Source organism: Aliivibrio sp. S3MY1, from assembly GCF_028765575.1.
Lineage (GTDB): Bacteria > Pseudomonadota > Gammaproteobacteria > Enterobacterales > Vibrionaceae > Aliivibrio.
On the sequence record NZ_JARACO010000005.1, the window covers coordinates 1 to 57671 of the forward strand.

The 57671-nt window shown below is 40.9% G+C and carries 53 protein-coding genes (1 of these 53 running past the window's edge); 42 read left to right on the forward strand and 11 right to left on the reverse strand.

Annotated elements, in window-relative coordinates; genetic code table 11:
- Positions 1-567: 567 nt before the first annotated feature.
- Complete coding sequence (gene queG / locus PVK62_RS04720; RefSeq protein ID WP_274442527.1) at positions 568-1680, reverse strand: tRNA epoxyqueuosine(34) reductase QueG; 1113 nt, start codon at positions 1678-1680, stop codon at positions 568-570.
- A 206-nt stretch (positions 1681-1886) separates the two neighbouring features.
- Between queG and tsaE the strand changes: the two genes are divergently transcribed.
- The 11 genes from tsaE to motX all read left to right on the forward strand — a co-directional run bounded on the left by tsaE (position 1887) and on the right by motX (position 13442).
- A complete protein-coding gene (tsaE, locus tag PVK62_RS04725; RefSeq protein WP_274442368.1) occupies positions 1887-2351 on the forward strand; it encodes a tRNA (adenosine(37)-N6)-threonylcarbamoyltransferase complex ATPase subunit type 1 TsaE in 465 nt (154 codons plus the stop codon).
- A complete protein-coding gene (locus PVK62_RS04730) occupies positions 2345-4072 on the forward strand; it encodes a LysM peptidoglycan-binding domain-containing protein (protein WP_274442369.1) in 1728 nt (575 codons plus the stop codon). The genes tsaE and PVK62_RS04730 overlap by 7 nt, the downstream gene beginning before the upstream one ends.
- A gap of 11 nt (positions 4073-4083) precedes the next feature.
- The gene (mutL, locus tag PVK62_RS04735; protein WP_274442370.1) at positions 4084-6021 is read left to right on the forward strand and encodes a DNA mismatch repair endonuclease MutL; all 1938 of its coding nucleotides are present in this window, start codon (positions 4084-4086) and stop codon (positions 6019-6021) included.
- Positions 6014-6946, forward strand: a complete 933-nt coding sequence (miaA, locus tag PVK62_RS04740) for a tRNA (adenosine(37)-N6)-dimethylallyltransferase MiaA (RefSeq protein WP_274442371.1) — start codon at positions 6014-6016, stop codon at positions 6944-6946. Before mutL ends, miaA begins: the two co-directional genes overlap by 8 nt.
- A 102-nt stretch (positions 6947-7048) precedes the next feature.
- The gene (gene hfq, locus PVK62_RS04745; RefSeq protein ID WP_017022675.1) at positions 7049-7315 is read left to right on the forward strand and encodes an RNA chaperone Hfq; all 267 of its coding nucleotides are present in this window, start codon (positions 7049-7051) and stop codon (positions 7313-7315) included.
- Between the two features lie 44 nt (positions 7316-7359).
- Complete coding sequence (gene hflX, locus PVK62_RS04750; protein ID WP_274442372.1) at positions 7360-8679, forward strand: ribosome rescue GTPase HflX; 1320 nt, start codon at positions 7360-7362, stop codon at positions 8677-8679.
- Between the two features lie 18 nt (positions 8680-8697).
- Entirely contained in the window at positions 8698-9915 is a 1218-nt protein-coding gene (gene hflK, locus PVK62_RS04755) for an FtsH protease activity modulator HflK (RefSeq protein WP_274442373.1), read from the forward strand.
- Positions 9916-9917: 2 nt separating this feature from the next.
- Positions 9918-10802: a protease modulator HflC gene (gene hflC, locus PVK62_RS04760; RefSeq protein WP_274442374.1), complete on the forward strand. Its 885-nt coding sequence runs from the start codon at positions 9918-9920 to the stop codon at positions 10800-10802.
- 93 nt (positions 10803-10895) lie between these two features.
- Complete coding sequence (locus PVK62_RS04765; protein WP_060992657.1) at positions 10896-11081, forward strand: DUF2065 domain-containing protein; 186 nt, start codon at positions 10896-10898, stop codon at positions 11079-11081.
- A 177-nt stretch (positions 11082-11258) separates the two neighbouring features.
- Positions 11259-12575, forward strand: a complete 1317-nt coding sequence (locus tag PVK62_RS04770; protein WP_274442375.1) for an adenylosuccinate synthase — start codon at positions 11259-11261, stop codon at positions 12573-12575.
- A gap of 234 nt (positions 12576-12809) precedes the next feature.
- Positions 12810-13442 carry a flagellar protein MotX gene (motX, locus tag PVK62_RS04775; protein ID WP_274442376.1) on the forward strand — a complete coding sequence of 211 codons (633 nt, stop codon included), beginning with the start codon at positions 12810-12812 and terminating at the stop codon, positions 13440-13442.
- Positions 13443-13555: 113 nt separating this feature from the next.
- On the opposite strand, the gene hmpA is transcribed toward motX, so the two are convergent.
- Positions 13556-14740 carry an NO-inducible flavohemoprotein gene (gene hmpA / locus PVK62_RS04780; protein ID WP_274442377.1) on the reverse strand — a complete coding sequence of 395 codons (1185 nt, stop codon included), beginning with the start codon at positions 14738-14740 and terminating at the stop codon, positions 13556-13558.
- Positions 14741-14847: 107 nt separating this feature from the next.
- Here hmpA and nsrR point away from each other — a divergent pair, with 107 nt between their 5' ends.
- The 8 genes from nsrR to metF all read left to right on the forward strand — a co-directional run bounded on the left by nsrR (position 14848) and on the right by metF (position 21592).
- The gene (gene nsrR, locus PVK62_RS04785; RefSeq protein ID WP_274442378.1) at positions 14848-15273 is read left to right on the forward strand and encodes a nitric oxide-sensing transcriptional repressor NsrR; all 426 of its coding nucleotides are present in this window, start codon (positions 14848-14850) and stop codon (positions 15271-15273) included.
- A gap of 88 nt (positions 15274-15361) precedes the next feature.
- Positions 15362-17878, forward strand: a complete 2517-nt coding sequence (rnr, locus tag PVK62_RS04790; protein ID WP_274442379.1) for a ribonuclease R — start codon at positions 15362-15364, stop codon at positions 17876-17878.
- 70 nt (positions 17879-17948) lie between these two features.
- Positions 17949-18692: a 23S rRNA (guanosine(2251)-2'-O)-methyltransferase RlmB gene (gene rlmB / locus PVK62_RS04795; RefSeq protein WP_274442380.1), complete on the forward strand. Its 744-nt coding sequence runs from the start codon at positions 17949-17951 to the stop codon at positions 18690-18692.
- 233 nt (positions 18693-18925) lie between these two features.
- Entirely contained in the window at positions 18926-19306 is a 381-nt protein-coding gene (rpsF, locus tag PVK62_RS04800) for a 30S ribosomal protein S6 (RefSeq protein ID WP_005421140.1), read from the forward strand.
- An 8-nt stretch (positions 19307-19314) separates the two neighbouring features.
- Positions 19315-19617, forward strand: coding sequence for a primosomal replication protein N (gene priB / locus PVK62_RS04805; protein WP_045101092.1), 303 nt, complete (start codon positions 19315-19317; stop codon positions 19615-19617).
- A gap of 15 nt (positions 19618-19632) precedes the next feature.
- The gene (gene rpsR, locus PVK62_RS04810) at positions 19633-19860 is read left to right on the forward strand and encodes a 30S ribosomal protein S18 (protein ID WP_005421136.1); all 228 of its coding nucleotides are present in this window, start codon (positions 19633-19635) and stop codon (positions 19858-19860) included.
- A gap of 39 nt (positions 19861-19899) precedes the next feature.
- A complete protein-coding gene (gene rplI / locus PVK62_RS04815) occupies positions 19900-20349 on the forward strand; it encodes a 50S ribosomal protein L9 (protein WP_061004787.1) in 450 nt (149 codons plus the stop codon).
- Positions 20350-20707: 358 nt separating this feature from the next.
- On the forward strand, positions 20708-21592 hold the full coding sequence (gene metF / locus PVK62_RS04820) for a methylenetetrahydrofolate reductase (protein ID WP_274442381.1): 885 nt from the start codon (positions 20708-20710) through the stop codon (positions 21590-21592).
- 167 nt (positions 21593-21759) lie between these two features.
- Here metF and ppc read toward each other — a convergent pair whose 3' ends face one another.
- Positions 21760-24390, reverse strand: a complete 2631-nt coding sequence (gene ppc / locus PVK62_RS04825) for a phosphoenolpyruvate carboxylase (protein ID WP_274442382.1) — start codon at positions 24388-24390, stop codon at positions 21760-21762.
- Between the two features lie 177 nt (positions 24391-24567).
- The gene (gene argE, locus PVK62_RS04830) at positions 24568-25704 is read right to left on the reverse strand and encodes an acetylornithine deacetylase (protein ID WP_274442383.1); all 1137 of its coding nucleotides are present in this window, start codon (positions 25702-25704) and stop codon (positions 24568-24570) included.
- Positions 25705-25910: 206 nt separating this feature from the next.
- On the opposite strand from argE, the gene argC reads away from it, so the two are divergent.
- The 4 genes from argC to argH all read left to right on the forward strand — a co-directional run bounded on the left by argC (position 25911) and on the right by argH (position 31158).
- A complete protein-coding gene (argC, locus tag PVK62_RS04835; protein WP_274442384.1) occupies positions 25911-26915 on the forward strand; it encodes an N-acetyl-gamma-glutamyl-phosphate reductase in 1005 nt (334 codons plus the stop codon).
- Positions 26916-26930: 15 nt separating this feature from the next.
- Positions 26931-27713, forward strand: coding sequence for an acetylglutamate kinase (argB, locus tag PVK62_RS04840; protein ID WP_274442385.1), 783 nt, complete (start codon positions 26931-26933; stop codon positions 27711-27713).
- Between the two features lie 67 nt (positions 27714-27780).
- Positions 27781-28992: an argininosuccinate synthase gene (locus PVK62_RS04845; RefSeq protein ID WP_274442386.1), complete on the forward strand. Its 1212-nt coding sequence runs from the start codon at positions 27781-27783 to the stop codon at positions 28990-28992.
- 291 nt (positions 28993-29283) lie between these two features.
- On the forward strand, positions 29284-31158 hold the full coding sequence (gene argH / locus PVK62_RS04850; protein ID WP_274442387.1) for an argininosuccinate lyase: 1875 nt from the start codon (positions 29284-29286) through the stop codon (positions 31156-31158).
- A gap of 155 nt (positions 31159-31313) precedes the next feature.
- Here argH and PVK62_RS04855 read toward each other — a convergent pair whose 3' ends face one another.
- The 3 genes from PVK62_RS04855 to PVK62_RS04865 all read right to left on the reverse strand — a co-directional run bounded on the left by PVK62_RS04855 (position 31314) and on the right by PVK62_RS04865 (position 34051).
- Positions 31314-31571, reverse strand: coding sequence for a DUF3624 domain-containing protein (locus PVK62_RS04855; RefSeq protein ID WP_274442388.1), 258 nt, complete (start codon positions 31569-31571; stop codon positions 31314-31316).
- A 103-nt stretch (positions 31572-31674) separates the two neighbouring features.
- Positions 31675-33141 (reverse strand): dihydrolipoyl dehydrogenase, encoded by a 1467-nt coding sequence (locus tag PVK62_RS04860; protein WP_274442390.1) that lies wholly within the window; start codon positions 33139-33141, stop codon positions 31675-31677.
- Between the two features lie 181 nt (positions 33142-33322).
- A complete protein-coding gene (locus PVK62_RS04865) occupies positions 33323-34051 on the reverse strand; it encodes a glutathione peroxidase (RefSeq protein WP_274442391.1) in 729 nt (242 codons plus the stop codon).
- A gap of 180 nt (positions 34052-34231) precedes the next feature.
- Between PVK62_RS04865 and oxyR the strand changes: the two genes are divergently transcribed.
- A complete protein-coding gene (gene oxyR / locus PVK62_RS04870) occupies positions 34232-35128 on the forward strand; it encodes a DNA-binding transcriptional regulator OxyR (RefSeq protein WP_274442392.1) in 897 nt (298 codons plus the stop codon).
- Positions 35129-35246: 118 nt separating this feature from the next.
- Here oxyR and PVK62_RS04875 read toward each other — a convergent pair whose 3' ends face one another.
- Positions 35247-37745, reverse strand: coding sequence for a penicillin-binding protein 1A (locus PVK62_RS04875; RefSeq protein ID WP_274442393.1), 2499 nt, complete (start codon positions 37743-37745; stop codon positions 35247-35249).
- A 138-nt stretch (positions 37746-37883) separates the two neighbouring features.
- Here PVK62_RS04875 and pilM point away from each other — a divergent pair, with 138 nt between their 5' ends.
- The 17 genes from pilM (at position 37884) to PVK62_RS04960 (ending at position 54809) form a co-directional block, all read left to right on the forward strand.
- Positions 37884-38849, forward strand: a complete 966-nt coding sequence (gene pilM, locus PVK62_RS04880; protein WP_274442394.1) for a type IV pilus biogenesis protein PilM — start codon at positions 37884-37886, stop codon at positions 38847-38849.
- Positions 38834-39397, forward strand: a complete 564-nt coding sequence (locus PVK62_RS04885) for a PilN domain-containing protein (protein ID WP_274442395.1) — start codon at positions 38834-38836, stop codon at positions 39395-39397. The genes pilM and PVK62_RS04885 overlap by 16 nt, the downstream gene beginning before the upstream one ends.
- A complete protein-coding gene (locus PVK62_RS04890; RefSeq protein ID WP_274442528.1) occupies positions 39397-39978 on the forward strand; it encodes a type 4a pilus biogenesis protein PilO in 582 nt (193 codons plus the stop codon). The genes PVK62_RS04885 and PVK62_RS04890 overlap by 1 nt, the downstream gene beginning before the upstream one ends.
- Complete coding sequence (locus PVK62_RS04895) at positions 39971-40492, forward strand: pilus assembly protein PilP (RefSeq protein ID WP_274442396.1); 522 nt, start codon at positions 39971-39973, stop codon at positions 40490-40492. Before PVK62_RS04890 ends, PVK62_RS04895 begins: the two co-directional genes overlap by 8 nt.
- A gap of 26 nt (positions 40493-40518) precedes the next feature.
- A complete protein-coding gene (locus tag PVK62_RS04900; RefSeq protein WP_274442397.1) occupies positions 40519-42240 on the forward strand; it encodes a type IV pilus secretin PilQ in 1722 nt (573 codons plus the stop codon).
- A 222-nt stretch (positions 42241-42462) separates the two neighbouring features.
- Positions 42463-42981, forward strand: coding sequence for a shikimate kinase AroK (gene aroK, locus PVK62_RS04905; RefSeq protein ID WP_045101110.1), 519 nt, complete (start codon positions 42463-42465; stop codon positions 42979-42981).
- 38 nt (positions 42982-43019) lie between these two features.
- Positions 43020-44108, forward strand: coding sequence for a 3-dehydroquinate synthase (aroB, locus tag PVK62_RS04910; RefSeq protein WP_274442398.1), 1089 nt, complete (start codon positions 43020-43022; stop codon positions 44106-44108).
- Between the two features lie 3 nt (positions 44109-44111).
- On the forward strand, positions 44112-45611 hold the full coding sequence (locus tag PVK62_RS04915) for an SPOR domain-containing protein (RefSeq protein ID WP_274442400.1): 1500 nt from the start codon (positions 44112-44114) through the stop codon (positions 45609-45611).
- 83 nt (positions 45612-45694) lie between these two features.
- Positions 45695-46525 carry an adenine-specific DNA-methyltransferase gene (dam, locus tag PVK62_RS04920; protein WP_274442402.1) on the forward strand — a complete coding sequence of 277 codons (831 nt, stop codon included), beginning with the start codon at positions 45695-45697 and terminating at the stop codon, positions 46523-46525.
- A gap of 149 nt (positions 46526-46674) precedes the next feature.
- Positions 46675-47352 (forward strand): ribulose-phosphate 3-epimerase, encoded by a 678-nt coding sequence (rpe, locus tag PVK62_RS04925; protein ID WP_274442403.1) that lies wholly within the window; start codon positions 46675-46677, stop codon positions 47350-47352.
- A 5-nt stretch (positions 47353-47357) separates the two neighbouring features.
- The gene (locus tag PVK62_RS04930) at positions 47358-48041 is read left to right on the forward strand and encodes a phosphoglycolate phosphatase (RefSeq protein WP_274442404.1); all 684 of its coding nucleotides are present in this window, start codon (positions 47358-47360) and stop codon (positions 48039-48041) included.
- Between the two features lie 119 nt (positions 48042-48160).
- Positions 48161-49177: a tryptophan--tRNA ligase gene (trpS, locus tag PVK62_RS04935; RefSeq protein ID WP_274442405.1), complete on the forward strand. Its 1017-nt coding sequence runs from the start codon at positions 48161-48163 to the stop codon at positions 49175-49177.
- Between the two features lie 85 nt (positions 49178-49262).
- Positions 49263-49841, forward strand: coding sequence for an aminodeoxychorismate/anthranilate synthase component II (locus tag PVK62_RS04940; RefSeq protein WP_274442406.1), 579 nt, complete (start codon positions 49263-49265; stop codon positions 49839-49841).
- Between the two features lie 308 nt (positions 49842-50149).
- A complete protein-coding gene (locus PVK62_RS04945) occupies positions 50150-51364 on the forward strand; it encodes an aspartate aminotransferase family protein (protein ID WP_274442407.1) in 1215 nt (404 codons plus the stop codon).
- A 151-nt stretch (positions 51365-51515) separates the two neighbouring features.
- On the forward strand, positions 51516-52532 hold the full coding sequence (gene astA / locus PVK62_RS04950) for an arginine N-succinyltransferase (protein WP_274442408.1): 1017 nt from the start codon (positions 51516-51518) through the stop codon (positions 52530-52532).
- Positions 52533-52544: 12 nt separating this feature from the next.
- Positions 52545-54002: a succinylglutamate-semialdehyde dehydrogenase gene (gene astD, locus PVK62_RS04955; RefSeq protein WP_274442409.1), complete on the forward strand. Its 1458-nt coding sequence runs from the start codon at positions 52545-52547 to the stop codon at positions 54000-54002.
- Between the two features lie 12 nt (positions 54003-54014).
- Positions 54015-54809, forward strand: a complete 795-nt coding sequence (locus PVK62_RS04960) for a DUF1338 domain-containing protein (protein ID WP_274442410.1) — start codon at positions 54015-54017, stop codon at positions 54807-54809.
- Between the two features lie 70 nt (positions 54810-54879).
- On the opposite strand, the gene crp is transcribed toward PVK62_RS04960, so the two are convergent.
- Complete coding sequence (gene crp, locus PVK62_RS04965) at positions 54880-55512, reverse strand: cAMP-activated global transcriptional regulator CRP (RefSeq protein ID WP_005421074.1); 633 nt, start codon at positions 55510-55512, stop codon at positions 54880-54882.
- 245 nt (positions 55513-55757) lie between these two features.
- Here crp and PVK62_RS04970 point away from each other — a divergent pair, with 245 nt between their 5' ends.
- Positions 55758-56159, forward strand: a complete 402-nt coding sequence (locus PVK62_RS04970; RefSeq protein ID WP_274442411.1) for an OsmC family protein — start codon at positions 55758-55760, stop codon at positions 56157-56159.
- A 131-nt stretch (positions 56160-56290) separates the two neighbouring features.
- On the opposite strand, the gene hslU is transcribed toward PVK62_RS04970, so the two are convergent.
- Together hslU and hslV are read right to left on the reverse strand one after the other, a co-directional pair.
- A complete protein-coding gene (gene hslU / locus PVK62_RS04975; RefSeq protein WP_274442413.1) occupies positions 56291-57625 on the reverse strand; it encodes an HslU--HslV peptidase ATPase subunit in 1335 nt (444 codons plus the stop codon).
- A 22-nt stretch (positions 57626-57647) separates the two neighbouring features.
- On the reverse strand, positions 57648-57671 hold the 3' portion of the coding sequence (gene hslV / locus PVK62_RS04980; RefSeq protein WP_122033733.1) for an ATP-dependent protease subunit HslV. Its footprint extends 501 nt past the window's final position; 24 of the gene's 525 nt are visible here — the last part of the coding sequence; its start codon lies off the right edge, out of view; it ends in the stop codon at positions 57648-57650.

The window sequence follows — 57671 nt, forward strand, 5'->3', positions numbered from 1 at the left end:
ACAAAATAAAAGCGCTGAATTATATTCAGCGCTTTTATTTTCTTTAAAATTAATGCTGTGAAGCATTAACCCCACAAAAAAATCCCTGCTCTTTAGAATATTCTGATTCCTATAAATTAAAGAATCGAACCGTCTATTTATCTGCATATATTATTGTCTCTTTAATTAGATACAGTCGCAGAGGAACAGTTATATCTGTTAATTACCATATAACTAACAGAGTTATCCACATATTATTTTTTGTGGATAACTCTGTTAGTTGTTTGGAAATCATCTTCCAAAAAAGAGTTTAAATAAAGATCTTGTTTCTATTTTATGATCGAAGATACTTTCATGTAACTGTATCCTTATGATAAATAAGGAAATATTGTTTTATATGCATTGTTTTTAGTGATTTGAAAGATCTTTTTGCTTGACTTCTTTGATCCTAATCATATTCCTGTCTTGTGTTTAACTTTTCGATTATTCCTATTGTTTACCCTGTCTAATAATCTTTTCCACATTTTTTTTCGATACACTTCAACTTTATTGACTTAATGAACCGTAACACAAGGCTTTATGCTTCATTTATGCATCTCTAGGTAAACCTTTTTCGATAATTCGGATGAGACGTTGCTCTTTTCTATTGGTATTTATTTGTTGAGATTGTTGCTGCTCTATTGCCCAAAGAAGGTGAATATCGAGATTATCATTGAGCCCAAGACGTTGATGTAATGCTGATATGATCATTTCAGAGTGTGGCGCATTACCCATTGCGATTGCGATGTTACGCAGCCATTGGTAATGACCAATACGACGGATTGCAGAGCCTTCCATATTTTTTAAAAAGGTAGACTCATCCCATGCAAAAAGAGAGAGTAAGTTAGCGTTGTCTAGAGACTCTCTACGATGAAAGTCATTTTGCTGTGTTATATCTGCTTCACGGTTCCAAGGACAAACGAGTTGGCAGTCATCACAGCCATAAATTCGATTTCCCATTAACGAACGAAACTCTTCAGGAATAACCTCGCTGTTTTCTATGGTTAAATAAGAAATACAACGACGGGCGTCAATCACTCCATTTTCTAATATCGCATTTGTTGGGCATGATGTGACACAGGCGGTACATTTACCACATTGGTTCTCAACAGGAGAATCAACCGGCAGTGGGATGTCAATTAAAAGCTCGCCTAAGAAAAACCAAGATCCGGCGTCTTTATCAAGTAGAAGCGAATGTTTTCCTGTCCAACCAAGTCCCGCTTTTTCTGCTAAAGGTCTTTCTAAAATTGGTGCAGAATCAACAAAGGGACGATAACCAAGTTGCTCAACTTCGGCTTCGATTTTTTGACCTAGTTTTTTAAGTTGATTACGAATGAGTTTGTGGTAATCACGACCGAGCGCGTATCGACTGATATAAGCTTGTGTAGGATCGCTTAAATTACTTGCAAAACCAGCTTGAGGAGGTAAATAATCCATACGGGCACTGATGACTCTAATTGTGCCAGGATGAAGTTCATTGGGTCTTGCTCTCATTACGCCATGACGAGCCATCCAGTCCATAGAGCCATGATAGCCAGCATTAAGCCATTGCTCTAAAGCAGCCTCGTGCTGAGATAAATCAACGTCACAGATCCCAGCTTTTTGAAAGCCGAGTTCTTGTGCCCATAGTTTGATGTTATTTGCGAGTGCTTGATAATCGATATTCACAGAGAGAGTACATTTTTTTATTACAGTATTATAAGTAAAAGTTTATCATATAGGATTGATAAGACGTACTTCAATGCACTCAAAAGACATTGAATCAACGCAATCTATGCGAGCTTGTGTGTGAAAATTCAGCAAATAAATTGTGAATTTGATACCAAGTCCATCAATTTAGACAATTAAAATAGTGAAATTAGTGAATAATGGAACGCTTTGAATTTAATTTAGCTACTGAAGACGACACGGTTGAATTTGGTAGACAGCTCTCTCAAGCTTGTACTCAACAAACCACCATCTATTTACATGGTGATCTTGGCGCAGGTAAAACAACCTTTAGCCGAGGATTTATTCGTTCATTAGGTCATGTTGGTAATGTAAAAAGCCCAACATATACGTTAGTTGAACCTTATGAACTGGATAAATGGCAAGTGTATCATTTTGATCTGTATCGTTTGGCTGATCCTGAAGAGCTAGAGTTTATGGGTATCCGTGATTACTTTACTGATGATGCTATTTGTTTAGTTGAGTGGCCAGAAAGAGGGGAAGGGTTATTACCAAGTCCTGATATTGATATTGATATTCGCTACGATGGCGAAGCTCGTCATGTTGTGATCACGGGTAATAATGAGTATGGATGTAGTTTAGTACAGCGGTTGAATTTGTGTTAATCGGTAAATATTTTCGAGTTATTTGGTATGCGCTATTTGTGGTTTTAACAACAAGTAGCTTTTTTGTGTCTGCTAATACCTTAGAGGGGATTCGAGTTTGGCCATCGCCAGATGAAACTCGCATAGTTATAGATCTAAACTCAGAAGCTAACTATAGCTATTTCACGCTTAGTAGCCCTTATCGTTTAGTGGTTGATCTTAAAAATACCAATGTAAAAGCAAAGCTACCACTTAGCGTTAGTGATAGTAAGGTGTTATCAAAAATAAGAGAGAGCTCTGCGCCATCAAAAGGGACGACTCGACTTGTTTTTGAATTAAAACACTCTGTTACTGCAGATATTTTTAAATTATCACCGACCCCTGGTGGCCAGTACGGACATCGTTTAGTGATGGATTTACCTCATAAATCTAAAGGAAATTCAAAACCGGTTCAAAGTAAACCTGCGGCATCTTCAAAACCAATTATTCACTCCCAAGACAATCAAATTATTGGAAGTGGTGAGATTATTATTGCCATTGATGCAGGACATGGCGGGGAAGACCCTGGTTCCATTGGACCGACAAGGAAATATGAGAAGCATGCAACCCTTGCAATATCGAAGAAAGTGGTCGCGCAAATAAATGCTCAACCGGGCATGAGAGCAATACTTACTCGTAGTGGTGATTACTTTGTTAATTTAAATCAACGAACTGAATTAGCTAGAAAAAATAGAGCTCACTTTTTAGTGTCGATCCATGCCGATAGCTTTAGCTCTCCAAAGCCACGAGGAGGCTCTGTTTTTGTGTTAAATACACGTCGTGCGAATACCGAAATAGGTCGCTGGGTAGAGAAGCATGAGAAGCAATCAGAGCTTTTAGGAGGCGCAGGAGATGTGCTATCTAAAAATAATAAAGACAGAAATGTAAGCCAAACTATTTTAGATATGCAGTTTCAAAACTCAACGGAAGAAGGCTATAAATTAGCGGTAAATGTACTTTCTGAAATGGGTAAAGTGATTAAACTGCATAAATCTAAACCTGCACATGCAAGTTTGGCAGTATTGAAATCACCAGATATTCCATCTATTTTAATTGAAACTGGTTTTATGTCGAACCCTACTGAAGAGAAGCAACTGTTCCAGCGTGCTCATCAGGATAAAATTGCTCGAGCGATCTCAAGGGCTATTACTCGTTACTTTAAAGATAATCCACCGCAAGGTACTTTACTAGCAGCAAAAGGACACCAGCAGAAACACAAAGTACGCTCTGGTGAATCACTGTCAGTTGTCGCGAAAAAGTACGGCACTACGACAACTAAGCTAAAAAGTGCAAATAAGCTTAAGAGCACGAGTTTAGCGGTAGGGCAAGTACTGATTATACCAAGTAATAAACCGGTGTATGTTGCTCCAAAAACGACGACATCAAGTTCAACGCAAGCACGTAGGATTATCACTCATAAAGTAGGTCCTGGTGAATATTTAGGAAAAATAGCATCTAGATATAAAGTATCAACCAGTAGCATTCGATCATTAAATAGATTGAAGTCAGATACCTTATTTGTCGGTCAAAAATTGAAAGTAAGCATGGTTGCCCCTGTGAAGAAACATACGGTGAAACGTGGTGATTTCTTAGGTAAAATTGCGACTAAATATGGAGTGTCTGTATCCAGTCTTAGAAAGGCCAATAAATTACGTTCAGATGAATTGGCAATCGGACAGGTACTCGTTATACCAACCAGTTAAAGGACAGGGTTATGCCAATTCAAATCTTACCAGCTCGATTAGCCAACCAAATTGCGGCGGGTGAGGTTGTAGAGCGCCCTGCTTCTGTTGTAAAAGAGCTTGTCGAAAACAGTATCGATGCGGGGGCAACTCGCATCGATATTGAGATTGAAAAAGGCGGCAGTAAGTTAATTCGTATTCGTGATAACGGGTTTGGTATCGCAAAAGATGAATTAACCCTCGCTTTAAGTCGACATGCGACCTCAAAAATAACCACTCTTGATGATCTAGAAGCCATTGTTAGTCTTGGTTTTCGTGGCGAAGCGCTTGCTTCGATCAGCTCAGTTTCTCGCCTAACATTAACCTCTCGAACCGTTGCTCAAGAAGAAGCATGGTCAGCGTATGCTGAAGGTCGAGATATGACGGTAAAGTTAAAACCAGCGGCTCACCCAATTGGTACGACTATCGATGTGGTTGATCTTTTCTTCAATACTCCAGCTCGTCGAAAATTCCTTCGAACAGAAAAAACTGAATTCACTCATATTGATGAGCTATTAAAGCGAATCGCCTTGAGTCGATTGGATATTACGATCAATCTACGTCATAACGGCAAACAAATTCGTCAATATCGAGCGGCCCAAACGAAAGTTCAAGTTGAAAAGCGCCTTGCTGCGGTATGTGGTTCTAATTTTCTACAGCATGCATTAGAGGTTGAGCTAGAGCATGGTGAACTTAAATTTCATGGTTGGATTTCTGCACCAGAAGGAGCGCGAGCACAAGGTGATATCCAATACTGTTATGTGAATGGCCGTATGATGAAAGATAAATTAATCAATCATGCTATTCGACAAGGTTATGAATCGTCTCTACTGGCCAATCAATATGCGGCATATATTCTATTTATTGAGATTAGTCCTCATGATGTCGATGTGAATGTTCATCCGGCTAAACATGAAGTGCGTTTTCATCAAGCTCGCTTAGTGCATGATTTTATCTATCAAGCGATTTATGGTGCATTGCAGCAAAGTGCAAGCTTGTCGAATATGCCAATGAGTGAATTGACTTATGATCATGACGTCGAATCTGAAATCGTTATATCTGACAGCAAAGAAACGTATTTTCCACCAATGAAAGAATACGTTCGTCAACCGTATCAAGAACGTGTTGATAAAACGGAACAATTAAGAAAGGCGGTAGATTCGACACCAAGCTACCCAAATAAAGCCCCATCAGATTCTTGGGTTTCTAATAAGCCTTCTCAAAAAGCGCTGAACACGTATAAGGCATTATTAAGCCCTGCGAATGAAGGCAAAGCCTCGTCATATAATCAAGTAAAAGAAGCTCGTTTAAATCAAGTTGTGCCAGAGAGTGTTGAGAAGTGTGTACCTATGGTTTCGGCTACTTCAAATGAAGCGGTCCCTCTTGGTAAAGTATTAACAATTGTTGAGAAGGTCTTTGCCTTGCTACAGCAAGATGGGCAATTGCAATTATTGGACTTGCGATATGCTGAATTTGTAAAAAGTTATGGTCAGTTGAACAGTGTTCATTTTGAACCTTTGAAGCCTCAACCGTTATTAATCCCTATCTCTATTGGTATCGAAGAAGAAATTTGTAATAAAGTATTGGATTATGCTTTATTCTTGAAACCTCTTGGTATTGATCTTAAAGTAAAAAACAAGACAAATATAATCGTTATGGCGGTTTGTCAGCCGATTAGACAGCAGAATTTACAACAATTGATCCCGAATCTGTTAAGGTATCTAGATAGCATTAATCCATCACTTGAACAGGTGATAATTTGGCTTTCTCATCAAATTCAGCATGAAGAAGCCAGTTACAGTACCGCTCAGGCGATACAGCTAGTGATGGAATTAGAACAGTTATGGGGAAGTGAACTACCCAAGTTTAATAAAAAACTGTTAAAAAATATCGATATTACTCAAGCGGTACAAGCATTTAGTCATGAATAAAGCATTACCTCAAGCCATCTTTTTGATGGGACCAACAGCATCAGGAAAGACAAACTTAGCAATTGAATTGCGAAAACGTTTTCCTGTAGAGTTGATAAGCGTAGACTCAGCCCTTATCTATAAGGGAATGGATATTGGTACGGCAAAACCAAATGAAGAGGAACTTTTACAGGCTCCTCATCGTCTTATTGATATTCTTGACCCAAAAGAGAGCTATTCAGTGGCTGACTTTCGTCGTGATGCCCTGAAAGAGATGGATGACATTGTTGCTCAAGGAAAGATACCTTTATTGGTTGGTGGTACCATGCTGTACTACAAAGCGCTACTTGAAGGTCTTTCACCATTACCAGCAGCGGATGCTGATATTAGAGCTCAAATTGAGCAAGAAGCGGTGCAATTTGGATGGGAAGCAATGCATGAACAATTAAAAACGATTGATCCTGTATCAGCAGAGAGAATTCATCCAAATGATCCACAACGACTTTCCCGAGCGTTGGAAGTATTTCGAATTTCGGGTAAAACGTTAACCGAATTAACCCAGATTAAAGGTGACCCCCTACCTTATGAAGTGCATCAATTTGCGATAGCACCGAAAGAGAGAGCGGAAATTCACCGTCGAATTGAACTACGTTTCAAGATGATGATGGACGCCGGTTTTGAAGCAGAGGCTCGTACCTTGTATGAACGCGATGATCTTCATGCTGACCTTCCTTCTATTCGTTGCGTAGGTTATCGACAAATGTGGGACTATTTTGATGGGGAGGGTACATTAGATGACGCGATCTTCCGTGGCGTGTGCGCTACTCGTCAATTAGCCAAGCGACAAATAACCTGGCTACGTAGCTGGAAAGAATTAACTTGGCTGGATAGTGATGACATTGATGGTGCCCTACATATGATCTCTGATCGTTTGGAGAAAAAATAAGCACAAAAACGTATCAATGTTGTTTAACTTCAGAGCATTTAGTCATAAGCTAAAGACTAATAGCTAAATAAAATTACAATTACAAACCAAAAAGGAAAAAAAATGGCTAAAGGGCAATCTTTGCAAGACCCATTTTTGAATGCGCTGCGTCGAGAAAGGATTCCAGTGTCTATCTATTTAGTGAATGGGATTAAATTACAGGGACAAATCGAATCATTTGATCAATTTGTTATCCTATTGAAGAATACAGTAAATCAGATGGTATATAAGCATGCGATCTCGACTGTAGTTCCCGCTCGTGCTGTAAGCCATCACACTGCAAGTGATCGCCCACAAGGCGAGCGTCCACAAGAAACAACGGAAGAATAGTCCTATTCTATTATTGAATAGAGGGGCTATTAAGGAGTTAATGCTTGTTTGACCGTTATGAATCCGGTGAACAGGCTATTCTTGTGCATATTAACTTCACTTATGAAGGGGAGTTAGAAGATCTCGATGAATGTAAAATGTTGGTATCTTCTGCAGGGGTAAACACACTAAGTGTTGTGACGGGAACTCGTCAATCCCCACTCCCTAAATATTATGTAGGTGAGGGTAAGGCACTAGAAATTGCCGATGCTGTTCGAGCGAATAATGCGGATATCGTGATTTTTAATCATGCACTGTCCCCTGCTCAAGAGCGAAATTTAGAACAAATATGTCAGTGCCGAGTAATAGATCGTACAGGACTAATACTGGATATATTTGCTCAACGTGCGCGAACCTATGAAGGTAAGTTGCAGGTTGAATTAGCACAATTACGTCATATATCTACTCGGTTGATCCGCGGATGGACACACCTTGAACGTCAAAAAGGCGGGATTGGTTTACGTGGTCCCGGTGAAACTCAATTAGAAACCGATAGACGATTATTGCGAGATCGTATCAAAGCAATTCTACGTCGATTAGGTAAAGTAGCAAAGCAGCGAGAGCAAGGTCGCCGAGCAAGGCTCCGAGCTGAAATTCCAACCATTTCGTTAGTCGGATACACCAACGCAGGGAAATCTACGTTATTTAATCGAATTACCGAAGCTGGGGTTTACGCCGCTGACCAATTATTTGCAACACTCGATCCTACATTACGTAAGATTGATGTCGCTGATGTTGGTACTTCAATACTTGCAGATACTGTAGGGTTCATTCGTCATTTACCACATGATCTTGTTGCTGCTTTTAAGGCGACATTACAAGAAACGCAAGAAGCAAATATCTTGTTACATGTTGTTGATGCTAGTGATGAGCGTTTTCGTGAGAATATTGAAGCAGTAGATATAGTTCTTGAAGAGATTGATGCCCATGAGGTGCCTTATCTTCTCGTAATGAATAAAATTGATAACTTAGAAGATCAACAACCACGAATCGATCGTGATGAGGAAGGCATACCTAGGTGTGTTTGGGTTTCAGCAATGGAAGGCCAAGGCATTGAGTTGCTTTTTCACGCATTAACAGAGCGATTAGCTGGACAAATGGTAATGCATACATTGCAGTTACCTCCAGAATCGGTTGGGCGTCTTCGAAGTAAGTTCTTTCAAATGCAAAGCATTGTAAAAGAAGAATATCAGGATGATGGCAGCTTGTTGATTGATGTACGTATGCAGCAAGTTGATTGGTCTAAGTTAGAAAAACGTGAAGAGACTCCATTAAGTAATTTTATTATTACTAATGAGAGTTCACAGAATTCTTTGTCTTCATAATTACTTTGGAGTTTTCTAATGGCGTGGAATGAGCCTGGAAATAACAACAATAATAATGGCGGCGGCGATAATAAAGACCCTTGGGGTAATAAAAATCGTGGCGGTCGTGATCAAGGTCCACCAGATCTTGATGAAGTGTTTAATAAGCTAAGCCAAAAACTGAGCGGTAAGTTCGGTGGTGGCAATAAAGGCGGAAATAATAATGGTGGTGGCGGTTTACCTTCATTTGGCAATGGTGGTGCAATAGGCTTAGGTCTTATTGCTGTAGTGGCTATTGGTATTTGGGTATTCTCTGGCTTCTACACTATTGGTGAAAGTGACCGAGGTGTAGTATTACGCTTTGGGCAATACGATCGTATGGTTGATCCTGGTTTAAACTGGAAACCAACCTTTATTGACCAAGTGACACCCGTTAACATTCAATCAATTCGTTCATTAAACTCAAAAGGCTTAATGCTAACAAAAGATGAAAACGTAGTAACGGTTGAGATGGGAGTTCAGTACCGTGTTGCTGATGCTCATAAATATCTATACACAGTAACTAATGCTGATGACAGCTTGCGCCAAGCAACTGATTCTGCACTACGTGCCGTTATTGGTGATGCGAAGATGGATGATATTTTGACCAGTGGTCGTCAAGTTATCCGTCAACGTACGCAAGAAACTCTGAATCGTATTATTGATAAGTACGATATGGGTTTATTAGTTGTTGATGTCAACTTCCAACTGGCTCGTCCGCCAGAGCAAGTAAAAGCTTCATTTGATGATGCGATTGCAGCTCGAGAAGATGAAGAGCGTTTCATTCGTGAAGCAGAGGCCTACAGCAATGATATTCTTCCAAAAGCAACAGGTCGTGCTGAACGTTTGAAGAAAGAGGCTCAAGGTTATACCGAGCGTACCGTCAACGAAGCTATTGGTCAGATTGCACAGTTTGAAAAACTATTGCCTGAATACAATAGAGCACCTGAAGTGACTCGTACTCGTTTGTACCTAGATACAATGGAACGAGTATACGGTAATACAAGTAAGGTTCTGATTGATTCTGAATCAAATGGTAACTTGTTATATCTTCCACTAGATAAAATTACAGGTAATCAACAAGGTTCAGTGAAGTCATCTCCTAAAACATCAACATCATCATCTAAGAATTATGATTTTGAGTTAGAGAAGAATGGACAGCCAGATTCAAAGACTAATACTACTGGTCGTAACTCAACTCGTGAAGGGAGATATTAATCATGCGTAAGTTAATGATCCCAACGCTTATCGTTGTTATCGCTATTTTCTTAATGTCACTGTTTGTGATCCCAGAAGGCGAGCGCGGTATTGTTACTCGATTTGGTCGTTTGATTAAAGACAATAACGAAATTACACGTATCTACGAACCTGGTTTGCATTTTAAAATGCCAATGTTCGATCGCGTTAATACGTTAGATGCTCGTATTCAAACAATGGATGATCAATCAGACCGTTTCGTAACTTCTGAGAAAAAAGACGTTATTATCGATTCATACGTGAAATGGAAGATCAAAGACTTTGGTCAATTCTACTTAGCGACTGGCGGTGGTAATATTTTAACAGCAGAGTCACTATTACAGCGTCGTGTTTCTGATGGCTTGCGAGCTGAAATTGGTAGTAAAACGGTGAAAGAGATCGTTTCTGAGAAACGTGAACAAGTAATGGCAACGGTACTTCTAGATTCTCAAGAAGGCACAGGTGACTTAGGTATTGAAGTGATTGATTTACGAATCAAGAAAATCAACCTACCAGAAGAAATCTCTGAATCGATTTACCGTCGTATGCGCGCAGAGCGTGAAGCGGTTGCTCGTAAACTACGTTCTCAAGGTCGTGAAAAAGCAGAAGTAATTCGTGCTCAATCAGAACTTGAAGTCGCAACGATCATTGCTGAAGCGGATAAAACAGCACAAATTACTCGTGGTGATGCCGATGCAAAAGTTGCAAAACTGTATGCAGACACGTTTAATAAAGAGCCTGAGTTCTTTAGCTTTATCCGTTCATTGAAAGCCTATGAGAGATCATTTAATAGCAAGAACGACATCTTAGTACTTGATCCTAAGACAGACTTCTTCAAATACATGAATGATCCAAAGGGTGGAAAATAAATCTAACTCTAGATTTTGATCCGCTTTAATTAACAAGGTCCTACGGGGCCTTGTTTTGTTTCTGCACATGATTAAGTTTATTAAGAGGTCTGTATGAGCAATGCGATTTGGTTAGCCATTGGTGGTGTACTCATTGTGGAAGGGCTAGGTCCATTAATTGCGCCTAATGGGTGGCGTAATATGGTGGCGCAATTAAGTGAACAACCTGACAATACTTTGCGTCGTATCGGTGGTTGCTTAGTGGTTGCTGGTGTCGTTATTTGCAGTGTGATGCTCTAATATTCGCTGAAAATATAGGATTGTGTCTTTATTTTTGATTTTATTAGAAAAATAAATCACAACCTTGTTTATATTGATAGCGCTTTATTATGAAAATGAGATTTTAACTAAAAATACCTGAAAGATTTTTCTATCAATGCTAGAATCCATTTTTAACTAACAAGCAGACTTGGAAAGATGGGAAATAACGTTGTCGTTCTGGGCACCCAATGGGGTGACGAAGGTAAAGGTAAAATCGTAGACCTTTTAACTGAAGATGCAAAGTATGTGGTTCGCTATCAAGGCGGTCACAATGCAGGCCACACTCTAGTTATCGACGGTGAAAAAACCGTTCTACACTTAATTCCATCAGGTATTTTACGTGATAATGTTGAATGCATTATCGGTAATGGCGTAGTGCTTTCACCTGATGCTTTACTAAAAGAAATGGCGCCACTTGAAGCGCGTGGTATTCCAGTTCGTGAACGCCTATTCATTTCTGAAGCTTGTCCTCTAATTCTTCCTTATCACGTAGCGCTAGACCAAGCGCGTGAAATCGCACGTGGTAACAAAGCAATTGGTACAACAGGTCGTGGTATCGGTCCAGCGTACGAAGATAAAGTATCTCGTCGTGGCCTACGTGTTGGCGATCTATTTGATAAAGTTGCTTTCGCTGAGAAACTAAAAGAAGTAATGGAATACCATAACTTTGCATTAGTTAACTACTATAAAGTAGATGCAGTAAGCTATGAAGAAGTTCTTGAGCAAGCAATGAGCTATGCTGATCTACTAACTTCAATGGTTATCGATGTAACTGATACTCTTGATGCAGCACGCAAGCGCGGCGACAAGATCATGTTTGAAGGTGCTCAAGGTACACTTCTAGACATCGACCACGGTACTTACCCTTACGTAACCTCTTCTAATACTACCGCTGGTGGCGTTGCTGCAGGTTCTGGTTTTGGTCCTCGTCACTTAGGTTACATCCTAGGTATTACTAAAGCATACTGTACTCGTGTAGGTTCTGGTCCATTCCCTACTGAGCTATATGATGGTTTAGAGAAGCAAGATCCAATTGGTAAACACCTAGGTACAGTTGGTCACGAGTTTGGTGCAACGACTGGTCGTTTACGCCGTACTGGTTGGTTCGATGCCGTTGCTATGCGTCGTGCAATTCAAATCAACTCACTTTCTGGTATGTGTCTAACTAAGCTAGACGTATTAGATGGTCTAGAAGAACTTAAAATCTGTACTGGTTACAAGATGAATGACGGTTCTGTACTAGACGTTTCTCCAATGGCTGCTGAAGCATTTGAAGAAGCAACACCAGTATACGAAACTATGCCTGGTTGGTCTGAAAACACATTTGGTGCGAAAACAATTGAAGCGCTTCCACAAGCGGCTTTAAATTACGTTAAGCGTATCGAAGAGTTAACAGGCGTGCCTATTGATATTATCTCTACTGGTCCTGACCGTAACGAGACAATCATCAAAGTACACCCATTCCAAGCGTAATCGCTTAGCGAATGAAGAAAAACCAGCTCATGTAGCTGGTTTTTTTATATCTGTTGTTTTGGTTTCTAATGTCTAGACCCTAGACTTTGCCTCTTCCCCATTAAGCTTCTAAATTTCATGTAATCAACAACTTATAAAGTATGGGCAAAAAATTGCCACTTAGGGCAAATTTTGTCTAAAGAACTTGCCGCTGACGTCGATACAATAAATACAGTTATAAAGAGTTGATGAATTATGAAACTACGACATCTCATAGCAGCTTGTATGGTAGCCCTTGCTCCCATGCATGCTTCTAGCGAAGAGATCGGGGAACCGATCCCAATTTATACCGAAAACCAATTATTCCGGTTGTTTGATACTAATTCACAGTTAACTCGTGTGAAGAACGTAGATAATTGTCAATTAGTTGAAGATATCGTTGCACGAGCAACTAAAATTGATTCTCCTGCTTATGAGTTCCTTTATGGAGACATGTTAGCGTGGGGAGTATGTGTGGACCGTGATGTAGAGCTAGGGCTTTACTATATGGAAAATGCAGCAAGGCAAGGCTTGCCAGCGGCACTTGAGCAAATTGGTCGATATTATGCCAAGGGTACATTAGTGCAACAAGACAGAGAGCGAGCAATTCCATACTTGCGCGAAGCTGCAGGAATGGGAAATGTAAACGCTCGTATTCATCTCGCTGAGTTACTTCTGAGTGATTACGGTAGCCCGCTAGATTACGAAGATGCGTATCGATGGTTATATAACACAGTTACTGCCGATGGACGTAAACATAAACGGATTGCTAACCTAAGGGATGGTTTAGAAATGCGTATGCCTGGCAATGTAATTGCGAGAGCAAAAAGACGAGATACCTTCTGGTAGAATTTAAGTGTTAATAGTTAACTGTTATTGTTAAGTATGTAATTTCATCAGCTCAAAAAAACGCCCAGCGATAAATTATCGCTGGGCGTTTTTGCATTTAAGACGTTATTAATTTATAGAACTTTATGAGGGCCAAAGCACTCATAATGAATACGATCTTCAGTAACACCCAGTTCAATCAATTGCTTCGCGACATATTGCATAAAGCCAACAGGACCACAGAAGTAGTAGTGAGTATTATCAGAAACGATCTCTTGTTTAACCTCGGTTAAATTAATTAAACCGTTAAACTGGAAGTCTTGATTTAGCGTATCTGTTTCCTGTGCTTGGTTATACCAAGTATACGCAGAGATATGTTCATGCTTTTCAGCTAAAGCAGCAATGTGTTGTTTAAATGCATGTTGGGAGCCATTTTCCGTTGCGTATAACCACGTTACTTTTTCTTCATGTTGGGTAAGTGTTTCTAGCATCGAAAGAGTCGGAGTTAAGCCAACACCAGCAGAAATAAGCGTAACAGGAGTTGATGCTTCAACTTCTAAGAAGAAATCTCCAGCAGGGGCTGTAAGGTTTACTTTATCGCCAATATTCAGAGATGCATGTAGGTAATTTGATGCTTTACCGCCGTCTTCTCGTTTTACTGAAATACGATATGTTTTTTCTTGTGGTGCGGAAGATAGGCTGTATTGGCGAACTTCTTGGTTTTCAAACTCTTCTGGATTTAAGTAGATACCTATGTATTGACCTGGTTTGAAGTGTGAAACAGGTTGATCATCTGTCGGCATAAACGTGAAGCTAGTGATGTGTTCACTCTCTTTTTCTTTAGCGACTAATTCAAACTCGCGCAGTCCACGCCAACCGCCATCAAGAGCGTTGTTATCTTGATAGATCTGCTCTTCACGTTGAATGAATACATTAGCAAGTACGCCATAAGCCTCGCCCCATGCATCTAATACTTCTTGACCTGGAGAAAACATCTCATCAAGCGTCGCAATTAAGTGGCCGCCAACAATATTGTATTGCTCGGCGGTGATCATAAAGCTCGTGTGTTTGTGTGCTATTTTTTCAACCGCAGGCAGTAAAACGGCTAGGTTTTCAATATTACCCGCATAAGCACAGATCGCATTGAATAGCGCTTCTCGTTGATCGCCATTACGCTGATTACTCATATTGAAAATATCTTTTAACTCAGGGTTATGAGTAAACATACGATCATAGAAATGAGCCGTTAATGCAGGACCAGTTTGTGCAAGTAATGGAATCGTTGATTTGATAATGTCGATAGTATTTTTGTTGAGCATAGTTGTTACCTTTAAAGATGTATTTATTATATATGTTATAAGTTGTATCTAAAATATATCTTTTAGTCAAGAGAAGAATTACAATAAAAAAGAGATAGGGAGAGGATATGCAACTTACAAATTTTACTGATTTTGGCTTGAGAGCCTTGATATACCTAGCATCATTACCGAAAGATGAATTGACTAGCATTACAAGAGTGACTGAAACATTTGATGTGTCGCGTAACCACATGGTGAAGATTATCAATAAACTGGGTCAAGAAGGTTACGTAAAAACCGTTCGAGGAAAGAATGGGGGAATTTGCTTAGGTAAGCCTGCTCAACAGATCATTATTGGTGACGTTATTCGTTCGATTGAACCATTACAAGTCGTTAATTGTGCTCCTGATTTTTGTCATATTACATCAGCATGTCGATTGAAGAGTGCCCTTGCTAAAGCCAAGAAAGCGTTTTTGGATGAGTTAGATAACTATACGATTCAAGATATGCTTACAGATAACAGCGAATTACTGATTTTGTTAAAGCGAGTTTAAGCTTGTAATTCAAGATCCTTTCCTATCTGTTGTTTCTATACTCAGGTACAATTACCTTATTATCTCCTCCGACTAAGCAGGTCAGCCTATGTCTAAGATTATTCAAAACGATCCTTTCAAAGATCGAGAAGCAGAAAAATACGAGAATCCAATTCCAAGCCGTGAGTGCATTCTTGAATTTTTCCAAAAAGCAGAAGCGCCTTTAAATCGTAATGACTTATTCGAAGCCCTAGGTTTATCTGGTGAAGATAACTATGAAGGCTTACGTCGTCGTTTAAGAGCGATGGAGCGTGACGGACAATTAGTTTTCACTCGTCGTCAGTGTTATGCATTACCAGAACGCATTGAAGTATTAAAAGGTGTGGTACTTGGACACCGTGATGGGTTCGGTTGGATCCGTCCAGAAGGCAGCGTTGGTAAAGACAACGATGTGCTTTTACCTTTCCACCAAATGAAGAAACTCATTCATGGTGATGTGATACTAGCTCAGCCAACAGGTACTGATAAGCGAGGCCGTAAAGAGGGCCGCGTAGTTCGAGTATTAGAACCTCACAATGACGGCATTGTTGGTCGATTCTTTATTGAAGATGGTCAAGGTTTTGTAGTGCCTGATGATTCACGTATTAATCAAGATATCTTCATCCCTAATGAGCACAAAATGGGTGCTCGCATGGGGAATGTCGTTGTGATTAATATCACGGACCGTGGTGGCCGTGCTCGTGGCATGTCAGGTCAGGTTATTGAAGTTCTTGGTGAGAATATGGCGCCAGGAATGGAGATCGATATTGCACTGCGTACTCACAACATTCCTCATGTATGGCCTACAGCAGTGGAAAAACAAGTTGAAGGTCTGGCAGAAGAAGTACCAGAAGAAGCAAAAGTAGGCCGTGTTGATCTTCGTGAATTACCATTAGTAACCATTGATGGTGAAGATGCTCGAGATTTTGATGATGCGGTATTCTGTCAAGCTAAAGCCTCTGGTGGCTGGCGTTTATGGGTTGCGATTGCTGATGTAAGCTATTACGTTCGCCCAGACAATGCATTGGATAAAGAAGCGATTCAGCGTGGTAACTCGGTTTATTTCCCTGCGCAAGTGGTTCCAATGTTGCCAGAAGTATTATCGAATGGCCTGTGTTCATTGAATCCACAAGTTGACCGTTTATGTATGGTGTGTGAGATGACCATCTCAGCATCTGGTAAATTGTCAGGCTTTAAGCATTACGAAGCAGTAATGAACTCACACGCTCGTCTAACTTACAACAAAGTAAGTGACATTCTAGATGGTGATGAAGAACTGACTCAACGTTATGAGCCATTAGTGCCGCATCTTAAAGAGTTACACAACATGTATCAGGTGCTAAAAACGGCACGTGAAGCACGCGGTGCAATTGAATTTGAAACCATTGAAACCAAATTCATTTTTAATGCTGATCGTAAAATTGATCGTATTGAACCGGTTATTCGTAACGACGCACATAAGATCATTGAAGAATGTATGATCTTAGCTAATATCGCATCGGCAAGCTTTGTAGAAAAAGCCAAAGAGCCTGCGCTGTACCGTGTACATGAGTCTCCAGGTGAAGAACGTCTGCAAGGTTTCCGTGATTTCTTAGGCGAGCTTGGTCTAAGCTTATCAGGTGGCTTAACACCATCACCAACAGACTATGGTCAATTGGTACACTTGATTGCCGATCGTCCTGACAAAGAATTGATTCAAACGATGCTACTGCGTTCAATGAAGCAAGCAGTATACAACGCAGATAATCAAGGCCACTTTGGTCTAGCATTGAAGCGTTATGCACACTTTACGTCGCCAATTCGTCGTTACCCAGATCTACTGTTACATCGTGCAATTAAATATCTAATTGCCAAAGAGAAAGGCCAAAACAACGATCGTTGGACCCCAACAGGTGGTTACCACTATTCATTCGATGATATGGATGTATTTGGTGAGCAATGTTCAATGACTGAGCGTCGTGCTGATGATGCTACACGTGATGTTGCTGATTGGCTTAAATGTGAATACATGCAAGATCATATTGGTGAAGAGCTAGAAGGTGTGATTGCCAATGTCACCGGTTTTGGTTTCTTTGTGCGATTAAATGATTTGCATATCGATGGCTTGGTTCATATTTCATCGTTAGCAAATGATTACTATCAGTTTGATGCTGCTGGCCAACGTTTAACGGGTGAAAGCTCGGGTCAAGTTTTCCGTCTTGGTGATCAAGTCACGGTTAAAGTGGTTGCGGTAAATCTTGATGATCGCAATATTGACTTTGAATGCACAAGTTCAATGCGTAAAGCGCGTGGTCACGGTAAAACGGCTAAAGACAATGCGAAGAAACGCGATGGCAAAAAAGAACCTCGCCGTGATCCAAACTTCAAAGCGAAGAAAAAAGGGGATAAAGCAGAGCCAAAAGGTCGTGGTCAATTAGGCGAACGTAAATCCAAAGGTAAGGGCAAAGTGAAATCAAAAGCTCAAGCCATGGTTGAACCAACAAAACGCCCAGACGGTTCTGCTGAAGAGGTTAAGGCAAAAAGAAAGCCAAAACCTAAGCACAAGAAAAAAGTGCGCGCAAGAAAACCTAAGCCAAAAGCGGAATAAGCAACCCTTCGATAATGAGGCAAACCAGCCTCATTAGAACCACTAATTTGTAATAGAAAGAAGCGATAACATGAGTAATGAATTTCTTTTTGGTATCCACGCAACCAAAGCAGTACTAGAGCGTGATCCGGCCCGTTTTATTGAAATATTTGTATTAAAAGGTCGTGAAGATGATCGTTTGCTACCGATCATCAAGGAACTGACTGATCTTGGGTTTAAAATCCAAGAGCTTCCACGTAAAACGTTGGATGACAAAGCAAATGGTGCGAATCACCAAGGTATTATTGCTCGTGTTACTCCTGCTAAGCAGCTTAATGAGCATGACTTAGATGACATCATCAACAAGACTGAGAACCCGTTGTTCCTAGTGCTTGATGGGGTTACTGACCCTCATAACTTAGGCGCTTGTCTACGTAATGCAGACGGTGCTGGTGTAGCTGCGGTTATCGTTCCTAAAGATAAGTCGGCATCAATGACAGCAACGGTAAGTAAAGTCGCGTGTGGTGCTGCGGAAGTGGTTCCTTTGGTTCGTGTAACTAACTTAGCTCGAACTATGCGTGCTCTGCAAGAGAAAGGCGTATGGTTTGTGGGTACTGCTGGTGAAGCGACACATGATGTATACCAAGCTAAGTTAACAGGCCCATTAGCTATCGTTATGGGCGCAGAAGGGGACGGTATGCGTCGCCTAACTCGCGAGACCTGTGATGACCTAATTAAAATTCCAATGGCAGGCTCTGTAAGCAGTTTAAATGTTTCTGTAGCGTCAGGTGTCTGTTTATTTGAAGCGGTACGTCAACGTTCGCTACAAGGCTAAATAGTCTATAAAAACCAGTGGCTAAGAGTGAGGGTGATGAGTATTTCGTTGCCTTCTTTTTTTTAACTGGATCAAAGAAAATATTTTTGTGATTTAGGTATCTTTTTCTTGCCAATAACGCTGTTTTTCTATACTATCCGCCGTTCTTAATTCTCAGTCTTTTTTTTAGTTCCTTGCTTCCCTTGGATGACTGAGCCAATCGTGGAAGCTGAATAATCCGTAAGGAGCAACCAATGCGTCATTATGAAATCGTATTCATGGTGCATCCTGATCAAAGCGAGCAAGTTGCTGGCATGATCGAGCGTTACACAGGTTCAATCACAGAAGCTGGTGGTACTATCCACCGTCTAGAAGATTGGGGTCGTCGTCAAATGGCTTACCCAATCAACAAACTGCACAAAGCACACTACGTTCTTATGAACGTTGAGTCTGAGCAAGCTGTTATTGATGAACTAGAAACTGCATTCCGTTACAACGATGCTGTTCTACGTAACATGATCATGCGTACTAAAGCTGCGATCACTGAGCCATCAGTAATGATGAAAGCTAAAGAAGAGCGTTCTGCTAAGCGTGAAGACGCTGCACCACGCGCTGAAGAAGCTGCTGCTGAGTAATTGATTTGATGACCAATCGATTGGAGTTAAGCGGTATTATCGCCAAGGCTCCGGTTCGAAGTCTTAGTCCTGCGGGCATACCTCATTGTCATTTTGTCATTGAGCATCGTTCGATTAAACAGGAAGCTGGCTTATCACGTGAAGTCTATTGCAGAATGAACGTGGTAGTGAGTGGACAAGGGTCTCAAGCTTTAACTGCAAACTTAGCTCAAAGCAGTAACGTTACGGTAGGTGGTTTTATCACTTATCAGACAGGCCGAAATGGCGTGGCGAGAGTAGTGTTACATGCTGAGCATATTAAATTAATTTAGATCTGGAGATAGCCCATGGCTCGTTTCTTCCGTCGTCGTAAATTCTGCCGTTTTACAGCAGAAGGCGTACAAGAGATTGACTACAAAGACGTAGCAACTCTAAAAAACTACATCACTGAAGCTGGTAAAATTGTACCTAGCCGTATCACTGGTACTCGTGCTAAATACCAACGTCAGCTAGCTCGCGCTATCAAGCGTTCTCGTTACCTTGCACTTCTACCGTACACAGATAAGCATCTGTAAGTCGATAGCGGTTTAATAAGTTTATAGAGGACTAAGATAATGCAAGTTATTCTACTTGATAAAATCGGTAACCTAGGTAGCCTTGGCGACCAAGTTAACGTTAAAGCTGGTTACGCACGTAACTTCCTTATCCCACAAGGTAAGGCTGTTATGGCAACTAAAGCTAACGTAGAGATGTTTGAAACTCGTCGTGCTGAACTAGAAGCTAACGTTGCTAAGCAACTAGCTGCTGCAGAAGCTCGTGCTGAGTCTGTTAACGCTCTAGAAGTTACAATCGCATCAAAATCTGGTGACGAAGGTAAACTATTCGGTTCAATCGGTACTCGTGACATCGCTGACGCTGCTACAGCTGCTGGCGTTGCAATCGCGAAAAGCGAAGTTCGTCTTCCTGAAGGCGCTCTACGTACAACTGGTTCTTTCGAAGTTAGCATCCAACTTCACTCTGAAGTATTTGCTACATTGAAATTAGAAGTTACTGCTGCTGAGTAATCACTAGCTAACTTATAATTTAAACGCCAGCCTTCGTGCTGGCGTTTTTTTTGTCTTTCAATTATATTCATATATCCTTTCGATTCTTCCGAACACTTTTTTCTATCTTGAAAATAACTCAATAACAACTTGAGAATAATTCATAATCCCCCACTTGACATTGAACTCCATAACATACATTCTGTAGACATATAGACATATAGACATATAGACATATAGACATATAGACATATAGACATATAGACATATAGACATATAGACATATAGACATATAGACATATAGACGTCTAAATGATGTCGGCACGGATGATGTATTTTTGCAATGCTATGTTTAGTATTGCAGCAGGGAGAGCAAAATATGGCCTATTCACACGCAAGCCACCTAGAATCACTAAATCAAAATATTGCTGAGCTTGATGGTAGTATTAATGTCTCTTTTGAGTTTTTTCCGCCAAGTTCGGAGAAGATGGAAGAAACATTGTGGAATTCCATTCACCGCTTAAAAACATTGAAACCAAAATTTGTCTCTGTTACTTATGGTGCGAACTCTGGCGAGCGTGATCGTACACACTCAATCATTAAAGAAATCAAAGAACAAACAGGTCTTATTGCGGCGCCGCATTTAACCTGTATTGATGCAAGTCGTTCAGAGCTTGTTGATATCGCTAATGATTATTGGGCAAATGGCATTAAAGATATTGTTGCACTGCGTGGTGATATTCCAGCTGGTGGCGGTGCTCCAGAAATGTATGCATCAGATTTGGTTGAGTTGTTAAAGTCTCAACATGACTTTGATATTTCAGTCGCAGCATTTCCTGAGGTTCATCCTGAAGCGAAAAGTGCACAGGCAGATCTACTTAATTTAAAGCGTAAAGTAGATGCGGGAGCGAATCGTGCGATTACTCAATTCTTCTTTGATGTAGAAAGTTACCTGCGTTTTCGTGACCGTTGTGTGTCTGCTGGCATTGATGTTGAGATCATTCCTGGTATTTTGCCGGTCTCGAACTTCAAACAAGCTTCTCGCTTTGCGAAAATGAACAATGTGAAGATCCCAGGTTGGATGGCACAGCAGTTTGAAGGCTTGGATGATGATCCAGTGACTCGTCAAATGGTTGGTGCAAGTCATGCGATTGATATGACGCGTATTCTAAGTCGTGAAGGTGTGAAAGACTTCCATTTTTATACACTAAATCGTGCAGAGCATACTTATGCACTCTGTCATACACTAGGTGTTCGTCCTTAAGGTTAAGAGACTCCTAAGCATTATTTATAAAGAACCGCTCACAGTAGCGGTTTTTTTGTGTCGGAATTCATTTAAAAGATAAAAGATAAAAGATAAAAGATAAAAGATAAAAGAAAAGGCCACCGAAGTGACCTTTGAATAATAGGAAGGGGGGGTAACGTTTAGGTTTAACCCGTGTTACGCATACCTGCAGAAATGCCTGCAATCGTAACCATTAGCGCTTCTTCAAGCTCTGGTGATGTCTCTTCTTGTTGACGAGTTCGGAATAGAAGCTCAGCTTGTAGCATGTTTAGTGGATCAACATAAATATTACGTAGTTTAATTGACTCTGAACCCCATGGGTCACTTTCCATTAAGTGATCGCTGTTCTCTACGTTCAATACCGCTTTAATATCCGCTTGTAATTGATTACGTAGACGCTCACCTAGAGGCCATAGAGACTTATCTGTTAAACGTTGATCATAGTATTCAGACATCTGTGGATTACACTTGGTGTAAACCATTTCAAGCATACCAAGGCGTGTAGAGAAGAATGGCCATTCACGACACATCTCTTCTAATAGCTCTTGGTGACCCTTATCAATTGAATATTGAATCGCTTCACCAGCACCTAGCCACGCAGGAAGAACCAAACGGTTTTGACTCCATGAGAAGATCCATGGAATTGCACGCAAGCTTTCAACACCACCATTTGGGTTACGCTTAGCAGGGCGAGATCCTAGCGGAAGTTTACCTAGTTCCAACTCCGGTGTTGCTGCACGGAAGTAAGGAACAAAGTCTTTTTCGCCACGAACCACATTACGGTAGGCTTCACATGACACTTCAGACAGCACTTCCATCAGATCACGCCAATCTTGTTTTGGCTCTGGTGGTGGCAGAAGATTAGCTTCAAGGATCGCACTTGCGTATAGGTTAAAGCTGTTTACAGCAACTTCAGGTAGACCCAATTTAAAGCGGATCATTTCCCCTTGTTCTGTTACGCGTAAACCGCCTTTTAAACTTTTCGGTGGCTGAGACAGAAGGGCTGCATGTGCTGGAGCGCCGCCACGGCCAATAGTACCGCCACGGCCGTGGAATAAAGTAAGCTCAATACTCTCTTTCTCACACACTTCAACCAGTGCTTCCATCGCGCTGTATTGCGCCCAACCTGCTGACATTACACCAGCATCTTTTGCAGAGTCAGAATAACCGATCATTACCATTTGGTGGTTCTGGATAAAGCCACGGTACCAATCAATAGAGAATAGCTGTTCCATGACCTCTTTTGAACGATTCAAATCGTCCAGAGTTTCAAACAATGGGCACACATCCATACGGAATGGACAGCCAGCTTCTTGAAGTAATAAATGAACCGCTAATACATCAGATGCAGTGCGAGCCATTGAAATAACATAAGACCCTAATGCTTCTTTAGATTGCTCTGCAACGACTTTGCAGGTATCGATAACTTCTTGAACATCAGGAGATGGCTCCCAATTACGAGGTAAAAGAGGTCGCTTAGAGCTTAGCTCATTCACAAGGAAGGAGATTTTGTCTTGCTCGCTCCATTGGTCGTAATCACCAATGCCTAAATAACGAGTCAGCTCTGATAGTACATTTGAGTGACGTGTGCTTTCTTGACGAATATCTAAACGTACAAGGTGTGCACCAAACGCTTTCACACGACGTAACGTGTCTAGTAGTGAGCCTTCAGCAATGATACCCATACCACAAGCATGCAGTGATTGATAACACGCATACAGTGGTGCCCATAATTGATCAGCATCGGAAAGAATCGTTTTATTCGGCGCTCGTTCACCTTTCATTTGTGCATCAAGGCTTTCAAGTGTGTCGCCTAATAGTACACGAAGCTGTTTTAGGATCGCACGGTAAGGTTCGTGTTGATCACCTGCTAGTTCACGAACTTCATCAGAACATTTCACCATTGAAAGTTCACTGATCAGCTCGTTAATGTCTTTTAAATACAGATCGGCGGCTTTCCAGCGAGAAAGAAGCATCACTTCGCGAGTAATTTTGTGCGTTACAAATGGGTTACCATCACGGTCTCCACCCATCCAAGATGACATGTGAACGGGACGCGCATCGATTGGAAGGCCTTCACCTAAGTGACCTTCTAAACGTTGGTCTAATTCACGTAAGAAATCCGGAATACCTTGCCATAATGAGTTTTCAACAACGGCAAAGCCCCATTTTGCTTCGTCTAATGGTGTTGGGCGTTCTTGACGGATAACATCAGAGTGCCACGCTTGTGCAATCAGTTGCTCAAGGCGACGTTCTGTTTTATCACGCTCAGAGAAAGAGATATCACCCAGCTCAAGTTTTGATAAACATTCGTTGATTTTTACCAACTTGTTGATCATGGTGCGACGTGCAATTTCGGTCGGATGTGCCGTTAAAACAAGCTCAATGTTTAATTCACGAACCGCTTGTGCTGTATCCAACTTACTAACATCATTTTGGCTTAGTTTAGAGAATAGGGTGCTAATGGCATCAGGTTCACATACATGAGCTTCACAATGACGTGAAATCGTATGGTACTGCTCTGCCATATTAGTTAAATTTAGGAATTGACTGAATGCACGAGCAACTGGAGTCAGTTGATCATCAGGAAGACTTTTAATTTCTTCAATCAGTGCATTTCGGTCATCGTCGCTTCCTGCGCGTGCTGTTTTAGACAGCTTACGAATGGTTTCAACTTTTGCTAATAGCTCTTCACCATGTGCGTCTCGAATCGTGTTTCCAAGTAAGTGACCCAACATGCTGACATTGCTTTTTAAAGCAGCGTACTTTTCATTCATACATACTTCCTATACTGTAATTTTGTTACATCCTAAGTTTTTTCTACCACCAATCTATCCGAATTTACGGCGCTTCGTCAAATCCTGAGCAATAAACGATGGCTTTTTAAACAATATCTTGCCGTAGATCATCGAATATTCATTTTGATATTGACGGTTTTTGTAAATTTATTTCACTTAAAAACAATGTTTGTGCATTAATTTGCTTAATACATTGATGGTTGGGTCAATAAAAGAAAACGCTAAAAATTCATCAGGTTGGTGCGCTTGTTCAATTGAACCAGGACCTAAAACGAGCGTTGGACACAGTTCTTGTAAGAAAGGCGCTTCGGTACAATAGTTCACTGTTTCTACTTCTTGGCCACAAATCTCAGCAGTACTGGTCACAATTGGGCTATCTGCGTTACATTCGTAACCTGGAATAGGTTCGTGAAGAGGGGTGATATCAATGCGCCCTGGCCATTTTGCTGCAATTTCCTTTAGTGCGTCACGCAGCATATTGTCGAGTCCATCAAGGCTGATCCCTGGTAATGGACGCACATCATAATGTAACTCACAACAGCCACAGATACGGTTAGGACTATCGCCACCATGGATATGACCAAGGTTTAATGTTGGGTATGGAATAGAAAAACCGGGATTGTGGTATTCCTTCACCAGTTTATTTTTTAAGTTCATTAAGGCAAACATGATCTCATTCATGATCTCTAAGGCGTTGACCCCATGAGCAGGATCAGAAGAGTGGCCCGATTTTCCTGTAACTCGAACGGCATTAGCGACATGACCTTTATGTCCGCGGATAGGTTTTAAGCTCGTCGGTTCACCAATGATGCAGTAATCCGGTTTGATTTGAGTGTTTGAAGCAAAGTGGCGAGCTCCTAGCATGGTCGTTTCTTCATCGCAGGTTGCTAGAATATAAAGTGGTTTAGATTGGTCTTTCCAATTGATATTTTTAATCGCCTCTAAGATGAAAGCAAAAAAGCCTTTCATATCAGCGGTGCCAAGGCCATAGAATCGGTCGTTAGCTTCGGTTAATGCATGAGGCTCATAGTTCCAACGTCCTTGGTCATAAGGTACGGTATCTGTATGTCCTGCGAGTAATAACCCGCCTTCGCCTGAACCTAATTTCGCCAATAGATTGAGTTTGCCTTTTTCAATCTCTTCAATTTCGACTTCACACCCTAAATCTTCACACCACTGCGCTAATTTATGGATGACTTCGGCATTGCCTTCATCCCAACTTGAGTCAGTTGAGCTAATTGATGAGGTCGAAATGAGTTGCTGATAATACTCTTTAAATTCTGGTAATTTCATTTATTCATACATCCACTGTTGACACAAAAGATAGAACCCTGTAAAACACATATTAAATCACATAAAGTGAATAGAAATACAGTTTAGTTTAATTTTAATGAATAAACTAAATTATAAAAAGGAAAGTCAGTATCAAATATGTGTAACGTTCAAGTTACCCTGAATGGCATTTTCCTTCAATAGATGAAGAGATAAACGGACGTATTATGTTGAAAACAACCATCATCGGAGCAAGCGGATACACTGGTGCAGAATTAGCACTGATGATATTTAAGCACCCACACCTTTCTTTAGCGGGTTTGTACGTATCAGAAAATAGCTTAGATAAAGGCAAAGCGATCAGTGATCTTTATGGTTCACTAAAGGGGATTGTCGATGACGCCCTGCAGCCGTTGTTGGATATTACTCAAGTTGCTAAAGAATCGGATGTTGTGTTACTTGCGACTGCTCATGAAGTTAGTCACGACTTAGCGGCGACGTTTTTAGAGCATGATTGCGTCGTTTTTGATTTATCTGGCGCATTCCGTGTAAAGCAAGAGGGGTTCTATTCTGAGTATTATGGTTTTGAGCATCAATATGAAGAGTGGTTGGATAAAGCAGTTTATGGGTTGGCTGAGTGGAATGCTGAAGCGATTGCTCAAGCTCAATTGGTTGCGGTTCCGGGTTGTTATCCAACTGCGTCGCAATTAGCATTAAAACCATTAGTTAAATCTAACTTATTAGATAAGAATCAATGGCCGGTAATTAACGCGACGAGTGGTGTTACTGGCGCTGGACGTAAAGCGAGTTTAACCAGCAGCTTTTGTGAGGTTAGCCTTCAGCCTTATGGTGTCTTTAATCACCGTCATCAACCTGAAATTGCAGCGCATTTAGGCTGTGATGTTATCTTTACGCCTCATCTTGGTAATTTCAAACGTGGCATTTTAGCGACGATCACAACCAAGTTAGAGAAAGGGGTAACAGAAGCGGACATTCAAAAGGCATTTAATAGCGCCTATGCAGAAACACCCGTGGTTCGTTTACTTGGAAATGAGATGCCAAAAATTCAATCTGTTGAAAAAACGCCTTTCTGCGATATAGGCTGGAAAGTACAAGGTGAACATCTGATTGTTGTTTCGGCGATTGATAACTTATTAAAAGGGGCGTCAAGCCAAGCAATGCAATGCATTAATATTCGTTTTGGTTTTCCTATGTTAACGGCATTAATATAGAGTATGGAGTTTAGTATGAACCAGCGTCCATTGGTGATTAAGTTAGGTGGTGCAGTATTATCATCGACCGAAACGTTAACACAATTATTTAAAACCGTTTCAAACTATCAACAACAAGCTCAGCGATCGTTAGTTATTGTGCATGGTGGTGGTTACCTAGTTGATGAGTTGATGGCTAAGTTACAACTTGAAACGGTTAAAAAAGAAGGATTACGCGTTACGCCAAAAGACCAAATTGGCTATATCACCGGTGCTCTGGCTGGTACGGCCAATAAAATGCTGCAAGGTCAAGCAATGAAGAATGGTGTGAATGCGATGGGGTTAAGTTTGGCTGATGGCGGTTTATGTCATATCACACAACTTAATCCTGAACTAGGTAATGTAGGTTTAGCGACTGCAGGTGATGCTACCGTGTTAAATGCTATTTTAGCGACGCGAGTTACTCCTATTATTAGCTCTATTGGTATTACAGCTCAAGGTGAGTTAATGAATGTTAATGCCGATCAAGCTGCAGTCGCTGTTGCGGCAGCATTAGATGCTGATTTAGTCTTACTTTCGGATGTGGCTGGTGTCTTGGATAGTGAAAAGCAGCTGATCACCCATTTGGATTCAGAGCAAGCTGAGTTATTGATCCAACAAGATGTCATTACTGATGGCATGATTGTGAAAGTTCGTGCGGCACTAGAAGCAGCACAAGAATTAGGTAGAGCGATAGAAGTGGCTTCATGGCGCTCTCCAGAAAAATTAGCTGATTTGTTTATTGGAAACAGCATCGGTACTCAGTTTCAGCCTAAGTAGGCAATGAGTTTTAATTTTTAGTTTATAGAATACAGTCGCCGCGAGTATGCGGAGCAAGGAGAATAGAATGAGCAAGAAAATAAAAGTAAACAAGGTTGTTGTTGCATACTCAGGTGGCCTAGATACCTCTGTGATCATCCCATGGCTAAAAGAAAACTACCACTGTGAAGTTATCGCATTTGTCGCTGATGTTGGCCAAGGTGCTGAAGAGCTAGAAGGCATTGAAGCAAAAGCCATCGCATCAGGGGCGACTGAATGTTATATCGCTGATCTAAAAGAAGAAATGGTCGCTGAATACATTTATCCAACGCTTAAAACAGGTGCTTTGTACGAAGGTAAATATCTACTAGGCACATCAATGGCACGTCCTATTATTGCTAAAGCACAAGTTGAAGTCGCACGTAATGTGGGAGCCGATGCATTGTGTCATGGCTGTACAGGTAAAGGTAATGACCAAATTCGTTTTGAAGGCGCCTTTGCTGCATTGGCACCAGATCTACACGTAATAGCGCCATGGCGTGAGTGGGATTTAGTGAGTCGTGAAGAGTGTCTTGATTACCTTGCTGAGCGTAATATCCCTTGTTCTGCATCATTAACTAAGATTTATTCTCGTGATGCGAATGCATGGCATATCTCTACAGAAGGAGGTGTTCTTGAAGATACATGGAATGCGCCAAATGATGATTGCTGGGCATGGACGGTAGATCCAGAACAAGCACCAAATGAATCAGAAACAGTGTTAATTAAAGTAGAAAAAGGCGCGGTTGTTGCTGTTGATGGTAAAGCGATGACTCCTTATGAAGTGGTTGTTTACCTAAATGAGAAAGGTATTAAGCACGGTGTTGGTCGTATTGATATTGTTGAGAACCGTTTGGTAGGGATGAAGTCTCGTGGTTGTTATGAAACCCCTGGCGGTACCATCATTAATGAAGCATTGCGTGCAGTAGAACAACTTGTTTTAGATAAAGCGTCATTTGAGTTCCGTGAAGAGCTAGGCATTAAAGCGTCTCATCTTGTTTATGATGGGCGTTGGTTTACGCCGCTGTGTAAGTCTATCCTAGCTGCAACAGAAGAGTTGGCACAAGACGTAAATGGTGAAGTAGTGATTAAGCTGTATAAAGGTCAAGCAACAGTCACTCAAAAGCGTTCCGATAACAGCTTATATTCAGAAGAGTTTGCCACGTTTGGTGCAGATGAAGTGTATGACCAAAGCCATGCTGAAGGCTTTATTCGTCTTTATTCACTATCAAGCCGTATTCGTGCGCTAAACAGTAAGTAGCTTCAAGTGAATGACTCGCATATATTGGTGGCTACATATAATTAATAACAACTGTTAAACAATTTGATTTACACTAATCGAAGTTCATTTAATAATAAAATGGACTTCGATTTTTTTTGCCTTGATGAATTATAATAGAGTGGTTTTGAATAGATATGTAAAAATAATGAATTTAATTCTTTATCTTTGTCTGGAATTGCCGTAAGTTTGAATCATCAAGAAAAATACTGAATTGAATCAGAATTAATATTTGCAAAAAGCAGTGAGCACTGTGCATTTAGGAGAGACACCATGGCATTATGGGGCGGACGTTTTAGTCAAGCGGCAGACACAAGATTTAAACAATTTAACGATTCACTTCGTATCGATTATCGCCTTGCAGAGCAAGATATTGTTGGCTCTATTGCATGGTCTAAAGCACTACTTTCGGTTAATGTAATTTCAGAGCTTGAGCAGCAAAAACTTGAATTAGCTTTAAATGAATTAAAGCTGGAAGTGATGGAAGATCCTGAGCAAATATTACTTTCTGATGCTGAAGATATTCATAGTTGGGTAGAAACACAACTGATTGGTAAGGTGGGTGATTTAGGTAAAAAACTACATACAGGTCGTTCGCGTAACGACCAAGTAGCGACGGATTTAAAACTGTGGTGTCGCCAACAAGGTCATCAATTACTTCGTACTCTTGATTTACTTCTTAATCAGCTAGTTAATGTAGCATCGGAACATCAAGCAACGGTACTGCCAGGCTATACGCACTTACAGCGTGCACAACCTGTGACATTTGCTCATTGGTGTTTAGCTTACGTTGAAATGATTGAGCGTGATCACTCTCGTCTTGAAGATGCGATTAATCGTTTAGATACTTGTCCATTAGGTTCAGGTGCGCTAGCGGGTACGGCTTATCCGATGGATCGTGAGAAACTAGCTCGTAATCTTGGCTTCCAACGTGCAACGCGTAACAGTTTAGATTCGGTATCGGATCGTGATCATGTGATGGAGCTAATGTCGATTGCTTCAATCTCAATGGTTCATTTATCGCGTCTTGCAGAAGATATGATTTTTTATAACTCAGGTGAATCAAACTTCATTGAGTTGGCGGATACGGTAACGTCAGGTTCATCGTTAATGCCACAAAAGAAAAACCCAGATGCATTAGAGCTTATTCGTGGTAAATGTGGCCGTGTCTACGGGGCATTGGCTGGCATGATGATGACAGTAAAAGCGCTACCGCTGGCTTATAACAAGGATATGCAAGAAGATAAAGAAGGCTTATTTGATGCACTAGACAGCTGGTCTGATTGTATCGAAATGGCCGCTTTATGTTTTGAAGGCATCAAAATTAATGGTGAGCGTACACTTGAAGCGGCAAAACAAGGTTATGCAAACTCAACAGAGTTAGCGGATTATTTAGTAGCAAAGGGTATCCCATTCCGTGAAGCGCACCATATTGTCGGTGTGGCTGTAGTCGGAGCGATTGAGAAAGGGTGTGCACTAGAGGAGCTTTCTATTACAGAGTTAAAAGTATTCTCTGATGTAATAGAAGACGATGTATATGAGATCTTAACCATTGAATCTTGTTTAGCTAAACGTTGTGCACTTGGTGGCGTTGCACCTGAGCAGGTCGCTTATGCTGTCGAGCAAGCAGGTAAACGTTTAGATGAGCGCGATTCAATTGGCGTGAAAGTACGTCCCGCCCGTTTGACTGATTTAGATGCGCTAGAAGGTATGGTCGCGTATTGGGCTGGCCTTGGTGAGAACTTACCTCGTAATCGTAACGAACTAGTGCGTGATATCGGTTCGTTTGCTGTATCAGAGCATCACGGTGAGGTTACAGGGTGTGCCTCTTTATACGTATACGATTCTGGCTTAGCGGAGATTCGTTCGCTAGGCGTTGAAGCGGGTTGGCAGAGTCAAGGCCAAGGAAAAGCGATTGTTCAACACTTAGTTGAGAAAGCTCGTGAAATGGCGATTAAGAAAGTCTTTGTATTAACTCGTGTTCCTGAGTTCTTTATGAAACAAGATTTCATTCCAACCTCTCGTTCGTTACTGCCAGAGAAAGTGTTGAAAGATTGCGATCAGTGTCCTCGTCAACACGCGTGTGATGAAGTTGCACTTGAAGTTAACCTCCAAGAGCACGTGATCATTAAAACCAGTGTTGCTTAATGAGTATTACAATAGTTATGCGAGACAGTTAACTAAATACTCAAAATAAAAAAGAAAATGTGGTGAACTTTTTAATTAGATACTAGTCTTATTAATAACTGCTTTTTCTTAGACAGATTCTAAGAGGCCCCGATATCTATTTTGATATCGGGGCTTTATTTTTTGTACGCCATCGTATTTTTTGATGTTAATCGATAGTAGAGCATCATTAATAGATGCAGAGTAAGTAAACTGGTAAAAGTACTACTTATCATAAAAGTAGCAATTGCTTCTATTTGATAGGGGGTTGGTTGAAAGAACTCTAGCCATGTGACCCAGCCACCGATAGAGAGAAAAGTCAGCTGTTTCATGCAACGAGAGCAACGACCGAGCTTTTGTTTAAAGATGTCTGAACGACAAGTTTTACAGGACATGATGATAGATTCTTAGGCTAATACGCAATGCTCTGAACTTTAAATGCAAAAAGACCAATGCGCAAACATTGGTCTTTTATTTTTTTAATATTGTTTAATCAGATTAACAACCTGGGCCACAATCCATACAATGTTTGATCGTTTCTGGGCCTAAATGTAATTTAGCATTTAAATCACGAAGGGCAGTACGAACGCCTTCTTCAATCACTGGGTGGTAGAAAGGCATATCGAGCATGTCTGAGATCGTCATCTTATTTTGATGTGCCCAAGCTAATAGGTGTGCTAAGTGCTCTGCATTTGGCCCCATCATTTCAGCACCTAGGAAGCGACCAGTTCCTTGCTCTCCGTATACATGAAGAATACCTTTGTTACGTAGCATCACTCGTGAGCGACCTTGGTTTTCAAAAGAGACCTCACCGGTTGCGAAACAACCACAAGTGCCTAAGCGTGTTGTAATTTCTTTATAGGTTTCACCAACCATCGCAATTTGTGGGTCAGAGAATACCGCAGAGATTTTCGAACGGCGAAGGCCTGCACGGATCTCAGGGAAGCGACCTGCATTATCACCCGCTATACGTGCTTGGTCTGCTGCTTCGTGCAATAGTGGCAGTTGGTTACTTGCATCACCTGCAATAAATACGGTTGATAGTGATGTTTGTAGCGTGTAATGGTCTGCCGTTGGAACGCCACGTTCATCTAGTTCAATGGATGTATTCTCTAGACCTAATTTATCGGTATTTGGGCGACGACCTGTTGCTGCTAATACATATTCAACAAGATTAGTTTCTAGTTCACCTTGCTTATTGATGAATATAATCTCAACACGATCTTCACCAGATTCAGTGGTGATGCGCTTCATGCTTTCAATTTTAACATCAGCATCAAGATAGAATTCTTCATTAAAGGCTTTGTTTGCATAAGCCATTACTTCAGGGTCGGTTACCGGACCAACTTGGCCACCTAAACCAAACAGTTTAGTATCAACACCTAAACGGTGAAGCGATTGACCAAGCTCAAGGCCAATAACACCAGGGCCAAATACCGCGACTGATTTTGGTAAATCATCCCAATTAAATACATCATCATTGATGATCAAACGATCACCCAGTTCATTCCAAACTGCAGGGTAAGCAGGGCGAGAGCCTGTAGCGATAACAATGCGTTTTGCAGTGACGATAGTGTGGTCGTCAACTTGTAATGTATTGTCATCTAAAAACTTAGCGTAGCCAGAGATCTTATCTTCGGCTGGTATTTCATCAACGCCTTCTAAAACAAAACCAACAAAACGGTCACGTTCAAATTTCACTCGCTCCATGACTTCACGGCCGTTAATTACGATCTCACCTTGAGGGTGAATACCAAATTGAGGCGCTTTTTCAATTTGATGAACGCTTTCTGCTGCTGCAATTAACAGTTTTGATGGCATGCAACCAACGCGAGCACAAGTGGTACCATAAGGTCCGCCTTCAATCATAACAACACTGTCAGTATGTTCTTTTGCTGCACGGTAAGAGCCCAAACCTGCTGTACCACCACCGATAACAGCTACATCTACATTGACTTGTTTCATAATAATTCTCTCGTAATCGCTTTATTTTGAATGAACGAACCCTTCCGACTTTTATTATGTTTTTTAAGCCAGTCAGAATAATAGGTTGGTTTGATTGTTTAGCGTTGCTGTGTTTTCTAATCTTTGAAATGCTCAACTAGCCCACAAAGTGGTGGGCTAGTCGATGGTCTATCTTAATAGATTAACCTAGGAACGTTTCTAGCTCTTCGCTACCACCGATGTGTTTGCCACCGATGAATACTTGAGGAACGGTAGCACGACCCGTAATTGCACGTAGGCTAACGGTTGTCGCGTCTTTGCCTAGAACCACTTCTTCATAATTTAGGCCTTTGTCGATTAGGTTCTGTTTCGCTTTCATACAGAAAGGACAGCCTGGTTTAGTGAATACTGTGATTGACTCTTGCTCTTTGTGTTCAGGCGCTAGGTAGTTCAGCATAGTATCGGCATCAGATACGTTGAACGGGTCGCCTGCAACGTCTTCTTCGATAAACATTTTTTCAACTACGCCATTTTTAACTAGCATGCTGTAACGCCATGAACGCTTACCAAATCCAAGGTCATTTTTCTCAACTAGCATGCCCATGCCATCTGTGAATTCGCCGTTACCATCTGGAATGAAGGTGATGTTTTCTGCTTCTTGGTCTGATTTCCATGCGTTCATTACAAACGTATCGTTTACAGATACACATAAGATGTCATCTACACCATTCTCTTTAAATACAGAATGTAATTCGTTGTAACGAGGTAGGTGGCTTGAAGAACACGTTGGAGTAAATGCACCAGGAAGGCTAAATACGATAACGGTTTTGTCTTTAAATAGTTCTTCTGTTGTTACGTTAACCCAAGCATCACCTTTACGTGTTGGAAATGTAACTTGAGGAACTGATTGACCTTCTTTAGATGTAAACATAATGATGTCCTTTAAATTTTAATTAATTTTAAATTTTTTATTCGGGGTCTGCCCGGTTGATGTAGCTATTATGCAAAAGCCTTCTTGATAGTTCTAATCGTTTGGTGTTATCGTTTCAATCGTTAAAAGCTATCAAATTTGTTGGCATATTATGAATCAAAGCTGTCAGGAGTGTAATACATGAATATCCGTGATTTTGAGTACTTGGTCGCACTTGCTGAGCATAAACATTTTCGTAAGGCGGCAGAGTCTTGTTTTGTTAGTCAGCCGACACTAAGTGGGCAGATCAAGAAGCTAGAAGAAGAAGTGGGATTAACCTTATTGGAAAGAACTAGCCGTAAGGTGTTATTTACTGATGCAGGCTTACAGTTAGTAGAGCAGGCTAAGCGGATCCTAATTGAGGTCAAACGTTTCTCTGAACTTGCTAACCAACAAGGTAAGGAAATGACGGGACCATTACATCTTGGTTTTATACCTACAGTCGGACCTTATGTTTTACCTTGGATTGTGCCAACATTAAAAGAAAGATTTCCAGACTTAAATCTGTACCTGCATGAGGCTCAAACGCATCAATTAGTTAAAATGTTAGAAGAGGGCAAGATTGACTGCATGATATTGGCCTCTGTTGATGAAACCAGCGCATTTATTGAAATAGCAGTTTATGACGAGCCAATGGTGCTGGCGGTGCCAACCGATCATAAATGGGCGAATGAAGGGACAATAGACATGTCTCGATTAAGTGGTGAGTCAGTTTTAATGCTAGGGGATGGGCATTGTTTACGAGATCAAGCATTAGGATTTTGTTTTGCTGCTGGAGCTAAGGATGATGACCATTTCAAAGCCACCAGCTTAGAAACATTACGTAATATGGTTGCTGCGGGCAGTGGAATTACATTAATGCCATATCTTTCAGTACCTAAAGAGAAAGTACGTGATGGAGTCTGCTATTTACCAGCGAAAGATCCTGTACCGCATCGACAAATCGTATTGGCTTATCGCCCCGGCTCACCATTGCGATCTCGTTATGAAGATTTAGCTAAAGAGATCGAAAAGAAAATGACAGAGGTTATTTGCTAATACCAATTCCAATAAATAGATCATCTAATTAGTTACATTGGTATCAATTCTATTGAGCGATAAGAAACAAAAAGGACGCTAAATTAGCGTCCTTTTTTATGGCTTGATGATAACGAGGTTAGAAGAGACTTTCGTCTTCCATTCCATCACCATCAGCATCACCGGATGAATAAAGCGTATCTTGGAAATCTTGTTTTACGTATTCTGTCGGTTCTGTTCCTCCGGCAAAATATTCCCACATACTGGTCTCATCATTTTTATTGGTCAATAGGCCTGTTTCACGGTCTATTTTGACTTTAATGATGTTTGCTGGAAGGCGTTGTTGCTCTTCTGGTACACCTTCAAGCGCCACTTTCATAAAGTTTATCCACGCATAGATAGCTGTTTTGCCACCCGCTTCACCACCAAAGGACATTTCTTCTTTGGTCATGTTGTCATTTTTTGTGGTGTAACCTAATCGGTGTGATGGGTTATCAAAACCAACCCATGCTGTTGCTACTACATTTGGTCCATAGCCGTTATACCAAGCATCAACAGAGTCATTGGTTGTCCCTGTTTTACCACCAATATCACGACGTTTTAATACTTGTGCTCGCCAGCCAGTGCCGTTCCAGCCTGTACCTTTACGCCAGCTACCACCGCCCCAAATATTGCTGTACATCATTTCCTTAGTTAAGAATGCATTTTGTGCAGAAATCACTTTCTTCGCATAAGGCGAGTCTTCATCATTTTGATTCGAACAATTTGTTTGGCAAATGGTTTTTGGTGTCGCTTTATACACCTCATCACCAAATGGGTCATTAATGTGGTCGATGTAGTAAGGCTCTACGTAGTAACCATTATTGGCAAATACAGCAAAGCCTTGTGCCATTTGTACTGGCGTTAAACTACCGGCACCTAGTGCAATGGTTTCAGAGTGTGGAATGTCTTCCTTTTTAAAGCCAAAGCGAGTTAGGTAATCAATGGTTTCATCTAAACCGACGTCACGTAATACACGAACCGCCATTACGTTTTTAGATTGAGCTAAACCAATACGTAGGCGAGCAGGGCCAACATAAGTTGGTGGCGAATTTTTAGGTCGCCATGCAGTACCTTGACTCTGATCCCAAGTATTGATCGGAGCATCATTTACCAAGCTTGCGAGTGTTTTTCCATGGTAAAGAGCAGCAGAGTAGATAAATGGCTTAATACTAGAACCAACCTGACGCACAGATTGTGTTGCACGGTTAAATTTATTATGAACAAAGTTGAAACCACCAACTAATGACGTTATTGCGCCATCTGTTGGGTCCATGGCAACAAAAGCGGTATTGGCAGCAGGCACTTGGCTTAGCTTCCACACCGTCGTTGTTACATCATCTTGGGTTTCTTGGCTTAATGGGCGAACATAAACTTGCTCTCCTACCGCTAAAATATCTGCTGCACGACGAGGTGCTGGACCTTGACGTTTGTCAGTTTTAAAGCGACGAGCCCATTTTAAGCCATCCCATGGAATGGTAGCGATACCGTTGTTTTTAATATCAACGGTTGCCGTTTTTCCTTTAATAGATAAAACAACCGCTGGCATTAGCTCACCATAAGAAGGTTCATTTCTAAGGTGTTTAGCGATTGCTTTTTCATCAAGTGGTGTCGCTTTTGGTTCCCACACTGTTTTCACCGCACCACGGAAGCCATGACGTTCGTCATAAGCCAGCAGGTTATCAATTGATGCTTTGTTTGCTTCCGCTTGCATTTTTGAATCGACAGTCGTGTAGATATTCATACCAGAAGTATAAGCGGCTTCTTCACCGTACTTATTAACCATCCAAGCACGAGCGATTTCTGCAATATAAGGCGCTTGTAGTTCAATCTCTGCACCATGGTATTTAGAGATAATGACTTCGGCTTTAGCATCGTCAAATTCTTGCTTAGTAATGTAATTTTCATCAAGCATGCGAGCTAAAACAACATTGCGACGAGTCGTTGAACGATCAACTGAATAGATAGGATTCATTGTCGATGGTGCTTTTGGTAGGCCTGCAATAATGGCAACTTCACCTAAAGTAAGTTGTCCAATTTCTTTACCAAAATAAACATGAGCTGCTGCGCCAACGCCATAAGAGCGGTAACCAAGATAAATTTTATTTAGATAGAGTTCTAAGATTTCTTGTTTTGTTAGCAATTGCTCGATATGAACGGCAATAAAAATCTCTTTAATTTTACGCATGATTTTCTTCTCATTAGATAAGAAGAAATTACGCGCAAGTTGTTGAGTAATGGTACTTGCCCCTTGTTTTGCTGAGCCTGAAGCTACAACAGCAAAAGCAGCACGAGTAATACCGATTGGGTCAAACCCATAATGGCTATAAAAGCGACTGTCTTCGGTCGCAATAATCGCTTCAAGTAAATGAGGAGGCATCTCTTCTAATTTAAGCGGAATACGACGCTTTTCGCCAAATTGAGCAATTAATTTACCATCGCGGCTATATACCTGCATTGGTGTTTGTAGTTGTACATCTTTCAATGTTGCCACGTCTGGTAATTCTGGTTTCACATATTGGTAAAAACCAAAAATTGTTGTGACCCCAAGAATAATGCAAACCAATGTAGCTATAAGCAGTGCCTTTATGAACTTCACCTGATAATTCCCGTTTACTTTAATCTGTATTGTCGTTTCTAACCCGTAACTGAGTAGTATAAATATAACACAACAAAAGATAACGCAAATAAACGCTTAAATTTGAGATATTTATTTATTACCTGGAGTTAACTCAAGATGAACTATCCCACCATTACCGGTTTAGATATAGGGCATCATAGCATTAAAGTCGCCTCTGTAAGGTTAAAAAGAGGTCAATTAGAATGGATGAGCTGCCATGAAATGCCTTTATCGGCGCCAGTGTTTGTAGAGGGGGGGCGATTATTAAATGAAAGTGTAAAACTACAGTTATCTCAATTAAAAAGAAGAGTAAAATCAAATCAAAAACGGGTCGCTTTTTCTATTCCCGATCATCACATAATGAGTAAGTTAATTCAGATAGACAGCCAATTGGATGACAAAGAAATAGAATTTACTCTTACTCATGCATTTGAAAAACAAACATCACTCTCTTCTGCTGAATTAAATATCGATTTCTCTATGATAAAACCGTTGGAAAGTGATGATTTAAAAATAAAGAATTATCAAGTATTCGCTACCCGTAAAGAGATTGTTCACTCTCGTCAGAAGTGTATAGAAAGTGCAGGTTTCCTGACGGTACTTGCAGACATTCATTCGCACTCATTACTAGCGTTATGGCAGCGAGGAGTAGCTGTCTATCCAGATAAAAATAATTGGATATTGGTCGATATTGGATATCAACAGCTAATATTTTGCATCACCTCTCCTAACCAGCACTTATACAGCAAGCAAGTTACTTTTGGTGCATCAATAGTTCAAAATACAAATAATAGAGAACAATACATCACTCAATTATCTGAACATATCCGTCGTCAAATCACTTTGTATTCTTCAATTCATGATCACAAAGTAGAAGGTGTGTGGATTACCGGTGGTGGCTCCCTATATCCAGACTTAGCTTATTTATTGAGTGATGAAATATCATTGCCTACTTTGGCGTTTAATCTTCTCTCTTTATTTCAAGCATCAAGTAAGACACCGCCTTATGTTGAGACATCTATTAATCAATATGCCTCCGCTTTAGGTTTAGGATTAAGAGGAATTGAATGGCTTACCAAATAAACTTATTAGCTTGGAGGGAGAGAGAGCGTACCAAGCATAAGAATCGATTTGTATTGGTGCTGCTTTTTGTCATTGTCTTAGTCGCAGTGTCCCAATGGAGTGGTTTTAATTATTTGCACAGCCAGTACTCGCAACAAGCGAAGAGAAATAGCTCCTTAGAAGCGCATATAGAGACGCTGGATCGAGAATTAATACAATTAAACACCATCAAAAAACAGTATCAAGAGAGGCTACAGCGCTTAACTGCGGTGGAAGAACTGCAACAGAATAAAAATAAAACCACTCAATTGCTGAATACGTTACCTGAGATTATTACAGAGGGTATCTATCTTAATAAAGTTCGTATCCATGAAAGGAAAGTGGAACTCAGTGGGGTGAGTGACAGCCATGCTCACCTTGCCAGTATGTTAGATAAATTAGAACAATCTCAAGCTATAACATCAGTGAAAATCCACTCTATTGTTTCTGAACGAGCGGTATTTAATAGCGAGGTTAACCGTTTTGATGTGTCATTTACGCTGCTTCCTTTCGTGGGCTTTGAGGGATGATGACTGACTGGTTAGCGTTGGATTTGGATGAAATAGCAGAGTGGCCACTGCTGCCAAAAATAGTGGTTATTTTACTTTTATGTCTTGTGGTTAAAAGTGCCGGATATTGGTTTTTTCTGCAGCCCCTTATTGATGATATTGAGCAGATGAAAGCAGAAGAACTCTCGTTAAGAAGTACGGTTGAATATAAATATAAGCAAATTGCAGTGGTGCCTCAAATAGATCGTCAACTTAGTGAGCTGAACTTACGCTATTATTTTTTAGCGCGGCAATTGCCAGCACAAAAAGAGTTAGCAAGTGTGCTTTCGTCTATTAATCAGAGTGGCATTAATCATCAATTAAGCTTTACACGAATTGATTGGGGTGAGAGAGAGGAACAACCTTTCTTTTATAAGCTACCATTGAATATTGAAGCAACAGGCAAGTACCATGACATAGGTGCATTCTCAGAAGCGATTGCTGATCTGCCGCGGATGATTAGCTTAGATGTGGTGGATATTCAAAGAATCACGCTAGAGAGTGATATGTTGCACTTTCGAGTGATGGCAAATACCTATCAGCTTAAGAGCGCTTATGAATAATCGATTTAGGTTAATAATCACTATTATTTTTATGCTCACTCTTATTGGTTGCAAAGCGAATAAAGAACCTTTGAATCTCTTTTATAGTGAAGCAAAGCAAAAGGGTGGTGCTGAAATAGAAGGCTTATCTCCCGCGCGCTCTTTTGAAGTTGAGCCATACACTAAAGTTAACCTCCGCTCTCCTTTTTCATTACCACATCCAACAGAGATAACCTCACAACCGCTAGAGACAAAAAACTGTTGGCAGCCACGGAGTAGAAAGAAAAAAGATCCACTGGAACACTACTCTTTGAAACGGTTGAGATTGAAAGGAATGATAGGGGTTAAGTCTGATGTTATTGCCTTAATAGAAATCCCAAATGGCAATGTGGTTAATGTCCGTAAAGGCCAATATATAGGACGTAATAATGGAAAACTCATCAGTATTCAATCAAATAAAATCATTATTAAAGAGATCTTAAGTGATGGTTTAGGTTGCTGGAAAAAAAGAAAGTTCGCCTTGGTATTAAAATAAGTGCGGAACAAAAATAGGGATTAGGCATGTTGCAAGGATGCAGGGAAAATATCAAACTGTTCAGTATTCAATGTAGTGTCATTTTTATTGTCAGTTGGGTGAGTTTAGCGGCTCAGGCGAATCAAATAGTGACGAATCAACTGTTGAATGTCGATTTTAAATTGGGTCAGAAAAAAGAGGGAGTGATCATCATTGATCTCGCCTCTTCATCGGCTTTGATTGATTTAAAAAAAGAAAATCGTAAATTAATTATTGAGTTGCATGATACTAAGATCAGCGATGATAAGTTAGTTATCTTGGATGTCGAAGATTTTTCTACCATAGTTTCTCGAATTGAAACCTTTAGAGATCGGAGTAGCACAAGACTATCAGTGGAGGTGAATGACGCCTATCAATACGATTACGATGTAATAGATAAACAAGTGACGGTTATCGTTTCTAAGTCCAAAAAATCAACGGGCTCAGATACTATCTTATTAAATAATCATAAAAAAAAACCGATTTCGATTAACTTCCAAGATATATCAGTGCGGCATGTATTGCAGTTGATCGCGGATTATAATGATTTTAATTTAGTGGTATCAGACTCGGTTGAAGGCAATTTAACGCTGCGTTTAGATGATGTGCCGTGGCAACAAGTTTTAGATATCATTCTAAAAGCTAAGCATTTAGACAAGCGCGTTGAAGGTAATGTGGTCTTGGTAGCTCCTAAATCAGAGTTTGATATACAAAAGAAAAAAAGTTTAGAACAAGACAAAATGGCCTCGGAATTAACAGTACTTTCTTCTGTCATTCTTCCAATTAGTTATGCGAAAGCCTCCGATATTGCCGAACTTTTCACTGGAGATGGTGAGGTAACTATGCTCTCTCAGCGCGGAAGTATCACTGTTGATGAGCGAACCAACTCACTATTACTGCGTGACTTACCAGAAAGTATTGCGGTTATTAAAGATATTATTGAAACCTTAGATGTACCTATCAAACAAGTTCAGATTGAAGCAAGAATTGTTACTATTAATGAAGGCCATTTAGATGAACTTGGCGTTCGCTGGGGGGTTACTAATATTAATGGCAGCACCACTGTTGGCGGCTCAATTGAAAACAATTTAGCGACGATTGGGTTATATGATGGTGGGGAATCGGGACTTCCTGTTGATGATTTTTTAAATGTAAATCTTGGTTTAGTCAATCCAGCAGCATCGAGCATTGCTTTTCAGGTCGCTAAATTAGGTTCTAACTTATTGTTGGATCTGGAACTTTCGGCGCTGCAAGCGGAGTCTAAGGCTGAAATAATTTCTAGCCCTCGACTGATTACTACCAACAAAAAGTCAGCTTATATTGAGCAAGGAACGGAGATCCCATACTTAGAAGCCTCTTCGGGTGGAGCGGCATCGGTCTCTTTTAGAAAAGCCGTGTTAAGTTTGATGGTGACACCACAAATAACCCCAGATAATCGCTTGGTTCTGGATTTGATTGTAACGCAAGATAGACCGGGTCAGGTCGTTAAAACAGGGACCGGTGAGGCGGTAGCAATTGATACTCAGCGAATAGGAACTCAAGTGTTAGTCGATAATGGTGAGACCGTTGTTTTAGGCGGTATCTATCAGCATTCATTATCAAATAGTGTAGAAAAAGTTCCTTTATTAGGAGATCTTCCTTTGCTAGGAGCACTATTTCGTCGTAGCTCAGAAAATATAGGTAAAAAAGAATTATTAATCTTCGTTACCCCAAAAGTTGTTATACAGTAATAAGATAGCGTTATTTTAAGGTGTGAAATATTATTGAAATAAGGGGTAAAAAAAATTATTATGCTGAACTTTTCATCTAGCTATTGCAATCACTAGCTATTAACTGAGATAATTTTTAGTCTGATCACAAAATATCTGTGAGGAATATGGTGCCACAGAAGCATGTCTAGAAGAGACAACTGTTGGCAATGTCGTTAATGAACTTTGCATAATTTCTAAAAAATGGCTGAAAAACGAAATATTTTCCTTGTTGGCCCAATGGGCGCCGGCAAAAGTACAATTGGTAGACACTTAGCACAGCAACTTCATATGGAGTTTCTTGATTCTGACACAGTAATCGAAGAACGCACAGGCGCAGATATTGCTTGGGTATTCGACGTGGAAGGTGAAGAAGGATTCCGTGTACGTGAAGAAGGTGTAATTAACGATTTAACTCAAGAGCAAGGCATTGTACTTGCGACGGGTGGTGGCTCTGTAATTAGTAAAGAGAGTCGCAATCGTTTATCTGCTCGTGGTGTTGTTGTATATCTTGAAACTACAATTGAGAAGCAATTAGCTCGCACACAACGCGATAAAAAACGTCCGTTGCTTCAAACTGATGAACCTCGTGAAGTGTTAGAAGCACTAGCGAAAGAGCGTAATGCACTTTATGAAGAAGTGTCTGATTACGTTGTTCGCACCGATGATCAAAGTGCAAAAGTAGTTGCAAATCAAATCATCCAAATGCTTGAAGAGCGTTAATTCAAGTTATTTACTAAGACAGATACTGGGAACGAATCATGGAAACGATTCATGTAGATTTAGCAGAACGTAGCTATCCCATCTCTATCGGCGCCGAGTTGTTTTGCAACCCGGCGTATTTTTCATCAGTAATACCTGCCAATAAACGTGTTGTCGTTATCAGTAATGTAACGGTTGCACCGTTGTATGCTCAACAAGTCATTGAGACATTAAACACGCTTGAATGCCAAGTATCATTGTTGGAATTAGACGATGGTGAGCAATATAAGAATTTAGACACCTTCAATAAGATCTTAACTTTTCTGCTTGAGGAAAATCACAGTCGTGACGTAACGATTGTTGCCTTAGGAGGCGGAGTTGTTGGTGATGTGGTTGGTTTTGCTTCCGCATGTTATCAACGTGGCGTTGATTTTATTCAGATACCGACAACACTTCTTTCTCAAGTTGATTCATCTGTTGGTGGTAAAACCGCAATAAATCATCCGCTTGGTAAGAATATGGTGGGTGCATTTTATCAACCCAAAGCCGTTATTATCGATATTAATTGTCTTAAAACATTACCTGAGCGTGAATTCGCAGCAGGGATGGCTGAGGTGATTAAATACGGCATTATTATTGACCGTGAATTCTTTGAGTGGCTTGATGAGAACATGGATAAACTGTATGCATTGGATCATGATGCGTTGGTTTATGCTATCTCACGTTGTTGTCAAATTAAGGCTGATGTTGTAGCAAAAGATGAAAAAGAATCAGGGATGCGTGCACTCTTGAACCTAGGTCATACTTTTGGTCATGCGATTGAAGCTGAAATGGGTTACGGTAATTGGCTTCACGGTGAAGCGGTTTCTGCAGGCACAGTAATGGCGGCAGTGACAGCTCAAAAAGAAGGGTTAATTTCGCAAAATGATGTAGAGCGTATTTGTGCTCTATTAGAAAAAGCGAAGTTGCCACTTAAAGCACCCAAAGAGATGACAGTAGATGCATTTATGAAGCACATGATGCGTGACAAGAAAGTGTTGTCAGGTAAGTTACGTTTGGTATTGCCAACATCAATTGGCAGTTCTGAAGTCGTGACTGGTGTTTCTGAAGATGTGCTTGCTGATGTAATTGAGCAATGTAAGGCGTAAAATATGAGTATTGGTCATGATTTAACTGTGTTGGAATTAGAAAGCCAAATTGATGTGTTATCACGCATTCAATTTGTATCTCGTTTTGGTTCTAATTTAGTACATATTGAAGGGGTAAAAGGCTCTGGAAAGTCATGGCTTGCTCAGCGTTATCTTGAAAAGTGGAGTGATGATGCCAATCAAGCTCTGCTTATGTGCCACAAAAATCAATCAATTCAACAGCAACGTGGGATCATCTTAAAGCAAGTGGTCCGAGATCCGCTTTTTAATGAGTTTGATACTGTTGTTGACAGTATTGGCCGTATGTTAGCCGGCGAAGCGTGCAATTTATTGTTGGTTATTGATGACGCTCACTTACTTTCTACTGAATTACTCAGTGAATTGTGGCTTTTAGTACAAAAAGCGCAATCAACACCAAATTGGCAAATCAACGTCCTGTTATTTTCAGAGGCTGGAAAGTTAACGCCTGCATTAGCAAGAATGTCTTATGGGCAAGATAATAAACCCATTGATATTGATATTGAATTATTGAGTGCTGAAGAAGCCGCAACGTTTACTGAAATGTTGGTGGTTCGCTTTAAAGCAAATGGCGAAGAGAAGCGTCGTATTCGTAATTTGGTGGATAAAAGTAATCGTCTTCCTGCAGAGCTGATTGTATTAGGTGACAAGAAAAAAGGACGCCGAGTTATTATTCGATCTGTGACGCACTCTCCTATTGGTATTTTAGGCGTGGCTGGGGGGCTATTTTTGGCTGCCGCAGGTAGCTATTGGTGGCTAAATCAAGCAACCACAGTTCCAGTCTCTTCTGTGGTAGATACCGCCCTAGAACACGAGACAAAATTAGCGGTTGATCTCGATAATAAAATTAGCGGTGCGATTAATAATACCGACTTAACAAGTGTTAACCAGCCAGAAGATGATACTCATACTATTCCTCCTGATGTGATTGATACCGCTATTATTGCAGAGACGACTGTTGAAGAGGGTAAACGTGTTGTTGTTCCTTCAGAGTTAGTTGACTCTTTAGTTAGTGATTCAGAAGGTGCATTAGAACAACAAGACGTGGCGGTGAAAGAAGAGCCTAGTGACGTGACGGTTGAAGTAGTAAAAGAAGAGCCTAGCGACGTGGCTGTTGAAGTAGTAAAAGAAGAACCAATAACTGAGCCTGAAGTTAAGCAGGAAGCCAGTTCAAACATCACATTTAGCTTGGCGAATAGCGAGTTAAAAGGTATTTCTCAAAAACGTTATGTCTTGCAGTTAGCGGCATTAACTAATGAAGAAGCGGTACAAGAGTTCCTGACTGAACATCAGATTGATAAATCGGCTCGTATCTATCAAGCATTGCGTAATGGTTCTATTTGGTACATCGTTACTTTTGGTGATTATGCTTCAATCTCAGCGGCGCGTGGTGCAGTACAAACATTACCAAGTTCAGTACAAAGCTTAGGGCCTTGGGCTAAATCTTTAGTGCAGGTGCATCGAGAGATTGATTCTGTAAAATAAGCACTAAGATAAACAGACCATAGTGAAAAAATAGGGTACAATCCCCCGCTTTCTGGATCAAGGTAATAGGGCGTAAAAGACGTATGAAAAAGCATCGTGCATTTCTCAAGTGGGCTGGCGGTAAATATAGCCTAGTAGAAGAAATTCAACGCCATCTTCCCGATGCTAGAAAACTGATCGAACCTTTTGTCGGTGCGGGCTCAGTTTTTTTGAATACTGACTATGATCAATACCTTCTTGCCGATATCAATCCTGATTTGATTAATCTTTATAATCACCTTAAAGATGACCCCGAACATTTTGTTGAAGACGCTCGTGCGTTATTCCAACCAGAATACAATCAAAAAGAAGTGTATCTAGATCTACGTATTGAATTTAATCAATGCACAGATACCTATCGTCGATCGTTACTTTTCCTATACATGAATCGTCATGGTTTTAATGGTTTATGCCGTTATAACAAAAAAGGCGGTTTTAATGTGCCTTTTGGTTCGTATAAGAAGCCGTATTTCCCTGAAAAAGAGATGTACTTTTTTGCTGAAAAAGCTAAGAAAGCAACGTTTGTTTGTGAGGGGTACGTAGAAACATTTAAGCGTGCTCGTAAAGGGTGCGTGATTTATTGTGATCCCCCTTATGCACCCCTATCAACAACCGCGAATTTTACCTCTTATGCGGGTAATGGTTTTTCATTAGATGATCAGGCCGCATTGGCTGATATCGCTGAAAAAGCAGCATTTGAACGTGATATCCCCGTTCTTGTTTCTAACCACGATACAACACTCACACGACGTTTGTACCATGGTGCAACCTTGAGTACGATTAAGGTAAAGCGCACTATTAGTCGAAATGGTGGCAGTAGAAATAAAGTGGATGAGCTAATGGCTCTGTTTTATGCGCCTAAATGTACTGAGTAAATAGAACATCCCCCTTCAAAATTCCGTTCAAAAGGTTAACAGAGCCTAAGACAGGTTTGTAATTATCAGGTAGAATTGCGCCGTCGATTTAATCGATTGCGCTATATCGTTATAGCGGTACTTAAATAATGATTAACCTGAGGCTCAATATGAAAGATTTTTTGATCGCACCATCTATTCTCTCTGCTGATTTTGCTCGTCTTGGTGAAGATGTTGAGAAAGTATTAGCATCAGGTGCCGATGTCGTTCACTTCGACGTAATGGATAACCACTATGTACCAAACCTAACGTTTGGCGCGCCAATCTGTAAAGCGCTGCGTGACTACGGCATTACTGCTCCTATCGATGTTCATTTAATGGTTAAGCCAGTAGATAGCCTGGTTCCTGAGTTCGCTAAAGCAGGCGCAACGATGATCACTTTTCATGTAGAAGCATCAGAACACATTGATCGCACGCTTCAATTAATTAAAGAAAACGGCTGTCAGGCTGGTGTGGTATTAAACCCAGCAACGCCATTATCTTGCCTTGATTACATTATGGATAAAGTAGATATGATCTTACTTATGTCTGTAAACCCAGGGTTTGGTGGTCAATCATTCATTCCTCATACCCTAGATAAACTGCGTGCAGTTCGTAAACTTATCGATGAATCTGGCCGTAATATACGTCTTGAAATTGATGGCGGTGTGAAGGTTGATAACATTCGTGAAATTGCTGAAGCGGGTGCGGATATGTTCGTAGCAGGCTCTGCTATTTTTAATCAACCAAACTACAAAGAAGTGATTGATGAAATGCGTGCTGAATTAGCAAAAGTGAAAGGTAATTAAGAACCATGTTTGAAAACATCAAACTGATCGCTTTTGATTTAGATGGAACGCTGCTTGATAGTGTTCCAGATTTAGCTCGTGCAGTTGACCTTGCAATGCAAGATGTTGGTTATCCAAGAGTAACGCTAGAACAAGCGTCTCATTGGATTGGCAACGGTGCTGATGTGCTTGTTTCTCGTGCATTAAGCCAAAGTGTTACCGTTCAAGAAGGACTAGACCCTGAATTGATTAAGCAGGCTCGTGCTCGTTTAGATCATCACTACCATGATGGTGGGCATGAGTTAAGTCACTTATACCCAAAAGTAAAAGAGACGCTAGAAGCGCTGCATCAGCAAGGATACACCTTAGCTTTAGTCACGAATAAACCTGCTCAATTTGTTCCAGAGTTGCTTGAGCAGCATCAACTAGATCACCTTTTTGTTGATGTCATTGGTGGCGATACCTTCGTTGAGAAGAAACCAAACCCATTTGCGCTAAATTGGCTACTCGATAAGCATCAATTAACCGCTTCTGAGATGTTGATGGTGGGCGACTCAAGAAATGATATTCAAGCGGCACAAGCGGCGGGTTGTTATAGCTTTGGTTTGACTTATGGCTATAACCATGGCGAACCAATAGCAGACAGTAAGCCAGATGTAGTCAGTGATGAATTTAATTATTTATTAGCCGTGATGAGTGTGGCAAGATAGTATTCATTGATAAGTACAGCTAAATATAATTTTTGGCCTTATCAAAACAAACAGAATAACCATTAAATGATCCCATCGTGGATCATTTAATTTTTACAGTTAAACAAGGAATCATAACCATGAGCAAGCCCATCGTATTAAGTGGTGTTCAACCATCAGGTGAACTAAGTATCGGTAACTACTTGGGTGCTCTACGTCAATGGCAACAGATGCAAGACGATTATGATTGTCAGTACTGTGTAGTAGACCTTCACGCCATTACGGTTCGCCAAGATCCTAAAGCGCTGCATGAAGCAACTCTCGATGCACTGGCAATTTGTCTAGCGGTTGGTGTTGATCCAAAGAAGAGCACGCTATTTGTTCAGTCGCACGTACCAGAGCATGCTCAACTTGGTTGGCTTCTTAACTGTTACACTCAAATGGGTGAATTGAATCGTATGACTCAATTCAAAGATAAATCAAAGCGTTATGCAAATGACATTAACGTAGGTTTGTTTGATTACCCAGTATTAATGGCGGCAGATATTCTTCTTTATGGTGCACATCAAGTGCCTGTAGGTAGCGATCAAAAGCAACACTTAGAATTAGCGCGTGATATTGCCAATCGTTTTAACAATATCTACAGCCCTGAAGCGCCATTATTTACCGTGCCAGAACCGTACATTCCACAAGTGAATGCGCGTGTAATGAGCCTGCAAGACGCGACGAAAAAAATGTCTAAATCAGATGATAACCGTAAAAACGTTATTACGCTGCTAGAAGATCCTAAGTCAATTCTTAAGAAGATTAATAAAGCACAAACAGATGCAGAAATGCCACCGCGTATAGCTCATGATTGGGAAAATAAAGCAGGTATATCAAACCTTATGGGTCTATACTCTGCGGCATCAGGTAAAACGTTTGAAGAGATCGAAGCGCAATACCAAGGTGTTGAAATGTACGGTCCATTCAAGAAAGACGTTGGTGAAGCCATTGTGACTATGCTTGAGCCGATTCAATCTGAATACAAGCGTATTCGTGACGATCGTGCCTACATGGATTCTGTTATGAAAGCGGGTGCAGAGAAAGCCTCTGAGCGCGCAGCTGTTACATTGAAAAAAGCGTTTGAAGCGGTTGGTTTTGTTACTCGCCCATAGTCTGTCGCTCTGATAAAATAGATTGCTCGTAGGGTTTCCTTGCGGGCAATTTTTATTTCTTATTCATCTTCCTAAGTAGTTTTTTATGCTGTTAATGATCGACAATTATGATTCGTTTACCTATAACTTATATCAGTATTTCTGTGAGTTAGGTGCTGAGGTAAAAGTGGTTCGTAATGATGAAATTGACATTGCAGGCATTGAAGCGCTTAACCCATCTCACTTGGTTATCTCTCCAGGCCCTTGTACTCCTAACGAGGCTGGCATTTCTTTGCAAGCCATTGAATATTTCGCAGGGAAATTACCAATTCTTGGCGTGTGTTTAGGCCATCAAGCTATTGCTCAAGTATTTGGTGGTGATGTGGTACGTGCTAAAAAAGTGATGCATGGAAAAACCTCCCCAATTATTCATACCAATCGAAGTGTATTTCAAGGGTTGAATAATCCGCTTACTGTTACTCGGTATCACTCTCTTGTTGTTAAAGCTGAGACCTTACCTAGCTGCTTTGAAATCACGGCATGGACGGAAAATGAAGTAGGAGAGATGGATGAAGTCATGGGTTTTTGCCACAAAACATTACCGATAGAAGCGGTACAATTTCACCCTGAATCGATAATGACAGAGCAAGGTCACGACATTCTTGCTAATTTTTTTAATAAATAATTAATATCACCTCAATTCCCTAGAGCGATCCAGTTCACCCTTCTTGCTTTTTCTTTTGTCTCTTCAGTGCATTTTTTATTTGATGATTTATGCATAAGAGCAATGCCATCTATTCTTATAAATTCGTTTACTTATCTAGTTGCCTACTATAGCTTGGAATTATAACTATTCTAATAAACTGACTCTTCAGTCATTTGTCGATATAAAATGGAACTTTTTTAGTTCAAAAAAAGAATTTTGTGCTATTGAAAAGGTTAATGGTTTGTAAATACTATGCTGAAAAACGGCATACGCAGAAGGAAAGTGTGATGACGACCAATTCAAACGTCGAACGTAAAGATTTTAATGATGTAATGGTACCTTGTTATAACCCAATGGAAATTATTCCAGTTAAAGGGGAAGGTGCTCGTGTATGGGATCAAGCAGGAAAAGAGTACATTGATTTTGCTGGAGGCATCGCCGTAAGTTGTTTAGGTCATTGTCACCCTGTGATGGTTAACGCGTTGCAAGAGCAATCACAGAAGCTGTGGCATCTTAGTAATGTGATGACCAATGAACCAGCTATTCGTTTAGCGAAAAAATTAACCGAAGTGTCATTTGCAGAAAAAGTATTTTTTGCGAACTCTGGTGCAGAAGCGAACGAAGCCGCACTTAAGTTAGCTCGACGCTGGGCAGTAGATGTTCATGGAGAAGAGAAAAGTGAAATCATCGCATTTAAACAAGGCTTCCATGGTCGAACTTTCTTTACCGTAACAGTCGGTGGCCAAGCGGCGTATTCTGATGGGTTTGGCCCTAAGCCGGGTGATATATCTCATCTTGAATACAATAATCTTGCAGAGCTTGAAGCGCACATGTCAGAAAAAACCTGTGCAATTATGATGGAACCATTGCAAGGTGAAGGTGGATTAATTTCTCCTACATCAGAATTTGTAGAAGGCGTTAGATCGCTGTGTGATAAATACAACGCACTGCTTATTTTTGATGAAGTACAAACAGGTAATGGTCGTACTGGTGACTTTTATGCTTATCAAGGTTTAGGTGTGACACCTGATATCTTAAGTACAGCAAAATCGTTAGGTGGCGGTTTCCCTATTGGTGCCATGCTAACAACAACAGAGTTGGCTCAACACTTAAAAGTGGGTACTCACGGTTCAACGTATGGTGGTAATCCATTAGCGTGTGCAGTGGCTGAGGCTGTAGTTGAAGAAGTCTCCAAACCAGAAACATTGGCTGGCGTAAAAGAGCGTGAGCAATGGTTCCGCGATGGACTAGAAGCGTTAAATACAAAATACGATATGTTCGCAGAGATCCGCGGCAAAGGGTTACTACTTGGCGCCGCATTAAATGACACATGGCAAGGTCGTGCTCGTGATGTTCTTGTTGCCGCAGGAGAGCAAGGGCTAATGGTACTTGTGGCTGGCGTGAATGTAGTTCGCTTTACACCATCGCTAGTGATCACAAAAGAAGACGTTGAGCTTGGTTTTACTCGTTTAGATAAGGCACTTGCGTCATTAAATAAATAGATTCATATAGAAATTTGGGCAACTCCGGAGTTTGGGGAGCCCTCTTTTTATTTAGATTTAAAACCTAGGTGTTCATTCCAATAGATAGCCTTGACGTTTTATCTATTGGACTTAGCACTGTCTATGAAACATCGCATCGGAGGGAATATTGATGCTTGTTATTCGTCCTATCACTCAGGAAGATTATCCTGCGCTTCATCAGTGTGCCGTAGAATCTGGCCATGGCTTTACCTCATTACCTGTCAATGAAGAGCAATTACGAAATCGAATTGATCACTCTATTGAGAGCTTTCAAAAAGAAGTTCAATCCCCTAGTACAGAAGGTTACCTCATGGTTGGGGAAGATTCGGTCACCGGTGAGGTTACGGGTACCACAGGGGTAGAAGCCGCCGTTGGTTTAGATTCACCTTTCTATAATTATCACATCAGTAAAGTGGTTCATTTCTCACGTAAGCTCAATGTTAATAATGTCGTGAAGGTACTGACTTTTGGCAGTAATTACACGGGTAGCACTGAAATATGTACGCTTTTCTTACGCCCTGAATTTCGTGAAGGTCTTAATGGACGATTGATGTCTAAAGCGCGTTTTTTAATGATGGCGGAGCACCCGCACCGTTTCTCTGACACCATCTTTGCTGAAATGCGTGGTGTTTCTGATGCAGAAGGAGAGTCTCCATTCTGGAAGTGGCTACAGAAGCATTTTTTCTCGATTGATTTTACCGAAGCGGATTATCTAACGGGTATTGGATATAAAGGATTCATTGCTGATCTTATGCCTAAGTTGCCGATCTACGTTAGCTTATTAAGTAAAGAGGCTCAGGCGGTTATTGGTAAGGTTCATGACAATACTAAACCTGCTCTAAGACTATTAGAAAATGAAGGTTTTCGCTGTCGAGGTTATGTCGATATTTTTGATGCAGGGCCGACGGTTGAATGTGATTTACGTAGCATAGAATCAGTGCGAAATTCATTTAAAGCTAAAGTTATCATCACAGAGCATAACAGCTCGCAGCAGTATTTAATTTCAAATACATCGTTTGAGAATTTCAGAGCAACAGCAACCACCGCCGCTTATGATAAAGCGACCGATACCGTTCATTTAACGCAAGAAGCGGCAACGGCACTGCAAGTAGATGTTGATGATTACGTACGTTTATTAGCTCAATAGAGGACAAAGGATATGACACATTGGATTGCAGGGGATTGGGTTTCAGGTAATGGTGAAACCATACAATCAATAAGCCCGTACAACAGTGACGTGGTGTGGGAAGGGAACAGCGCAACCAAAGAGCAGGTTGAGTCAGCTGTTAGTGCGGCACGGCATGCCTTTATTGAGTGGAAAAAACAGCCTTTTGAAGCGCGCCAAGTGATCATTGAGCGTTTTGCTGAGTTAGTAAAAGAAAATGCAGATCAGATAGCAGAAGTGATTGCTAAAGAGACAGGTAAACCTTTCTGGGAAACCAAAACCGAAGCCGGTGCGATGGTTGGGAAAATCGCGATTTCTATTCGTGCTTATCATGAAAGAACGCCCTATAAAGAGCGTGAAGCGGCAGGAAATAAAATTGTACTAAGACATCGACCTTTAGGTGTTATGGCTGTCTTTGGCCCGTATAACTTCCCAGGACACCTACCAAACGGTCATATCGTTCCTGCGTTGCTTGCGGGTAATACCGTGGTCTTAAAACCTTCAGAGCAGACGCCATGGACCAGTGAAGTCATTATGCGGCTGTGGCAGCAAGCAGGTTTGCCAAATGGTGTAATCAACTTAGTGCAAGGCGCTCGTGCAACAGGTGAAGCGCTAGCGGGGGCGAAAGGTATTGATGGCCTGTTATTTACCGGTAGTGCGAATACTGGACATATTCTGCATCGCCAATTTTCAGGAGACACAGGAAAAATGCTGGCTCTAGAAATGGGCGGCAATAACCCGATGGTGATTTCAAAAGATTTTGGTGATCAAGAAGCGACGGTTTATACCATTATTCAATCGGCATTCATTAGTGCGGGTCAACGTTGTACTTGCGCTCGTCGTTTGTATGTTCCTATTGGAAAAGCAGGCGATGATCTATTAGTTCGCCTTGTTGAGGTAGCAAAAAGCATTGTGGTTGACCAACCTTTTGCTGATAACGCGCCATTCATGGGACCGCAAATATCAGTCGCGGCGGCAGAATGTATTCTAAACGCCCAGAAGAATTTACAAAATATGGGTGGAGAGTCTTTGCTTGAAGCCAAAAGCTTAGGGCATGCCTTCGTTTCTCCGGGCATTATCGATGCGACTAAGATTGTTGAATTACCGGATGAAGAATACTTTGGACCACTACTGCAAGTGGTGCGTTATGAGACATTAGAAAAAGCGATAGAGCTTGCCAATGACACTCGCTATGGATTATCTGCAGGCCTTGTTTCAACGGATGACAGTGAGTGGGAATATTTTGTAGAACATATTCGTGCAGGGATTGTGAATCGAAATCGTCAATTAACGGGAGCGAGCGGTGACGCGCCATTTGGTGGTCCGGGGGCATCAGGAAACATGAAACCAAGTGCGTATTACGCGGCGGATTACTGTGCCTACCCAATGGCATCAATGGAAGGGGATACATGTGAAATCCCCGCTCAACTCTCTCCGGGTTTAACTCTATAAGAGGTGATAGGCATGAATAACGTAAATTCTTTATTTTCGTCATTGTGGCAAGATTATATTGCGCGCTTATCCCCATCGGCTGGGAAGGTGCATCAATTATTGTCTAATAATGATGAACTGATTAACGATCATATTGCGCTACGTACGTTTAATTTACCTAAAGTTGGACTACAGACTCTTGCTACGCCATTTTTAGCAATAGGCTATAAAGCGTGTGAGACATATGATTTTGAAGCGAAAAAACTCAAAGCGCAGCATTTTGAGCACCCAGATCCTAATGCGCCACTCGTGTTTATTAGTGAGATTTTAGTTGAAGAGTTATCACTTGAGACTCAGACGATCATTCATGCCTTGGTTGAGCAAGTTCCTACGCATTATTTTGCCACCAGTGATTTTCTTTCATCCGGCCGTCCTTGGTCGCTAAGCTTTGAAGAGTACCAAATATTAGCAAAAGAAAGTGAGTACGCTTCTTGGTTAGCGGCTCATGGTTATGGCGCTAATCACTTTACGGTTTACGTTAATCAGCTTGAAGCGTTTACTGAAGTGGTTGATGTGAACCAACACTTACGTGATGCCGGTTTTGCCATGAACGAAGTAGGTGGTGAAGTAAAAGGTTCTCCTGAGGTTTACTTAGAGCAGTCATCAACCATGGCCGATAAAGTGAAAGTGAGCTTTACTGAGGGGGAGTTTGAGATCCCTGGTGGGTTTTATGAATTTGCTAAGCGCTATACACTGCCAAACGGGAAAATATATACTGGGTTTGTCGCAGCGTCCGCGGACAAAATTTTTGAAAGCACAGACAGTTAATTCTAAAATTTAGGCATAAAAAAACGCAGCTCAAGGGCTGCGTTTTTATTCGTTTAAGATAAGCGTTAAATTAACGAGTACCGTAAACTACGATTGTTTTACCGTGTGCGGAGATCAAGTTCTGCTCTTCAAGCATCTTCAAGATACGGCCAACAGTTTCACGTGAACAACCTACAATTTGACCGATCTCTTGACGAGTGATCTTAATTTGCATGCCATCTGGGTGAGTCATTGCATCTGGTTGTTTAGCTAGATTCAATAGAGTCTGAGCGATACGGCCTGTCACGTCTAGGAATGCTAAATCACCTACTTTTTGGCTAGTGATTTGTAGACGAGTTGCCATTTGAGCAGAAAGACGCATCAGAATATCTGGGTTTACTTGGATAAGTTGACGGAATTTCTTAAATGAAATTTCAGCAACTTCACAAGGACTTTTTGCTCGAACCCATGCTGAACGTTCTTGACCTTCTTCAAACAAGCCAAGCTCACCAATGAAGTCACCTTGATTAAGGTAAGAAAGGATCATTTCCTTTCCTTCTTCATCTTTAATTAGCACAGCAACAGAACCTTTTACGATGTAGTAAAGTGTCTCAGCTTTTTCACCAGCGTGGATCAAAGTACTTTTTGAAGGATACTTATGAATGTGACAATGAGATAAGAACCACTCTAATGTTGGATCTGTCTGAGGTTTACCTAGAACCATACTTTATACTTCCTCTGCGTTTGCCAAGTAGGCGATGTCCATTTTAAAATAACTGAGCCAAATATCAGTTTGGCCTATACAATATGGTTATCGGAACAAGGCTGCATGTTCGTTGAGATAATTGATAAAATCATACCCTGTTTCGCCGTTGATTTCTTGACTTTGATCGTATGAAATGTGCGACCAAGGGCACAATTTCGTGAAATGGATCACGAGTTTTCCTTTTATGTAGTAAAGAGGCTTTTATGAACGCTGAAGTTAAATGGATTGATGGATTTACTTTCTTAGGTCAATCTCAATCTGGTCACTCCATTGTCATGGATGGTAATGGTGGAGAAAAAGCGCCAAGCCCAATGGAATTAGTGTTAATGGCTGCGGGTGGTTGCAGTTCCGTTGATGTGGTTGATGGTTTGAAATCAGCAGGTCAAGCGGTCACAGCTTGTATCGCAAAAGTATCAAGTGAGCGCAGAGCAACGGCACCAAAAATATTTACTCATGTAAATATTCACTTCGAAGTATCAGGGCATGATCTTGATAAGGCAATTGTTGAGAAGGTGACTGCGGATTCATTACAAAAGTATTGTTCTGTCTGTTTAATGCTGGGGGAAGGCATTGAAATGACACATTCGTGGGAGATTTTAGCTTAATCGTTATTCCTGTAATCATTATACCAATGACAGTAATTATCTGTTCATTATTATGGGTTAAATTACAACGAATAAAAAAGCCTTACTCGTTTGATCGAGTAAGGCTTTATTTTTGGTATGGTAATTATTTATTACAGGATAAAGCGGCTTAAATCTTCATCAGCAATTAATTTACCTAGACGCAAAGTGACATAATCGGCATCAACCACAAGACTTTCACCGTCTTTTTCTGATGCGTCGTAAGAGATCTCTTCCATCAGACGTTCCATCACGGTATGCAGACGACGCGCCCCAATGTTTTCTGTGCTTTCGTTAACTTGGAATGCGGATTCAGCAATACGGCTAATCCCATCTTCAGTAAATTCAATATTCACATTCTCTGTCGCCAATAAAGCAATGTATTGCTCTGTTAGCGATGCATTTGGTTCTGTTAGGATGCGCTTAAAGTCATTAGCCGTAAGTGCTTCAAGCTCAACTCGGATCGGTAAACGACCTTGTAGCTCTGGGATCAAATCAGATGGTTTTGCCATTTGGAAAGCACCTGATGTGATAAATAGCATGTGGTCTGTTTTTACCATGCCGTGCTTAGTGCTTACGGTGCTGCCTTCAACTAACGGAAGTAAATCGCGTTGCACACCTTCACGAGAAACATCACCAGATTGAGAGTTTGAACCTTTACAGATCTTATCAATTTCATCGATAAAGACGATGCCATGGTTTTCTACGTTAAAGATGGCTTGTTCTTTTAGTTCTTCAGGATTAACCAGCTTTACACCTTCTTCTTCAGTCAGTGCTTTAAGCGCATCTTTAATCTTCATTTTACGCTTTTTAGTGGTGCTGCCACCGGAAAGGTTTTGGAACATGTCTTGAAGTTGGTTTGTCATCTCTTCCATACCAGGAGGAGCCATGATCTCTACGCCAACTTGAGGGGCGGCAACATCAACTTCAATTTCCTTGTCATCTAGTTTGCCTTCACGTAATTTTTTACGGAAAGATTGGCGAGTGCCTGAGTTATTATCACCTTCTTCATTTTTACCCCATGCATCGCGTGCGGGTGGTAATAAAATATCAAGGATGCGATCTTCTGCTTGCTCTTCAGCGCGGAATTTTACTTTCTCTACCGCTTGCTGATGAGTCATTTTCATTGCCACATCAGTTAAGTCACGAATAATACTGTCGACTTCTTTACCAACATAGCCAACTTCGGTGAACTTAGTCGCTTCAACTTTAATGAAAGGTGCGTTTGCTAATTTAGCTAAACGGCGGGCAATCTCAGTTTTACCAACACCTGTTGGACCTATCATCAAAATATTCTTAGGGGTTACTTCTGCACGCAACTCTGGATTAAGTTGCATACGACGCCAGCGGTTACGTAGTGCGATCGCGACTGAACGTTTTGCTTTATCTTGACCAATAATATGGCTATCTAATTCGTGTACAATTTCACGAGGAGTCATCTCAGACATGGGTATTCCTTATTATTTGTCGTTAAACGTTCAGTTCTTCAACGGT

Excerpts from the sequence above, each read along its gene's own strand:
- PVK62_RS04970 (WP_274442411.1), top strand. The coding sequence starts at position 55,758 with ATGAACGCTGAAGTTAAATGGATTGATGGATTTACTTTCTTAGGTCAA.
- hflC (WP_274442374.1), top strand. The coding sequence starts at position 9,918 with ATGCGTAAGTTAATGATCCCAACGCTTATCGTTGTTATCGCTATTTTC.
- mutL (WP_274442370.1), top strand. The coding sequence starts at position 4,084 with ATGCCAATTCAAATCTTACCAGCTCGATTAGCCAACCAAATTGCGGCG.
- PVK62_RS04915 (WP_274442400.1), top strand. The coding sequence starts at position 44,112 with ATGAGTATTGGTCATGATTTAACTGTGTTGGAATTAGAAAGCCAAATT.
- argB (WP_274442385.1), top strand. The coding sequence starts at position 26,931 with ATGAACCAGCGTCCATTGGTGATTAAGTTAGGTGGTGCAGTATTATCA.
- oxyR (WP_274442392.1), top strand. The coding sequence starts at position 34,232 with ATGAATATCCGTGATTTTGAGTACTTGGTCGCACTTGCTGAGCATAAA.
- rpsF (WP_005421140.1), top strand. The coding sequence starts at position 18,926 with ATGCGTCATTATGAAATCGTATTCATGGTGCATCCTGATCAAAGCGAG.
- hslU (WP_274442413.1), bottom strand. The coding sequence starts at position 57,625 with ATGTCTGAGATGACTCCTCGTGAAATTGTACACGAATTAGATAGCCAT.
- tsaE (WP_274442368.1), top strand. The coding sequence starts at position 1,887 with ATGGAACGCTTTGAATTTAATTTAGCTACTGAAGACGACACGGTTGAA.
- PVK62_RS04945 (WP_274442407.1), top strand. The coding sequence starts at position 50,150 with ATGACGACCAATTCAAACGTCGAACGTAAAGATTTTAATGATGTAATG.
- motX (WP_274442376.1), top strand. The coding sequence starts at position 12,810 with ATGAAACTACGACATCTCATAGCAGCTTGTATGGTAGCCCTTGCTCCC.
- ppc (WP_274442382.1), bottom strand. The coding sequence starts at position 24,390 with ATGAATGAAAAGTACGCTGCTTTAAAAAGCAATGTCAGCATGTTGGGT.
- dam (WP_274442402.1), top strand. The coding sequence starts at position 45,695 with ATGAAAAAGCATCGTGCATTTCTCAAGTGGGCTGGCGGTAAATATAGC.
- astD (WP_274442409.1), top strand. The coding sequence starts at position 52,545 with ATGACACATTGGATTGCAGGGGATTGGGTTTCAGGTAATGGTGAAACC.
- trpS (WP_274442405.1), top strand. The coding sequence starts at position 48,161 with ATGAGCAAGCCCATCGTATTAAGTGGTGTTCAACCATCAGGTGAACTA.
- argC (WP_274442384.1), top strand. The coding sequence starts at position 25,911 with ATGTTGAAAACAACCATCATCGGAGCAAGCGGATACACTGGTGCAGAA.
- rplI (WP_061004787.1), top strand. The coding sequence starts at position 19,900 with ATGCAAGTTATTCTACTTGATAAAATCGGTAACCTAGGTAGCCTTGGC.
- PVK62_RS04960 (WP_274442410.1), top strand. The coding sequence starts at position 54,015 with ATGAATAACGTAAATTCTTTATTTTCGTCATTGTGGCAAGATTATATT.
- hmpA (WP_274442377.1), bottom strand. The coding sequence starts at position 14,740 with ATGCTCAACAAAAATACTATCGACATTATCAAATCAACGATTCCATTA.
- PVK62_RS04765 (WP_060992657.1), top strand. The coding sequence starts at position 10,896 with ATGAGCAATGCGATTTGGTTAGCCATTGGTGGTGTACTCATTGTGGAA.
- hfq (WP_017022675.1), top strand. The coding sequence starts at position 7,049 with ATGGCTAAAGGGCAATCTTTGCAAGACCCATTTTTGAATGCGCTGCGT.
- aroB (WP_274442398.1), top strand. The coding sequence starts at position 43,020 with ATGGAAACGATTCATGTAGATTTAGCAGAACGTAGCTATCCCATCTCT.
- PVK62_RS04865 (WP_274442391.1), bottom strand. The coding sequence starts at position 34,051 with ATGTTTACATCTAAAGAAGGTCAATCAGTTCCTCAAGTTACATTTCCA.
- argH (WP_274442387.1), top strand. The coding sequence starts at position 29,284 with ATGGCATTATGGGGCGGACGTTTTAGTCAAGCGGCAGACACAAGATTT.
- crp (WP_005421074.1), bottom strand. The coding sequence starts at position 55,512 with ATGGTTCTAGGTAAACCTCAGACAGATCCAACATTAGAGTGGTTCTTA.
- rpsR (WP_005421136.1), top strand. The coding sequence starts at position 19,633 with ATGGCTCGTTTCTTCCGTCGTCGTAAATTCTGCCGTTTTACAGCAGAA.
- PVK62_RS04860 (WP_274442390.1), bottom strand. The coding sequence starts at position 33,141 with ATGAAACAAGTCAATGTAGATGTAGCTGTTATCGGTGGTGGTACAGCA.
- hflK (WP_274442373.1), top strand. The coding sequence starts at position 8,698 with ATGGCGTGGAATGAGCCTGGAAATAACAACAATAATAATGGCGGCGGC.
- PVK62_RS04885 (WP_274442395.1), top strand. The coding sequence starts at position 38,834 with ATGGCTTACCAAATAAACTTATTAGCTTGGAGGGAGAGAGAGCGTACC.
- PVK62_RS04895 (WP_274442396.1), top strand. The coding sequence starts at position 39,971 with ATGAATAATCGATTTAGGTTAATAATCACTATTATTTTTATGCTCACT.
- nsrR (WP_274442378.1), top strand. The coding sequence starts at position 14,848 with ATGCAACTTACAAATTTTACTGATTTTGGCTTGAGAGCCTTGATATAC.
- rnr (WP_274442379.1), top strand. The coding sequence starts at position 15,362 with ATGTCTAAGATTATTCAAAACGATCCTTTCAAAGATCGAGAAGCAGAA.
- PVK62_RS04845 (WP_274442386.1), top strand. The coding sequence starts at position 27,781 with ATGAGCAAGAAAATAAAAGTAAACAAGGTTGTTGTTGCATACTCAGGT.
- PVK62_RS04940 (WP_274442406.1), top strand. The coding sequence starts at position 49,263 with ATGCTGTTAATGATCGACAATTATGATTCGTTTACCTATAACTTATAT.
- rpe (WP_274442403.1), top strand. The coding sequence starts at position 46,675 with ATGAAAGATTTTTTGATCGCACCATCTATTCTCTCTGCTGATTTTGCT.
- priB (WP_045101092.1), top strand. The coding sequence starts at position 19,315 with ATGACCAATCGATTGGAGTTAAGCGGTATTATCGCCAAGGCTCCGGTT.
- pilM (WP_274442394.1), top strand. The coding sequence starts at position 37,884 with ATGAACTATCCCACCATTACCGGTTTAGATATAGGGCATCATAGCATT.
- PVK62_RS04930 (WP_274442404.1), top strand. The coding sequence starts at position 47,358 with ATGTTTGAAAACATCAAACTGATCGCTTTTGATTTAGATGGAACGCTG.
- PVK62_RS04770 (WP_274442375.1), top strand. The coding sequence starts at position 11,259 with ATGGGAAATAACGTTGTCGTTCTGGGCACCCAATGGGGTGACGAAGGT.
- PVK62_RS04855 (WP_274442388.1), bottom strand. The coding sequence starts at position 31,571 with ATGTCCTGTAAAACTTGTCGTTCAGACATCTTTAAACAAAAGCTCGGT.
- miaA (WP_274442371.1), top strand. The coding sequence starts at position 6,014 with ATGAATAAAGCATTACCTCAAGCCATCTTTTTGATGGGACCAACAGCA.
- argE (WP_274442383.1), bottom strand. The coding sequence starts at position 25,704 with ATGAAATTACCAGAATTTAAAGAGTATTATCAGCAACTCATTTCGACC.
- astA (WP_274442408.1), top strand. The coding sequence starts at position 51,516 with ATGCTTGTTATTCGTCCTATCACTCAGGAAGATTATCCTGCGCTTCAT.
- rlmB (WP_274442380.1), top strand. The coding sequence starts at position 17,949 with ATGAGTAATGAATTTCTTTTTGGTATCCACGCAACCAAAGCAGTACTA.
- metF (WP_274442381.1), top strand. The coding sequence starts at position 20,708 with ATGGCCTATTCACACGCAAGCCACCTAGAATCACTAAATCAAAATATT.
- PVK62_RS04900 (WP_274442397.1), top strand. The coding sequence starts at position 40,519 with ATGTTGCAAGGATGCAGGGAAAATATCAAACTGTTCAGTATTCAATGT.
- PVK62_RS04890 (WP_274442528.1), top strand. The coding sequence starts at position 39,397 with ATGACTGACTGGTTAGCGTTGGATTTGGATGAAATAGCAGAGTGGCCA.
- aroK (WP_045101110.1), top strand. The coding sequence starts at position 42,463 with ATGGCTGAAAAACGAAATATTTTCCTTGTTGGCCCAATGGGCGCCGGC.